Genomic DNA, 57,032 nt, shown 5'->3' on the forward strand with positions numbered 1-57,032 from the left:
GCCGGCATCGCGGCCATTTGGATGGTATCCATACTAAAGGACCTTCCGGCCGTGGATTTTAAGGACCTGACCACGTCCATTCCGCAAACATCATACATACTAGACGCCGAGGGCGGGACCATCGACGAGGTGGATCCCTCCGTCTTCAGCGAAAACATCCCCATCGATCAGGTGCCGGATCACGTGAAACAGGCCTTCCTCGCCGTGGAAGACCGCAGCTTTTACAATCACCACGGCTTGGACGCGCGGCAGCTGGCGGCGAGCATCCTCGCCAATGCAAAAAGCGGCGCCATCGAACGCGGCGCCTCCACCATTACTCAGCAATTAGTGAAGAATGTTTATTTAAGCGGCGAGCAATCCCTTGACCGAAAAATTAAAGAGGCCTACCTCACCTTGGGCATGGAAGAAAGGTTAAGCAAGGACGCTATTTTGGAAGCCTACTTAAACCGCGTGGACTTAGGTCTGGGCAGTCAGGGCATCGAGGCGGCGTCAAACGCCTACTTCTCAAAACACGCCAAGGATTTGACCATGGAGGAAGGCGCCCTCTTGGCGGGCATCGTGAAATCCCCCGCCACCTACCAGCCGGTGAAGCGAATCCCCACGGAAGAAAACGACGGCACCGGCGTCATCGCCACCCAGGTCATCGGCGATCAATCCTTTGATTTAGTGGCAAACCCCAGGGCGACGGAGCGAAAAAATATCGTCCTTCGTTCCATGGCACAGGCAGGCTATCTCTCTAAAGAGGATGCCGACACCTACAGCCGGGCCCCTATTTCCTTTACGCCGAGAGAGGCGCCCCCCGCCCCCTACTCGTCTTACGTCGCCGATGTCGTAGCCGACGAAGCCATTTCCATTATGGCGAAGATTCGACACATGGACCGCAAGGCCGCGGAGAAGCTGGTCCGCGAAGGCGGGCTCACCATTCAGTCCACTATCGTCGGAGACTTCCAAAAAAAAATGGACGCCCTTTACGATAGCTATCCCGCTCTGGTGGCACGTGGCAAAGACAGGGGCGCGAGCTTTATGGACTTTACCACCGACGATGAAAATCGCATCGTCGACGACGAAGGAAGTATTCTCTATTATCCCTACGACGAGCTTTTCGACGAAAAGGGCAATATGCACCTGCCCTCAGGCGCATTTACGAAAACCGATGACGGCTTGGAAATCGACGGCGAGTATTTTTCCGCTTCCGACGGCAATGTACTCTTAAAAAATCTTTACTACCGAGACGAAAAAAACAATCTGCGCACCATCGCCGGTGCGGGTACGGTCTTTCAGGAAGGGGATCTGAAAAGCCCCGATCGTCTTCTCATTCAGGGCGATCTTTACGACGAATACAAAGATGCCATGGAGATTACGGAAGACGAACTCGTTCTCCCCTCAGAGCTGTTTCTTCTGCCGGATAAGGGCAGTCTGCAGCCGCAATCGGCGGCAATCATCGCCGACAATGCAACCGGCGCCGTGGTGGCTCTCGCCGGCGGCAACGATCTGAAAGATCCCGCCCGCCTTCGTTACAACCACTTGAAGAGCAAGCGGCAACCGGGGACGGCCATCGTGCCCCTCACTACCTATCTCGCCGCCTTAAGTCAGGGCGATACCCTGGCCACCTCTTACGACGACACGCCCATGCGCATCGACGGGAATATTTGGCCCCTGACCGATTCCTTTTACGGCTACGACGTCCTGTCCGATGCTGCCGCCAACAGCCGCATCGCCATTAGCGGAAAAATTTTAGAGCGCTACGGCTTTGAACCTATCTTGAAAAATCTCTCGCGCCTGGGACTCTATAGCGGCAATCGCGCTGCCGATGGGGTCAAGACGCCAAAGGAAAATTCCAAGCGCCACGACCTCACCTACGACGCCATGGCGGCGGGAAATTTCGTCGACGGCGTCGATCTCATGAAACTCACCGGCGCTTACGCCCGCATCGCATCGCCTTTAAACGCGGCTAACTACACGGTGCAAAAAATCACCGATCGCAAAGGCAACGTCATTTACGAGCACGAAAAAACCGCCGCGAAGGAACAGCCCGGCGAAGATATACTCCTTCGCTACGCCCTAAGCAGGTCGCCTCTGGCGAAAAGCCTTCAGGTTGCCGGCTACGACGCCTTTGCCATCTCGGGCACGAACAAGTACAAGGCCGATTACTTCGCCTTAGGCGCCACGCCGAAATACACCTACAGCTTGTGGATGGGAAGCGAGCTTCAAAAGCTTTCTCTCGCCGGCGACAAAAGCCTGACGGAAAGCTTCTACGCCTCCCTCGTCTCCATACCCGGCGATACAAATCAGTGGGAGCTGCCGAAGGATTTCGAAATGCACGAGGTCAGCGACAAGACCGGGCTTTTGGCCACGCGCTACGCGCGCCGCGCCCGCTCCACCGTGACCTTGCCCTTCCTGCCCAAGACGGCGCCGACCGAGGAAACGGAAAATTATACGAGAAAACTCATCTGCTCCGTATCCGGCCAGTTGGCCTCCACCTACTGTCCCTACGAATCCATTACCTACGGTTATTACTTCATTCGTCCCAAGGGCTACGATCCCGAAGAGTTCGACGGCATTTACCCTAAGGACTACTACACTCTTCCCACGGGTCACTGCCAAGTTCACACCAAGGAATGGTATGACGAGCAAAACCAAGAAACCGAGGACGAAGATCAGCAAAATGACAATGGCACCCGTCAAAGCAAATCAAGCCTTCAAGGCAAAACCCAACGGCAAGGCAAAACTCAACGCCAAAGCAAAACCGGACGACGCCGTTAGCTTTCTTGTGTAAATTCAATCCGTATCGGGTATGGTCATAACATAAGGAGGCGGCAATGAAACTATATAAAATCGTAAAATGGGCGGCACTTTCCAAAGGTGCCAAAGCCATGAGAAAAAAACCCGTACGCAAAGCGGCAGCGAGCTTCGTAAAAAGCTACGCTCTTTGGAAAATTATTCGCAGAAAATAAAATCAGCCCTCGCCGGTAAAGAGCGAGGGCTTTTTCATGAAAATATTAAATCAGTCGATAAACATATTGTCCAAGAGGAGCAGGTTCGTCAGGCTGCCTACGCCGCCGGGAACGGAAGTTACATACTGCGCCTTGTCGACGACGGCGTCGAAGTCCACGTCGCCTGTCATCTTGCCCTCGTCGTCGAAGGCGATGCCGCAGTCGATGATCCACTGGTCCTCCGACACAAAATTCGCATCGACCCAACGAGATTGGCCGGTACCGTAGACGACGACGTCGTGTTCCTTTGCCAGGGCGGGAATATCTTTCGTACGGGAATGGCCGATGGTCACCGTGGCGTTTTTATCCAAGAGCATCATGGCCAGGGGCTTTCCGATGACCATGGAGCGATTAATAATGAGCACGCGCTTTCCTTCCAGCTCGCCCATGGCTTCGGCGATCGTGGCGGCGCTTTTCGCCGTAGCGGGCATCATGGTTCCCTTGCCCTTAAAGATCCGCCACTGATTGATCGGGCTTAAACAGTCGATGTCTTTTTCCGGTTGAATGGCGGCGTCGATTGCCTCAGCGTCCAAATGACCGGGCAAGGGGTGGAAGATTAAGATTCCGCCGAAGCGCTCGTCCATATTACCCCGTGTAACTTCCGACAAAATTTCGCTTTCCGTAACGAGCTCCGGAAAGGTTGATACCTCGACGGGGATTCTGACATTTTCCGCCGATTTTATAATGGCTCTTTCATAGCTTATATCCGCCGGATTGTCGCCGACGCGAAGAATTAAAAGCTTATATCCCACTTCCCGCTCTTTAGCAAAGGCGGCCTTTTTCGACAGCTCCTCGAGAAGTTTCTTCCGAATACCGGACACGTCAAATTTCATTTATTCCTCCTATAAAAAAAGAGCGGCGAACCGCTCCTTGCCTATATTTAATTATAACACACGCGTCGCATTTACAAAACGCGAGCTGTAATAATTTTCGGACAGTTTATTTTGTTTGACGCGACCGCTTCCGCTGGCTGCGTGGATGAAGGTGTCGTTGCCGATGTAGATGGCTACGTGGCTGACACCCTTGCCGGTGGTGTTGAAGAAAATCAAGTCGCCGGGTTGTAATTGAGATCTGTCAATTTGTGTACCTACTTGAGATTGAGCAGAAGAGGTTCTGGGAAGAGAAATTCCCAGTTCTCTAACATAAATGGCATATACCAGACCGGAGCAGTCGTAGCCGCCGTCGCCGGTTGCGCCCCATACGTAGGGAGTACCCATTTTGCTGAATGCGGAATTGATGACTTGTTGTGCTTTCGCTCCGTCGACTTTCGGTGCGGCAACAACAGGTTCGGCAACCTTCTTGACCGGTGCCTGTTTTTGAATGATGTCGCGTTGAACGGCCTTGACGCCGCCTTTACCGAAATCCAAATAGTTGGGGTCGATTTGGAAATCCTTGCCTTCTTCGTTAAGAATAATGAAGAGGCCGTCCTTGTAGCTGACTACATTGACCGTTTGGTTCTTTGCCAATTGGTAAACGCCGTTGGCGTTTTCAAGCTTCAAATTTTGTTTTACCTTCGCCGGCGTGGAGTAGGGACCTTGAATCGCTTCGATGTTCGCTTTTTCTACGGAACCGAAGAGGCCGTCTTCCGTATTTACCGCTACGGTGTTCGGATAATGCTTAACCGTTTGAAGGGTTTCGCCGATAAAAAGGTTACGAACGACCTTGCCGTCTTTTTTCAAAATGGCATTTTTCTTTACCGTGTAGTATTGGGGCTTGCCCTCGGTGACGAGGATCTTTTCCTTCGGAACGGTCACTTTCGCGTTGCCCTTTTGGACTATGTAACCGCGTTCGTTTGTGTCGACTATATTTGCTTGTTCTTCAACGGCAAAAGTCAATTGGCTGCCACTATACAATGTGGTGTTATGATCCTGCACAAAAATGCCGGTATCTCTCAGACCTACGATCGAAATGATTGCCAACGCAGTCGTTCCGACGGCAAGCTTGAACTTTTGTTTCATGTAAAAACAACACTCCTTATTCCTTATAAAATCCCCGGTGGAAAGCCCGGTTTTAAGGGGTTTCCCATCCGAAATTAGACTTTTCTTAATCATCTTTTGGAATTATAACACAGATGGTTACTGAATGTAACAATTTGATAGGTCAATTATGTTACTTCTCTGTTACAGTTCCATGACTTTTTATTTCTTTATTAACGACCCTATAAGCTTTAACGGGCTGACTTTCACCGGAATTGAATGGTATACTGTTTAAAGATAAGTTACGGGAGGTGAAGGTTATTGGAATATGAATCCGACTACGAATTATTAAAAGAAGAGATAGAGATGTGTATTACCGAAGGTCATGTGGAAGCGTGTAAGGAAATTTTCGACAATTATCACGCCGTGGATATCGATGAGGTGCTCGACGATTTAGACTCGACGGATCTGCAATACTTTCTTTTTATGCTGGATCCGGAAAATATTGCAGATCTCTTAGAAAATGCCGAGGACGAGCTTCAGGTTAAAATCGCCCGCTTCTATTCGACGACAGAATTAATCGATATTTTCAGTTTCATGACCAATGCCGATGTCGCTGATCTGTTGGGGCTTTTGCCTACGATCAAACGCAAGGACATTCTTAACTATATGAAGAAAAGCGAATCGAATATCCTGAATATGATTCTTTCTTACGACGACGACAGCGCCGCCAGAATCATGACCACGGAATTTTTGTCCTTGAAACAGTCCTTAACCGTGCGCGAGGCTCTCTTAAAGATTAAAGAAATCGCCCCTACAACCGAAATTATCGAATCGATTTTTATTACGGACAATTTGCACCGACTGCAGGGGATCGTGGATTTGCGGGACATTCTCGTAGCGCCGGGCTTTATGCCTTTGGCTGATCTCGTCGAGAACCATCCCTTCTTCGTCTATGCCGATCAGGATCAGGAAGAAGCCGCCAATTTAATCTACAAGTACGACCTGAAATATTTGCCCGTTGTCAATAAAAATGAAGCCATCCTCGGAGTCATTACCAGCGACGACATTATCGAGGTAATGGAAGAAGAACATAACGAAGACATTCTCGCTATGGGTGGGGTTTCGAAGGATGAAGAATACGACTCGAACTTTTTTCACTCCGTCAAAAGTCGCCTCCCTTGGCTCGTGATCAATCTCTTTACGGCCTTTATGGCCTCGGCGGTGGTGGCCATGTTTGAAGATACCATCAGTCAGGTGGTTGCCCTGGCCGCCGCCATGCCCATTGTCACAGGGATGGGAGGCAATGCCGGCAATCAGGCGCTGTCCATCGTATTAACCAGCTTGGCTCGAGACGAAATCAGCTTGGAAGAAGACCTGCCCCTGGTATTGAAGGAAATCGGCCTCGGCCTTTTCGACGGTGCGGTTATCGGCCTTTTCGCGGGCTTCGTCCTCTATTGGAAATACCACAATTTTTATTTAGGGCTGATTATCTTCGCCGCCATGATTTTAAACATGATCATCGCCGGAATCGTCGGCTTCCTGTTGCCCTTGCTTTTCGACAAGCTGAAAATCGATCCCGCCATCTCCTCTCCCATATTCCTCACGACCTTTACGGATGTCTGCGGTTTCTTTATTTTCCTCGGCCTGGCATCCACCCTGTTACCCAAATTGCTTTAGCACTTTGAAAATTTTATAAATGCAAAAACCGAAGGCATTTATTTCGCCTTCGGCTTTTTTTCGTCTTGTGAGACCTTTTTATTTTTTTATAAATTCGTAAATGCGTTGACCTAAAACTACGCCCTGTTCTCTGGATGCATTGGTCTTCGGTCTGAATTGATTGTTCTCGTAGCCCGACATCAGGCCCATGGATTGAAGCTCGTAAACCGATTCACGGGCGTACTTGCTGATCTTGTTGTGATCGGCAAATGTGTTGCTGACGGCATGGCTTCCTTCCACGTTCACACTCTTTAAAAAGCGCGCGAGAATCGTCGCCATTTCTTCCCGGGTGATCTTGGCATTAGGCGCGAATTTTCCGTTACCCACGCCGTTGACCAAGCCGAGACGCGATGCGATCACCACGGATTCGTTTTTCGTGTCCTTGAAGGGGCTCTTGCCCGCAGCCAAGTGCACTCGTTCCACTTTTTCGTAGAGGCGCACGATGACTTCCGTAAACTCTTCCCGGCTGATCTCCTTTTTCATATCGGCCTTCACCGACGGGGGAATCAATCCGTTGTTGCCCGCCGCACTTAGCTCTTCCAGGGACCAGGCGCTGGAATTATTAAAGACGGGACGATAGCCGACGGATACGGCATTGCCGAAGGCACTACTTACGCCCTCAGCTACATAGCGCACCCGGAAGCTGTATTGATTGCTCCGAATGTTTATGGTTGTCAATTGAGTAAAGTCGTTTGCCGTTAAATTTTTCATGACCCGATCTTTTTCTGCGGCGGTCAGCTCGCCCTTGTAGACGTGGCCGCTTTTGGAAGACCAAGGCTCGAGATTTACCTTGCTGTCGATTTCGTAGGCTACTTTTTTTCCTGCGGCCAGCTGTTCTTTGACCCAAGCGGGATTTTCCCAGCTAATGGTCACACCGGCTTCGTCGGGGCTCAAGGCCAAGGATAAAGCGCGGGGGCTTTCCATAGGAAGAGCGAATACTCCCCGAGCGGGAATCAATATTCCCACCAATAAAAAAAGTGCCAACATGCGTTTCAATGTGTATTTCAATAGTAACACCCTTTCTTTGCTGCTAAGACTATAGCAAAAGCCGGGTGGACCTTGAAGGGGTACGGGAGAATTGTAACGGAATTGTCACTTTTTTTATTTGATTTTTATAATTTGAAAGTTGTCGATTCTGTAATCGAAGAAATGTCTCACGTCCCCTTTCTGTGCCGCCAGCACCAATCGCATAAATCCGTCGTGGCTCACGTAAAGGGTATCCTCTTCCGCCGTCCGTAAAAACATTTCCGCCCGCTTATAAGCCTCCCTCAGGCTTTCACCCTCCGGCGGCGGAAAGGCAAAAGGATCGTCGATCCAGGGCTTCAGAGCGTCGCCGAAGGCGTCATAGGCATCGTTAAAGCTGCGTCCCTCCAAGACCCCAAGACTCACTTCACGAATCAAAGGCTCTTCGGTCACGGGCAGATCTTCGGCGACGATGGCCGCCGTCTCTTTGGCGCGAAGATAGGGACTGCAGGCGACGGCTTTGACATGAAGGGCGCGCACTTCTTCCCGGAGTTTTAAAACAATCTCCTCCTCTACGGGAAGCAGGGGCTCCGTCGGCGTAGCGTAACATTTTTTTTCGTTGGCCAATGTTTTTCCGTGGCGCATCATATAAATGCTCATGAGAAAAATACTCCGAATAAAATCAGGACCAAGAGCTCTGCCGTCTCCACGATGGCACCGTAAACGTCGCCGGTGAGGCCGCCGATTTTTTTTACGGACCATCGCCCGAAGAGGGCGCCGTAGAGGCAGGCGGCGATGGGATAGAGAAAATAGCTTGCGCCTCGCGTAAAGAAAATGATCGCCGCGAGAATCAGCCACTGCAGGTAATAGCTCTTTTTCGACGCACACTTCTTAAAGAAATTTCCCATGGAGGAGCTTTTCGCCGAGGGGAAAAAGTGGATCGCCGTCAAAAGACCCATGCGAGCCGAGGCAAACAAAATGCCCATTTCCACAGGCTGAATGGCCACCGACGCCAGGACGGCAAATTTTCCCAATAAAACCAAAACGAGAGAAAGAACGGCGAAGGTGCCGATGGTGGAATCGTGCATGATTTCCGCGATGCGATCTCTCTCGCGATTGGACAAAAAGCCGTCCGCCGTATCCATGAGCCCGTCTACGTGGATGCCCCCGTTTAACAGGTACCAGGTGAGGAGCCCCAAAAAGGCGGCAAAGAGCGGCCCTACGTCGTAGAAGTAATTATTCACCGACGCGACGACAACTCCCATAAGAAAGGCGATCCAGGGAAACCAGAAGAGGCTCTTTGCCGCTTCTTTTTCGCTGAAATCCGTTTTTATAAAGACGGGGATGCGCGTAATAAATTGAATGGCTAAAAGAAAACTATTCATTTGATCTTCACCGGAATTCCCGATATACAGGCGTAGACTTCGTCCGCCGCCTGTGCCAACCGTTGATTCACCCGCCCCTGAATGTCTCTGAAGGCGCGGGAGACGGGATGCATGGGAACGATGCCGCTGCCCACTTCGTTGGTGACGATGAATAAATCGCAGGATGCGCGCCTCGCCGCGGCGATTAAATCCCGAAGCTCGTCCATGCACAGGCCTTCGATTTTTTCCTCGTCGATGAGGTCACTGCCATCGGAATACTTCCACAGATAATTGGAAAGCATCACCGTCACGCAGTCCAAGAGGACGGCGTCCTCCCCCTCTATGGCCTCCGCCAAATCATGGTCCCGCTCCGCCGTGCGCCAGGAGGCGGGCCGCCTGCTTTTATGTGCCTCGATGCGGCGAATCATTTCTGCATCATCTGCGGCCTGTGCCGTGGCGATATAGAGGACCTTGTCGTAAGCCTTCGCCCGCGATTCGGCGTAGGCGCTTTTTCCGCTGCGGGCGCCGCCGGTTATTAATGTAATCATAGGGACTCCTTTTCGATATTGACCAACAGGCCCGGGTCGATGGCATTGTCTTCCATGGAGCCCATGTTTTTCATGGCGTAGATCGCCCCGTCCATCAGTTGAAAAAACAGAGGACAGCCGCTCCCCTCTCCGAGGCGCATGGCGAGATCCATGGGCGGTATGAGACCCAAGTGGCGATTCAATAATGCCGAGGCCCTTTCCGCGCTCTTGTGGGATAAAAAGACGTAGTCTTTTACGAAAGGTGCCAATTCAATGGCCGCAAGAGCCGCCGCACCGGTAACGAAGCCGTCCACCACCGCCGCCACCCTCGCCTCGGCACAGGCCAAGAACACGCCGACGAGACCGGCAAGATCCAAGCCGCCTACCTGAGCGATTTTGTGGATCGCATCGCCCTCGCCGCATCGACTGACGGCCCGCTTCACTACCGCCACTTTTTTCGCCAGCTGGGCCTCGGTAATGCCGGCGCCGTAGCCCACGCAAGCTTCGGCGGATTCGCCGGTTAAGGCACAGAGAAGGGCCGCCGAGGTGGTCGTGTTGCCGATACCCAGCTCGCCGGTACCCACCATACGTGCGCCTCTTGCGATCACATCTCGCGCCACATTTGCGCCCCGTTCAAAGGCGCGAAGGGCCTCGTCGCGAGTAATGGCGGGCTCCGCGGCGATGTTTCCCGTGCCGGGGCGGATGGATTTCTTTAAAATATTGGGCTCACGCTCCATCTCTTCTTTCATGCCTATGTCCACGATGACGAGCTCCGTCCCCGCCCATACGCTTAATGCGGCGACGCCGGTTTCGCCACGAGCCATGGCGTTGGCGAGCATTTGCGTAAAGACCTGAGGCGATGAGCTGACATCCTCCGACACCACGCCGTTGTCAGCGCAAAAGACGATGACTGCCTTTTTGTCTACGTCAGGGAAGGTTCTCCCCTGTATCCCCGCCAGGCGAATGGTCATGGCTTCTAAATCCCCCAAGGATCCCGTAGGGTGGGTGCGATTGTCCCAATGTGCCTTGGCCCTTTTCATGGCCTCTCGATCTGCGGGGCCGATGCCGCGAATCAGTTCATCGATCATGCTTCTGCTTCCTCTCGTTTATTTCTTGCCGCAGACGCTCGTTAATGTAGTCGTAGCCCTTGGGACGATGGGGAATCAAACAGTTGGAGCAGTCCTTTACCCCGCCTACATAGGAAAAATTTCCGCCGCAATTTTCATCAAGCAGATAAAGAGGGCAGTAACAGAACATGCAGTTGAAATCCCCTTCCATGGCGTGGCAGGGGAAGTATTTGCAATCTTTATTGGTGTAAAAGCGATAAGAGAATTCCATTTGAAATCCTTTCTACCAATGCCTTGGTCTCGGAAAAATTCAGCCCCTCTTCCGCCTCGGTGCGAATAACCAAAGAGGTCATGCCCAGTCGGGCGGCGGCTTCGATTTTTTCGTGAAAGCCGGAACCGGCGCCGCTGTTTTTCGTCACCAGGTAATCGGCTTTGGCGTGTTTAAACAGGGCCAGGTTCATCTCCAAATCGAATGGCCCCAGCATGGCCACCATGTCTTCCATGGCCACGCCGGCGGCTGTTAATATGTCCACGCTCTTTGAGGATGGAATGATTCGATAGATGTGGCGGCTCTCTCCCTTCACCGACTCGAAAAGGTCGCAATGCTTGGAGCCCGTGGTAAAGAAAAAAGTGCCCGTTTTCTCCTTGATGTATGCGGCGCAGGATTCGTAATCGTCGAAGATTACATCCCCCGCCTCGTCCTCCACGGGTCGCTTAAAGCGATAGTAATCGATGCCCTGCTCCTTTGCCGCCGCCTTCGCCTCTTTCGACACGAGCTTCGCGAAGGGATGGCTCATGTCCACGACGGCGACGATACTTTGCTCGCGAATAAAGCTCTCCATGGCGGCTCTGTCCATGGGCCCCACGTGGACGTCCACGTCCTCGGGCAGGCGGTCCCGCCCCTCTTCTCCGGCAACGCTAATTACGAGGGCGCGCCTGTCCACGCTGCCCACGAGGCGCACGGATTCCGAAGTGCCGCCGATAATCCACAGCTTCATAATAGGTAGCCCCTGGGCGTAATCATGGCGCCGTTTCTTATGTAGGTCTCTTTGTTTCCCACGATGACCATGGTATTCATATCGCAGAAGCTGTCGTCAAGATCGCCGACGGTGGTGAGGATTTTTTCTTCCCCTTCCCGCCGCGCGTGCTTCACCATGGCCACGGGCCGCGTGTCTTCGTAGCCCTCTTCTTTTAAAATCGCCATGGCTTCTTTTAAGTAATGGGGCCGCCCCTTGGATCGGGGATTGTAAAAGCAGATGACGAAATCCCCCTGTGCGGCGAGGCGAATACGCTTCTTGATCAAGTCCAGTGGCGTCATTAAATCGGAAAGGCTGATGGTCACCATGTCGTGCATAATCGGCGCACCGACACAGGAGGCGGCGGCAAAATTGGCGCTGATGCCGGGAATGATTTCGATGTCGATGTCTTTGCCTTCCGCCAGCTCCAAGACGGGGCCCGCCATGCCGTAAAGGCCGGCGTCGCCGGTGGAAACCATGGCCGTTGTCTTTCCCACCTCCGCCGAGGCCAGGGCCATTTTGCAGCGTTCGATCTCCGACTTCATACCCGTGGTGTAGAGTTCTTTTCCGGCCGTGTAATTCTTAATGTAATTTAAGTAAGGCTTGTAGCCCACGATGACCTCGCTGGCCTTCAATGCCCGAATCATGCCCAGGGTGAAATCCTCTTCACCGCCGGGGCCGATGCCGATAATATATAATTTCTTCATCTTTTTTCCTCTGTAATGGTCAGGGTAAAGCCCCCTTCGCTAATTTTTTCCGCAATCATGGTTTCGCCGCCCATATAGGCCGCCGTGCAGGAGACGCTGGATACGCCGACGGTGGCTTTGACGAAGTCGCTGCCCGAACAGCGGTATTCGTTTCTCGATAATTCCTCCGCGGTGTAAATCTTCAAAGGAACTCCGAGCTCCTTCGCCGCGTAAACGATGGCGGGCTCGTCTTTTTTTATGTCGATGGTGTGGATGGCCGCCACGGCCATGGGATGGATTCCGTAATTATTCAACGTCTTTTTTATGAAGTCCACCAAGGCTTCGGGATCCGTTCCCTTTTTCGAGCCGATACCTAAGTGGATCCGCCTCGACACCAAATGAAGGGCGCTTTTGATTTTAACGTCGGTCGCGGAAACCACCACGCCGTCTTCCACATCCGCTTCATCCATAGTCGCCACCCGCTTAATATTGGGATAGTACGGCACGGCATCTTCTTCTGAATACCAAAGAATTTCCCTTCCCGCTACCATGGCGGCGGCCACCCTCTTCATGGCCACCATATTGTCGAAGGCGTCATTTTCTTTTTGCGCAAAGACGTCGATGGCCTCAAAGCCCAAGCTGTCCGATGCCGTAGTGAGCACCGCCTCGGCGCCCATGACCTTCGCAAGCTCCAGTGCATAAGCATTGGCGCCGCCCAGGTGCCCGCTTAAAAGGGGAATAACGTAGCGGCCCACCGGATCGATAACCACCACGGCGGGATCCCACCGCTTGTCATCCACAAAGGGCGCCATATAGCGCACGGCGATGCCCGCCGCGCCGATAAAGACGATGCGATCGTAGGCGTCGAAAATGTCGCCGAAAGCCTCTTTCTTTATCGGCCGCTGAAAGTCCTTGCCGTAGAGATCCTCTTGAGAAAAATACGTCTTCGCCAGGGCCGCCGCCTGAGGTGAAAAACATAACACCGCCGTCTTCACTTCGTGCCCTTTCTGTATTCCGTGGAAAAATGTTTGTCGTAGAGCTTGCTCTTTTCGTAGTCCGTGTCGAGAAAGTCCCCGACGAGGATTTGGGCGTGCTTGTAAATATCCCGCCCTTCCATATCCTTCACGATGTCTTTTAATGTGGAGCGCACCACGATTTCGTCAGCCCAGGTGGCCTTATAGACCACGGCTATGGGCGTGTCGTCGGAATAGCCCTTTTTCAAATCCGCCACCAAGTCTTCCAACTGACCGGCGGATAAAAAGATCGCCATGGAGGCGCCATGGGCCGCCAGCTTGTCGATGGACTCGACCTCAGGCACCGGGGTGCGTCCGGCACGTCGGGTAAGGATCACCGTCTGGCTCACGCCGGGAAGGGTGAACTCCCGCTTTAAGCTGGCCGCCGCCGCGGAAAAAGAACTGACTCCGGGCACCACTTCGTAGCCGATGCCCCATTCGTCCAGAGCGTCCATTTGCTCCTGGATAGCGCCGTAAAGGGAGGGGTCCCCTGTGTGGAGGCGCACGATCTTTTTCCCTGTCTCGTGGCTTTTCTTCATCACATCGAGTACTTCTTCTAAGTGCATGGTGGCGCTGTTGTAGATCTCGGCATCCTCTTTCGCCAAGTCCATGTGCCGGGCGTCTACCAAGCTGCCGGCGTAAATAATCACGTCGGCTTCTTCCAAGAGCCGCCTGCCCTTTACCGTAATTAAATCCACGTCGCCGGGACCGGCGCCGACAAATGAAATCATCCTCTTCTCCCCTTTAAAATAAATACGCCGTTTTCGGCGCGCAGCAGTCCCAACCGATCTTCTCTGGATACGGCCACATACTTTAGGCTCCAATCGTAGCCCCGGCTCTTAAAAAAAACCTTCATGGCCTCGGCGTGGCTCATGGTAATGAAATTGCCGGCCATGATGCCCCCGGGCTTTAAATGGTCGTGGGCGTAATCCAAAATGGCCTCCAACTGCCCCCTGCTGCCGCCGATAAAAATGCGGTCGTAGCTTTCATCTTTCAGACAAGCCGGCGCCTTCCCGCGAATCACTTCCATATTTACGCCGAAGGCTTCGGCGTTTTTCCCGATTAAATCCAAGGCCTCATCCTTGACTTCCGCCGCCGTGACTTCGCATCCCAAGGACGCCGCCGCCACGGATATGGAGCCCGTGCCCGCGCCGATGTCCAGAAAGGAAAGGCTCGGTGCCAATTCCATGCCCGCCACGGTGAGTATCCGCACCTCTTCCTTGGTCATGGGCACGTCGCCGCGAATAAAGTCGGCATCATTCATCCAATTCAAGTTCAATCACCGCCAATGCTAAAGCTTCGTCTATGGAAATATCCTCGCCGATGGGCGCCGTTACCATTTTTTCCTCTTCGTAGGAAAGGTAACTCGCCCCATGGATCACGCCCTTGGCTCCTTTCGCCGCCAAGGCCTCGGACAGATCCCTCGCCGTAAAATGTTTATCCAAGAGCACGCAGCTTAGGGGCTCTTTTAAAAGCAGATCCACCTCCGGCTCCCTGCCGTGAAAGGAAAAGGCCCGCATCTTCTGCCAGGGGAGCTTCAGTGCCGCCGCCGCACATTGCATGCTGCTTAAGCCGGGAATGACCTTGTCTACAGCGATGCCCTTGGCGCGAAAAGTACCGGCGAGACCGAAAAAGAGGGGATCGCCGCTGACGACGACGGCCACATTTAAGGCGGGATCCAAATTCTCCTCTACCTCGCTCAACCTTTTTACCGCCACGATGTCCTTTCGAAGGGGCCGCAGCTTTTCCGCCAGGCGTGAGAAGGCGACGACGCGATCCGCCTCTTTTATGACCTCCACGGCTTCGTAGGTCATTTTCTTCAAATCGCCGGGGCCGGCGCCGACTATGGTAATCATCGCTCCTCCTACATGGTGTAAATAATTGCCCGAATCTTGATGTCATCGGTTTTTAAGTATAAGGGCACCCGCTTTTCGATTCCCCGCTCCATGGCAGCCATAATATTTTCGTAGCCCAGAGCCGCCGCCTTTTTTATGGCCTGATCGGCGGTCTTTTCCTTTTCAACGGCTTCCATATCCGCCACAGTCGCTCCCGCCTTGGCCATGTAATAGGCGATGGCCTCCATTCGCCCGTCGGCTACGGCGGAGTGAGTTTGGAAAATGCCGATGGCCACCTTCGCCATTTTGCCGATATGGCCCATTAAGGTGATTTCGCGAAAACCAAGATCCCTGGCGAGGCACAGGGCGTCGCCGAAGTAATTGGACACCTTCACCACGGCCCCTTCCAGACCCAGTGCCGCGGCCCGCTCCTCGCCGTAATTGCCCGGCGTTAAAATCACGGCATCGGCACCTGTTCTTCTCAGCTTTTTTAATTCCAGATCGATGGTGGCCACATAAGCGCTTTTGCTCATGGGCACGACGAGGCCCGAGGTCCCTAAGATGGACAGGCCGCCGACGATGCCCAGGCGGGGATTGAAGGTCTTTTTCGCCAGTTCCTCCCCTTCTGGGATGTCGATTCGAATGGCGATGCCCTCTCCCATATGCTCCTTCAGCAGTTTTTCGATCTCCCGCCGGGGCACGGGATTCACGGCGAGCTCTCCGGCTTTTCCCATAAGCCCGTCTTCCGTAAAGGTGCCGACGCCGATGCCCTTTTCCCAAACGACGCTACCCGTGTCGGTCTTTGTTATAGTGACGAAGATTTCCATGCCGTTTGTAATGTCGGGATCGTCACCGCTGTCCTTGATGACGCTATAGGTGGCTACACTCTCGCTCCGCATCCGCTCGCATACGTCGATGGTGAGCACATCCCCCGCCGGCACCGTCACCTGAACGGCGTGGATGGCCTCCCTCGATTCCAATGCCTCGATCGCCGCCTTCGCCGCCGCCACGACACAGGTTCCTGTGGTAAAGCCCAAACGCATATGTTTTCCGTCGACGACGGTGGTCCTCTTCATCGCCTGTAGTCCTCGTATAGAATGGCGTTAAAGACGGAGGCCGCCACATTGCTGCCGCCCTTGGTACCTATGGTGCGAATATAGGGCACGGCATATTCCGCCACCTTATCCTTCGATTCCGCTGCGCCGACGAAGCCCACGGGAACGGCGATAATAAATTTCGGATCCGCCTTCCCTTCGTCGACGAGCTCCAAGAGGCGAAATAGAGCGGTGGGGGCGTTGCCTATAATAAATCCCTCGCAGCCCATGGATACGGCTTCTTCCATGGCTACGATGGAGCGAGTGGTCTTTCGCTCGGCGGCGATCTTCGCCACCTCCTCATCGGAGATCAGGGTGATGAGCTCCACCCCAGACGCCGCCAGGGCTTTCTTATTAATGCCCGCCCGCACCATATTCGTATCCGTATATACCTTGCCGCCGCTCTTTACCACGGCACGGGCCGCCGCCATAAAATCCTCGTGGATGTCGATAATGTGGCGGTACTCCACGTCGCCGGTGGTGTGAATCATGCGGCGCACCACGGGCAGCTCGTCGGCCTTAAAGTCCACGTCGCCCAGGTATTCGTCGATGATGTCCATGGAAGTATTTTCAATGGACATGGGCTTTTTTTCATACATGGCGGTAGCTCCTTTCAAATTGAATCCACAGCTTTCGAAATTCTGCGTTAGCTTTTTCGTCGCGAACGGCCATGCGGAAGTACTCGTCCTTCAGCGGCTCCTCGGAAAAAGTCCTGAGCAATATCCCTTCCCTTAAAAAATAATCGAAACAGGCCTCGGCGCTGGCGCCCTTTAAGCGAATCAAAAGAAAGTTCGCCTCTGTCGGGAGGGCTTCGGCGATTTCCGATTCCTCGAAAAGTTTAAAAAGCTTCCTGCGCTCTTGTTCGACAAAGTCGCGGGATTTCTCCATATAATCGTCGCAATCCTTTAAATGAATGCCGCAGGCCTCGGCCACGGCGTTCACCGACCAGGGCAGCTGACGCTTTAAGAAGCGGTCCCTGAGGCCGTCGTTCATGATCGCCCAGCCCAAGCGCAGGCCCGGCAAGGCGTGGCTCTTCGTGGCTCCGCGAACGGTGATCTGCTTCGGGCGATGTAGCCCCGCCCTTTGCGCCTCTTCCCCGCCCCGTACAAATGGCAGAAAGGTTTCATCGGCGAGCAAATAGCCGCCTCGTGCGATGCAGGCTTCGTAAATTTTTTCCACCTCGCCACCGGGCAAAGAATAGCCCGTGGGATTGTGGGGATTGGTGATGATCACGAGAGCCCCCTCCGGAATGTGGGCGATAAAATCATCCACATTCAGCCGAAAGGGTCTACCCATAGGATAAGTGACGATTTCTCTTCCAAGGTCCTTTGCAATGCTTTCGTATTCGCCAAAAGCCGGCGTGGGCAAATAAATCTTCTCGAAAAGGGAAATACAGATGCCGATGATTTCCATGGCGCCGTTTCCCACGACGAGCCGATCCGAATCCACGCCGATCCAATCGCCCAGCGCCTGCCTCAGATCCCGATAAAAGCGATCCGGATAGCGATGGACGCCCTCAAGGCCTCTAGCCATGGCTTCCTTTAAATTTTCGGGCACGCCTAAAGGATTAATATTGGCGCTGAAATCCACTAGAGGATGCGCACTCTTCCCTTGGTATGTTTTTGTATCGCCGCCGTGTTCCAAGGCCGTCTCCTTCCGATGATCATGCTCATGTAATGCTTCCTGCCGGCGAAGCGATCGGCATCCCTCGACGCCGCCCACTGATCCGTCTCGATCTCTTCCAAATAGAGCAGGTGAAAGCCCGCTTCCATTAGGCGATGGGCGCTTTCCTCCGCCCGGGTGGTCTTTAAGAGAGCGATGGTATCCACCGAGGGAATCACCTCGTCTAAATGATCCGTCAAGAGAAAGGACTCGCCCTTTCGCGTCAGGCTTTCCACCACGCCGTTGATCCCCGCGAGAAAGGCGGGGATCCCGGGCACCAGCTCCGTTTCGAAATCACTCGCATCTCCCGCCGCCAGGACTTCGATCAAAGTGGCGTAGACGGTGCCGTCGCCTAAGGTCAAGAGGCAGCTCAGCTCCCCTTCCTTCGTCACCTCATCGATCTCATCAAAGGCTTTTTTGTAGCGGGCGGCCGTGACCTCGGTCATGGGAAAGTCGAGGAAGATGACCTTGTCTTTATCCACCACGTCCTTCACCGTATCGTAGGCCCGTGACTTTCCCTTGTTCAGGGGAATGAAAATGTGATCCGCTTTCCGTAAATAACGCAGAGCACGCAGGGTTAAAAGATCCTCCGCGCCGGGGCCCACGCCGATACCCACTAGCTTTCGCATGCTTCCTCCAAATGGCGGCGTAGCTTTTCCACGTACATCGGCCGCACGAAATCCCAGCTGCCCATGCCGCCGGCGACGGGGCTCACGGATAATCCAGCTGCTTCATAGCGCAGCTTCACGGAATCTTCGTCGCCGAAAATATCGTTTTTCGCGTGATCCCCGGCGAGAAGAAGGAGAGGCGCCAGTTGAATATTTTTGTAGCCTCTCTCCTTCATAAAGGCCAGGGGTTCCCCGTCGTCGACGGAGCCCTCGAGGGTACAGACGCGGTGAGGCAAATTCTTTTCTTCGAAAATGCGGTTCAGCTCGTCGTAATATCTATCCGCCGACCTGTAGCTCCCGTGGCCAACAAAAACCGTAGGCGCTTTGAAGCGGCGTTCCACCTCTTCCGCAAAGTGCAGTAAATCCTTTTCGTCGTGGAAGAGGGCTTCCCCCACCCTCACGCCCCGGCTTTTTAACTCGGCAAGCTTTTCGTATTCAAGGCCCTCGATGACGTGAAGGGGCTGAATGAAAATATCCTCCGCCTTAAAGCCCTCGTCGATAAAAGCATCCACGGCTTCCACTTCATTAAGATAGCGGGTGCCGGTCTGCTTTTCGTAGCGATTGATAACCATACGGGAAGTAAAGGCCACGCGGGTGGGAATTCCCTCGGCCAACTTTTTTAAATCCGCGACAACGGGATCCAAGTCCCGCCTCAGAGCGTCTTCGTGAGTGGAACCAAAGGTTGCGATAATCAATGCTTTCATATTCCCTCCTAAATCAAAAAATAGATAGCTGCGTAAATAAGCAGGTATAAAACCGTGCTTCGCCACATAAGCTTCGCGGCCCCGTCGATGGCACCGGGCTCCACCGGGCTTAGGGCTCGGCCGATGGTGGGCTTATAGACGTACTCGCCGAAGTAATTGTGGCCGCCGCCGAGCTCGATGCCCAAGGCCCCCGCTGCCGCCGCTTCACACCAGCCCGCATTGGGGCTCAAGTGGGCGCCGTGGAATTCCCACACCGTATGAAAGGCACGCTTCATAAGGGAAACGGAGCCCGCCGTCAAGCACATGAGCAGGGCCGTGAGACGAGCGGGAATCCAATTGGCCACATCGTCCAGCTTCGCCGCCCCGTAGCCCGCCAAGCGATAGGTATCGTTAAGGTAGCCCACCATGGAGTCCATGGTGTTGACCATCTTATAGGCCATGGCCCCGGCGGGACCGAAGAGGGCGCCGTAAAACAAGGGTGCGATAATGCCGTCGGAGGTATTTTCAGCCACGGTCTCCACCGTCGCCTTAATGATCTCCTCTTCACTTAAGGTTGCCGTGTCCCTGCCGACGATTCGCGACAGCTGCCTTCGCCCCTTCTCCAAAGAAAGGGCCAATGCTTTTTTCACGCCGTGAGCTTCCTTGTGCAGGGTCTTTGCCGCCAAGGCGGTGTAGAGAAGATAGATAGACAGGACGGTTTTCACGGGGCCGCCGAACAGGCCGAGGAGGCCGCGAATCAAAAGATAAGTCGCCGCCGTATTAAATAAAGCGCAGGCGATGCCCAGAGGCTTTTTCCACCGCTCAGGCGCATGTAAAATGCCTCGGTATTCCCCGGCGATAATCTTTCCCATGCCCACCACGGGATGGGGCAGCCACATCGGGTCTGCAAGCACTATATCTAGTGCAAATGCGATCAATAAATTCATGGCCTATCCTTTCTGTTGTCCAGTTTATCACGGCAATGAATTCGAGACAATAGAGCCCCTTTCCCTTCTGTGAAATATAGATTAAGAATTGGATATTTCCGTGGTAAAGGGATATAATGGGTCTATTAGTATTAAGGAGGTCATTATGGAGAAAAGAAAGTTTAAACGCATTCTCGTCGCCAACCGCGGCGAAATCGCCATTCGTATTTTCCGAGCCTGTCGTGAACTCGGCATTCGTTCCGTTGCTATATATTCAAAGGAAGACAGCCTCTCTCTGTTCCGCACAAAGGCCGATGAATCTTATGAAATCGGCAAGGGAAAAAATCCCGTCGACGCCTATTTGGACATCGACGAAATTATTCACCTGGCTAAGAACAAAGGGGTGGACGCCATTCACCCGGGCTACGGCTTTTTAGCAGAAAACCCCGACTTCGCTCAAAAGTGTGAAGAGGCGGGCATCGCCTTTATCGGCCCGAGACCGGAAACCATGCGCCAATTAGGCGACAAGATTTCCTCTAAAATCATCGCCAGAGAAGCCGGCGTACAAACCATTCCCGGCGTCGACGATGCCATTCACTCCGATGAGGAAGCTCTGGAATTTGCCGAAGAAGCGGGCTATCCCGTCATGATTAAGGCGGCAGCCGGCGGCGGCGGTCGCGGCATGCGCGTCGTCAACAGTAAGGAAGAGCTTCTGGATCAATTCCACTCCGCCAAAAGCGAAGCGAAGAAAGCCTTCGGCAACGACTCCATGTTTATCGAAAAATATCTGGACCGCCCGAAACACATCGAGGTCCAAGTTTTAGGCGACGTCTACGGCAATGTGGTTCACCTTTTTGAACGCGACTGCTCCATTCAACGGCGCCACCAAAAGGTCGTGGAATTTACGCCGGCTTTTTCCGTTCCCGAAGAGCTGCGTCAAGCCATTTGTAACGACGCCCTAAAGATTACGAAGAATTTGGGTTACCGTTCCGCGGGCACCGTGGAATTTCTTGTAGACAGCGCGGGCAACCACTACTTCATCGAGGTCAATCCCCGGATCCAAGTTGAACACACCGTTACCGAAATGGTCACGGGCATCGACATTATTCAGGCCCAAATCCAAATCGCCCAAGGCTACGCCCTGGCCGATGCGCCTATCGACATTCCCAATCAGGAATCTATTCAACGCCGCGGCTTCTCCATTCAATGCCGCGTCACCACCGAAGACCCCCTCAATCACTTCGCACCGGATACGGGACAGATCACCCTGTACCGCTCCTCTTCCGGTTTCGGCGTGCGCTTAGACGGCGGCAACGGCTTCCAAGGCGCCGTTATCAGTCCCTACTACGACTCCCTCTTGGTTAAGGTCATTACCCAAGGCCGCACCTGGGAAGACACGGTGAACAAATCCATCCGATCCCTTCGCGAATTAAAGGTCGGCGGTGTCAAAACCAATATTGGCTTTTTGCTCAATGTATTGAACACGAAGGAATTCAGAGAAGGCACCTGCGACACGGGCTTTATCGGCGAACACCCGGAACTCTTCGACATTAACACCTCCACGGACAAAGAGCTCCGCGTCATGGAACACATCGGAGACATCGTGGTCAACAAAAATACCGACGCGAAAAAAACCTTCGACGTCCCTGTGGTGCCGGATTACAAAGAAGAAAGCTACAAGGGCTCGAAACAAATCTTCGACGAATTAGGCGCAAAGAAACTTTCCCAATGGATTTTAGATCAAGACCGCCTGCTCTTAACGGACACCACCATGCGGGATGCCCACCAATCCCTAATGGCCACCCGTATGCGCACCGTCGACCTATTGAAGGTCGCCAAGGCCATGAACTACAACATTCGCGAAATCTTCAGTATGGAAATGTGGGGCGGCGCCACCTTCGACGTGGCCTATCGCTTCCTCCACGAGGATCCCTGGGAAAGGCTGGACCTTTTAAGAGCGGCCATGCCTAATCTCCTCACACAAATGTTGGTTCGCGGCAACAACACCGTGGGGTACAAAAACTATCCCGACAATGTCGTTAAGAAATTCATTAAAGAATCGGCGGAAGGCGGCATCGACCTGTTCCGCATCTTCGACTCCCTGAACTGGATCGAAGGCATGCGCCTCGCCATCGACGAAACCATTGCCAACGGAAAAATCGCCGAAGGGACTATGTGCTACACCGGCGACATCTTAGACGAAAAACGGGACAAGTACAGCCTCGAATACTACGTCAAACTGGCAAAACAATTGGAAGATGTGGGCTGCCACATTATCGGCATCAAGGACATGAGCGGCCTCTTGAAGCCCTACGCCGCCAACAAGCTGGTGCGCGCACTGAAAAACGAAGTCTCCGTCCCTATTCATCTTCACACCCACGACACCACGGGCAACGGCGTCGCCACCGTCTTAATGGCCGCTGAAGCCGGCGTAGACATTGCCGATACGGCCATTAACTCCATGAGCGGGCTCACCTCGCAACCGGCCTTAAACTCCGTCGTAGCGGCTCTGGAAAACACCTCCAGAAGCACGGGCATCGACTTGGATGCCATCGACCAAATCTCCGCCTACTGGGCAGCCGTTCGTCCCGTATACGAGCAATTCGAATCGGATCTGAAGAGCGGCACCACGGAAATTTACAAATACGAAATTCCCGGCGGCCAATACTCCAACTTGAAACCGCAAGTCGAAAGCTTCGGCTTGGGCCACAAGTTCAAGGAAGTTAAGGAAATGTACAAAGACGTCAACCAAATGGTCGGCGACATTATTAAAGTAACCCCTTCCTCGAAAATGGTCGGCGACATGTCCATCTTTATGGTTCAAAACGATTTGACCCCCGAAAATATTTTCGAAAAGGGCGCGAACCTGGACTACCCGGACTCCGTCGTCACCTACTTCAAGGGCATGATGGGCCAACCTTACGGCGGCTTCCCCGAAAAGCTGCAAAAAATCGTTCTGAAGGACGAAAAACCCATTACCGTTCGTCCGGGTATGCTACTGGATCCCGAAGATTACGAAGCGGACAGAGCCCACTTGAAGAAAATCATGGGCCACGAGCCCACAGAGCGCGACGTCACCAGCTACTCCCTCTACCCCAAGGTATTTGACGAGTACGCCTCGAACTTCAGCAAGTACGATCAACTGTGGCGCATGGGCTCGGATATTTTCTTCCACGGTCTGCAAGAAGGCGAAACCGCCGAAGTCGCCGTAGGTGAAGGCAAGAACATGATCGTCACCTTGGTGGAAGTGGGCAAGCTGAAAGAAGACGGCAAGCGCACCCTGACCTTCGAAATCAACGGCTCCAGACGCAGCGTCGACATTACGGACAACACCCGCCCCATGCACCATGCAACAGGCGGCAGTGCCACCATCATGGCCGACGAAAGCAATCCTTTGGAAGTCGGCGCCTCCATCCCCGGCACCGTAGCAAAGATCAACGTAGCCGTCGGCGACAAGGTCAAGGAATCGCAACCTCTTTTGGTTTTGGAAGCCATGAAAATGGAAACCAACATTATCTCCCCCATGGACGGCATTGTGGAACACATTTCCGTCAAAGAGGGCGACAGTGTGGAAAGCGGCCAATTGGTTCTCGAGTTAAAAGAAAAAGAATAATCTTTCAATTAGGCACACGCAAAAGCAGCGACACCATTCGGTATCGCTGCTTTTTTGTTGCACCTATGCTTCTTCTCCCTTGGGCCCTTTAAAATAAAAGGTGCTGCCCACGCCGAGCTTCGATTTCACCCCGTAGGCAAAGCCGTGAAGGTCAAGAATGTTTTTGCAGATAAACAGGCCCAGGCCCGTGCCCACTACTTGCCGCTCGTGATTGTCCCGGCCTCGGTAGAACCGCTCCCAAATTTTGTCCCGGTCCTCATCGGCCATGCCGCGGCCGTAGTCGCGGACGCAGTATGTGATGTGGTCTTTCTGCTCAATCATATAAATGTCGATTCGTTTTTTGTCCGTGGAGTAATTCACGGCATTGGTAATGAAATTATAAATGACCTGGCGCATTTTATTTTCGTCGCAGATGATGGTGCCCTCGCCGTGAATAGTGAATTCATAGCCCCGCCGCTCCAAATTTTTGAAGCGACAGAGGACATCCTGCGTCAATGCCTTCAGATCAACCGGCTCCGAATCCAACTGTCCCAGACCCGATTCCACGCGGGACAGGTCCAAGAGGTCGTTGACGAAGTGGGTCAGGTAGTCCGTCTCTTCCAAAATGGTTTCCACGTGTTTTTCCCGGAGGGCTTTGTTGTCTCCGGAAATGTCGCGGATCATTTCGCCGTAGGATTTAATCACCGTGAGCGGCGTCTTGAAATCGTGGCTCACATTGGCGATTAAATCCTTGCGCATTTCAAGGGCGTCGGTGAGCTCCCCGGTGGCGTAGTTCAATGTCCGCGCCAAGTCGTTTATTTCCGTGTAGTCCTGCTCCTTAAACTGCACGTCGTAATTGCCCTGACCGAGGGCCCTGGCGGTCTTTGCCATGTCGGACAGAGGGCGCGCCAAGCGGGAGCTGAGATACAGGGACAAAATAAAGGCGAGAACCAGGGAAATAATGCTCACGATGATCAGCTGATCCTTCAGTATTTCCACCGTGGAATCCACGGGATCCACATTGGTAGACACGGCGAGGAAGTATTTCTCTCCCGCCTCAACCCCTAAATAGGAGACGTACAAAATCGACGAGGACTCTTCGTTTTTATAATCATTGACGTAGGTCTTCTCGGTTTTGTCGTTTTTAAGGAGCGGCTGAAAGTAAGTAAAGAAATCTTCGCCGCTGATCATGGGCTGGTACATATAGTCCAGGGGGTTTAAGGGAAAGACCAAACCGCCCTTTTCGTTGTAAACCTGCAGGCTTAAATTTTTCTCAAAGCTGTAGCGAAGCAGGGTGTCCTCGAAATCGTCCTTGCCGAAGCGGGTCGTGACCGCGCGGCCGACTTTTTCCGTGTCGCGAATCTTCATGGATTCGTAAAAGGAATTGATAAAGACGATTTGCAACAGCCACAATAGGATCAAGATAAACAATGCCATACCGGAGAAGTACAGCCAAAACTTGACGCGGATACTTTTTTGATCCACGATGGCGTCGCGGGTCACGATTCAGAGCCCTCGCCGACGAATTTATAGCCCACGCCCCGCACGGTGACGATGTAGCTTCGATAGGGCTCGATGCTGTTTCTGAGCATTTTAATATGGGTGTCCACGGTGCGGTCGTCGCCGTAAAAATCGTAGCCCCACACTTTGTTTAAAAGCTTCTCGCGGCTCAGGGCGATGTTTTCGTTCTCTGCGATAAAGACCAAGAGGTCGAATTCCTTCGGCGTCATTTCCACCGGAGACCCGTCCACATAAACTTCCCTGCCGTCCAGATCGATGGAAAGTCCCTTAAAGTTAAGTGCGTGGTTTTCCTTGACACTGCTGTTGCGCTTGGCGATCACCGACAAGCGCGCCATGAGCTCCTTCGGCGAAAAGGGCTTTACCACGTAATCGTCGATGCCGATTTCAAAGCCGTAAAGCTTGTCGTACTCTTCCCCTCGCGCGCTGAGCATGAGCACCGGAATGTCTTTAATCTTTTTTATCTCTTTATAGGCGCTGAAGCCGTCGAGGCGTGGCATCATCACGTCCATGACGATGACGTCGAAATCCTCGCCCTTGCAAAGGTCCACGGCTTCCATGCCGTCCACCGCTTCCACCACCTCATAGCCTTCAAATTCCGCATAGGTCCGTATGACCTCTCGAATCTTCGCTTCGTCGTCTACGACTAGTAATTTGTACATAGGCACCCCTTTCCGATACCTATTATACTATAGTTTCCCCGGAAATTACTTCGCCACGTAGATTCCCTTTTTCGGGAAGACCAGGCGGAAGGTGCTGCCGTGGTGGAGCTGGGATTTCACGTCAAGGGTGCCCTTTAAGCTGTCCACATTGTGCTTGACGATGGCGAGACCCAGTCCCGTGGATTTTTCATTGTAGCTGCGGGATTTGTCCACCATGTAGAAGCGCTCGAAAATGCGGCGCTGATCGTCGTAGGAAATGCCGATCCCCGTATCCTGTATGGTGACGATGAATTTATCGTCGGCCTTTCCGTCCAAGACGATGCGCACATTGCCGCCTTCCACATTATAGACGATGGCATTGTCCACCAAATTGGAAATCAGCTCCCGCATCAGGTCGGGATGGGTGTAGAGACGATTGTCCCGATCCGGTTGAAAGCCAAGGTAAATCCCTCTCGCCGCCGCGTCGGGCTCGTAGGTCTTGATGACGTCTTTGACCAGAGCTTCCATATCCACGACCCGGTACTCTTCCGGCCGATTTTTTTCTTCCAAGCGGCTCATGGCGATGACGGCATTAATCAGCTCAAAGAGCTTTTGCGATTCGCCGATAATAATGTCCAAAAACTTGTCCCGATCCTCCTCCGCCACCATGCCGGAGCGCAGGAGCTCGGCGTATCCGGAAATGGAGGTCAGTGGCGTCTTTAATTCGTGGGTCACATTGGACGTAAATTCCCGGCGGCTTCTCTCGGCCAGGCTTTGCTGAGTTTCGTCGATCATCAGAATCAGCATGCCGTAAAATTCGCCGGCGTCGTTAAATATAGGATCGAAGAAAAATTTGATCACCACGCCCTCCATGGCGATCTTTTGAACGTCGTCCTTTCGATTATCAAAGGCTCGGGAGAAGGCCTCGTAAAAATTTCGCTCGCGGCAGAGATACAAGAGATCCTTTCCCTGAAAATTAATGTAGAGAGAAGCGTTTAACAGCTTCACCGCAGCTTCGTTAATGGAGAGAATTTTTCTGTTCTTACCCAGAAGGATCACGCCCTCCGTCATATTATCCACCATGTCGATAAGCCCCGTAAGGCGGGAGGACAAGCTGTCCAGCCGGTATTTTTCCCGCAAAGCTTCTTTTTTCAGGGCATCTTCGTAGGACTTGTGGATGGGGCTTACTTCCAATTTAAACTCGGGATCCTGCAGATAGCGACGATAATTTTGTATGAGGAAAATTCCCTCCTCTTCCTCTTTTTCCCTGCGATAGAGGATCAGTAAGTAAAGAGCCGTGCCGCCGCACGCAGTGGCGATCACCGTATAGGGCAGGTAGTGGAAGGTTGCTCCCATCATACTTTCGTGACTCATCATGGTCACGAGCACGCTCTTGTCCTCAAAAACCGTAGTTTGAATGTAGCTGGTTGCGAGAAAGCCCTTATCGAAAATATGCCAGCCGGTGCTTTCCGTCATTCGCCGCGAGATCTTGCGGGCGTAGCTTACCATGGCGTCGGTTTCCTTAGACAGGCTATTGGAATAAAGCACCTTCCCCCCACCGTTTAAAAAGACAATGCCGTCGTCATTGTCCGAATCCCAATGGTCCAAACGACGAAGGCGATCGACTTCGTCGCCGTCTTTTTTTAGATCCGTCGTCAATGCCTCCAGCTTTTTTTCATTAAAACGAATCCCTCGATTATGGTAGTCGAGGGATACGGCTATTTGAAATATAAAGGCGATGACAAAGGCCATTAAAAAACTGAATCGTCGTATCTGTTTATTCATTCCTTATATCCTACTTTGTAGCCGATATTTCGAACGGTCTCAATCAGCGAGGCCTTGCCCTTCAGCTTGTGACGCAACGATGCGATGTGCACGTCCACGGTGCGGGACTCGCCTTCGAAGTCGTAGCCCCAAACCTGAGCCATAATCATCTCCCGGTTCAAGACGATGTTTTTGTTCCGGAAAAGATAATACAAAAGCTCAAATTCTTTATAGGTTAAGCTAATGGGCTCGCCGTCCACCAGCACGGTGCGCTTCTTTTTGTCGATGACGACGCCGTCGATGGCGATGAGCTGATCATCCTCCTTGGGACGGGCGCGGCGCAGAACGGCCTTTACCCGAGCCACCAGCTCCAACACGCTAAAGGGCTTGACGATATAATCGTCGGCGCCGATGTCCAGCCCCACGATTTTATCCAACTCGGAGGATTTCGCCGTAAGCATAATGACGGGAATGTCTTCCGTCGACGGGTTGTCCCGTATCCGCTTTAAAATTGTCAAACCGTCTTCTCCGGGGAGCATAATATCGAGAAGAACGAGGGAGGGAAGCTTTTCATCTATGGCGCGGAAAAGCTCCTCGCCGGAGGAGAAGCCCTCTACGTCGAAATCGCTGTTCTTAAGAGCATAGACGATTAAATCGCGAATGTTACCTTCGTCTTCTACACAATAAATCATTTTACACCCCGAATGTTTCTACGCCTAAGTAATCCTTGTGATGACCGGTAAGGGAGAAAATAACCCACTCGCCGATATTTTGTGCGTGATCGCCGACCCGTTCCAGATACTTGCCGATTTGCAACAGATCCACCAATTCCTGAGGATCCTCTTTTTCTTCACGGAATTTGCCGATGATCTTTTCGCGAAGCTCCACAAACAATTCGTCCACCACGTCGTCGTGATTAATGCATTGGGTAGCCAGGTCTTCGTCTTTGGTGATGAAGGCGTCAATGGCCATTTTGATCATGGAGGTGGATTCGATAAACATACGGGTAATCAAATCCGTGGTCACAGACAGGGGCTTGTCGTCCATGGTCAGGGAAATTTCGCAAATGTCTTGGGCTTGATCGCCGATCCGTTCCAAGTCCGTAATGATTTTTAAGGCGGCGGAAATAAAGCGCAAGTCCCCTGCCACCGGCTGTTGCTTTAAGAGAAGCATAAGGCACATGTCTTCGATGCGGCGCTCCATGCGGTCCACATCACGATCGTTTTGTGAAACGGTCGTGGCAAGCTCGCTATCCCGATCCTCTAATGCCTTCATGGCATCGGCCACGGCCTGTTCCACCATGGCAGCCATTTTTATCAGCAAGGTATTTAATTCATCCAGTTCTAAATCGTATTGTTTTCTCATGCCATCCCCCTATTATCCGAAACGACCGGTGATGTAATCCTCTGTCCGCGAATCCCGCGGATTCGAAAACATCTTTTCCGTCTTATCCATTTCAACCACTTCACCTGTAAGGAAAAACGCCGTCTTGTCCGACACCCGCGCCGCTTGTTGCATATTGTGGGTGACCATGACGATGGTGTAGTCCTTCTTTAAATCCTGTACCAATTCCTCGATCTTTAGCGTGGAGATAGGGTCCAGTGCCGAGGTGGGTTCATCCATTAAGAGCACCTCCGGCTCCACAGCCAACGCCCGAGCGATACAAATACGCTGTTGCTGGCCGCCGGAGACTTCCGTCGCCCGTTGTTGCAGCTTGTCTTTTACCTCTTCCCAAATGGCGGCACCCTTTAACGAGCGTTCCACGATTTCATTGAGCTCGTTCTTATTTTTAATGCCGTGGGTTCTGGGACCGTAGGCAATGTTGTCGAAAATGCTCATGGGAAAGGGGTTCGGGTTTTGAAAGACCATGCCCACCCGTTTTCTCAGCAGGTTGACATCATAGCCGGAATCGTAAATGTCGTTTCCGTCCAAGAGCATTTTTCCTTCGATACGACAATCCTCCACCAAATCGTTCATGCGGTTTAAGCATTTTAACATGGTGGACTTCCCGCAACCCGAGGGCCCGATAAATGCCGTGATCTCATTTTCCTTTATATCCAAATTGATCTTCTTTAACGCTTGAAAATCGCCATACCATAAATCCACATCGCTCACTAATAATTTCGTCTCACTCATTTAATTGCCTCCTGCTAGTTTCGAACCGATAAACGAACTGAGTGCGTTGATTAAAAGGGTTAACACAATCAGGATAAAGCCCGTAGCAAAGGCCTGATCCACAAACAGCCCTTCCGTCGACAGCACATACATGTGAAGGGACAGGGTACGTCCCGAGGATAACAGACTCGTCGGCATATCCGTCGTCGTCCCTAAGGTAAACATTAATGCCGCCGTCTCGCCGACGCATCGACCGATGGCCAGAATGACGCCGGATAAAATCCCCGGCACCGCCACGGGCAAGACGACGCGAATGATGGTGCGAAGCTTCCCCGCACCCAGTGCAAAGGAGCCGCTTCGCAGGCTGTCGTTCACGGCGATCAAGGCTTCTTCCGTGGAGCGAATAATCAGGGGCAAAATCATAATGGACAGGGTGAATACCCCGGAGAGAATGGAGTAGCCCAGCTTCAGCGCTATGGAGAAGAACAACATACCGAAGAGGCCGTAGAGAATGGACGGAATCCCCGATAAGGTTTCCGTCGTGAGACGAATCACTTCAACAATGCGGCTGCCCTTTTTTGCATATTCCACCAGATAAAACCCGGTGAAGACGCCCAAGGGCGTAGCGATAATCAGAGAGAGCGCCACCACGATCAAGGTGGTGATAATGGCAGGAAACATGGACACATTCTCCGTGGTGTAGGTTTTTTCAAACATGGCTCCGTTTAAATGAGGCGCCCCTTTTATGACAATGTAGCCCACGAGAATAATTAAAACAGCGAAGGTAATAAAAGCCGCCGCGAGGATGAGGCCGCGAACCATGGCCGAGCGTGTCTTCATTATTTCATCCTCCTTTTGACGACGTTAAACAACAAATTGATAAGCAGAATAAAGATAAAGAGAACGACTCCGGTGGCGATCAGGGCCTCCCGATGGTCTCCTGTGGCGTAGGCCATTTCCAAAACGATATTCGCCGTCATGGTACGGGTGCCCATCTTGATGCTCTCGGGCACAATGGGTTGGTTCCCGGCGATCATAATCACCGCCATGGTCTCGCCGATGGAGCGGCCGATGCCTAAAATAATCGCGGCCAGGATCCCCGATTTTGCCGCCGGCAGCACGACGCGCATCAAGCTGCGCTCGTTGGTGGCACCCAAAGCAATGGAGCCCTGGTAGTAAGATTTGGGCACGGATCGCAGAGAGGATTCCGACAGGCCGATAATCGTGGGCAAAATCATAATCCCCAAAAGCACCGACGCGGTAAAGACCGTCATCCCCGTGCCGCCCCACCATCCGCGGACGATGGGCACAAAAACCATGAGGCCGAAGAAGCCGTAAATAATCGACGGGATCCCAGCCATTAAATTGACGGCGGGCTTAAGAAATTTATACAGCCGGTCAGGACAATAAAAAGCCATAAACACGGCGGTTAATACCCCGATGGGCACCCCGACGAGAATGGATCCGATGGTGACGTAGACGGAACCCACGATCATGGGCAAAATTCCGAAGGACGGCGGCGAGGCCGTGGGCTTCCAATCCGTTCCCAATAAAAACTTCGCGATCCCCGTTTGTAAAATAAAGGGCACGCCGTTTTTAAAAATGAAATAACAAATAACAATAATCGAAAATACCGATAAGAGCGAGCAAAGTAAAAAAATCAACTCCCACGTTTTTTCAAAACCTTTTGAGTGCATGGTCCTCCTCCTTTTCGCCCCCACTTTATCAAGGCATTCTTAGGAATAGATATGGGCTTTGTAAAATCTATGTAAACAAAAAAACAGGTGTCCGTAGACACCTGCTGTGATTCTGTTTTATTTGGCCAGGTCGCCCCAAGCGGCCATGCTGCCATTGAAGATGTTTTTGATTTGTTCCATGGTAATGTCTTTGGCCGGATTTTCCTTGTTGACGATGACGGCGATACCGTCTTGTGCCAGGACGATGCCTTGGACGTTGGTCTTTTCTTCATCCTTTAGTTCACGAGAGCTCATGCCGATTTGTGCCGTACCTTCGGCGGCTGCGGTAATCCCTGCGGAAGAGCCGTTGGATTGAATTTGAATGTTGGCGCCGCTGTTGACCTTCTTGTAAGCTTCAACTAATTTTTCCATTAAAGGCGTGACGGATGTGGAGCCGGCCACGGTGATTTCGCCACTGACATTGCCGGGCTTGTAATCTTCGGCCTTCTCATTCTTGACGTAGCCTTCTTGTTCAGCGATGGCTTGACCGTCTTTCGAAAGAGCAAATTTGATAAAGTCGGCTTCCAGGGAGCCTTCCTTCGGTTCGCCCTTCGTGACTAAAAGGAAGGGACGAGCCAGCTTGTATTCGCCACTTAAAATATTTTCCGGCGTCGCTTCAACACCTTCCAAGGTCAGCGCTTTTACCGTGTCGTTTAAAGAACCCAGGGAAATATAGCCGATAGCCGAGGGGTTTCCCGCAACGGTTGTCATGACACCGTTAGTGGAGTTTTGTACCGTGGCCGATGCCGTGGTGTTGTCCACCTCTTGGTCCCCGTTCTTTTCAACGAGGCCGGTGATTTCGGTAAAGGCACCGCGGGTACCGGAGCCGTCTTCACGAGAGATGACGGCGATTTGACCCAGCTTTGCTAAGTCGCCGCTTTCGCCCTCTTTCGAAGCATTGGCGGTGTTCTCGGTCTTCGCCTTATTGTTCTTCGCTTGATCATTTCCACCGTTGGCTTTATCGCCGCCGGAGCAAGCAACAAGAGTTAATGCCAAAAGGGATGCGCCAATGGCTAATTTTACATTCTTCATTTTCATCGTTTGATTCCTCCTATAAAAAAATCTTCATCAACTAACGGCATTGTATCGGCCGACCATTAAGTCGGAATCATTTCAATGTAAAGACGATGTAAATCTTTTCGGAGAATCAATTATAATAACTCGTCGATGTCGCAAACAAATTCCCGCGGTTCCAGATCCGAGGGGAAGCGGCTGCGCAAATTGCCATCCCTGTCGATGAGGAATTTTTCGAAATTCCAGTGGATGGGATCGTCTCCTTCGGTTAAGGCGCGAAACAGCGGATGGGCATCGTCGCCAATGACGTCGACTTTTGAAAACATAGGAAAGGTAATGCCGTAGCGGGACGTAACGAATTCCTCAATGGCCGCCTCATCTTCCGGCTCCTGAGCCCCGAATTGATTACAGGGAAAACCCAAGACGACGAAGCCGTCGTCCTTGTAGCGCTCGTAAATGCGCTGAAGCCCTTCGTATTGATGGGTACACCCACAGAGACTGGCCGTATTTACCACTAAGACCACCTGGCCATCGTAGCGATTCAAATCGACCACATCACCGTGAATATCCTTCGCGGAAATCGAATAAAAATTCATACTATCCCTCCTTCCCAATAGTATACGCTAAAATGATTGCTTTATCAATTTAAAACAAAAGCATTATTGCACGTTAATTACCGTCTGCTTTCGGAAGAGCTCATTCAAAAGAAAAATCAACCTTTTGACCGATAGCTGCGCGTTCGTTGTAATTAAAATAAGGACATTGCAATTTAAGAATGTCCGAAATCGATGTAAAAGATGAAAAAAAAGTTGAGTAAACTCAACTGCCGATTTTTTTATTATCGTAATAAATTCTTACGCGCGACGACGGTGCGCGTTTATCCATAAGCCTTCGTATACGTTTAAGACAGCCCTCGCAAAATCGTTGTCGGTATAGATCTTTGACGCTCCTTTTATCGATCGGGTGCGCATGTATCTGAAGCTGTCTAAAAATTCCTTTTCATTTGTAAAAGACATTCCGTTTATTCCTTCTTGAAGTACGCCATTCAAGCAATCGTCTCGCTGCACCAAGAGAGGCAGTCCCGCCGCCAAAGCTTCCATATAGGTCAGGCCCTGGGTTTCTGCCTTGGACGCAGATACGAAGAGATCGCCCAGGGCGTAGTAGTTTTGTATCTCATCCCAAGGGACGCCACCGGTAAAGCATAAATTTCGAATAGCCATGTCTTTCGCTTGCATCTGCAGTCTTTCTTTTTCAGGGCCATCCCCTACGATCAACAGCTGCACGTCTTCCTCTTCCGTCTCCAGCCGTTTATAGCACTCCAGCAGCTTATCCGTCCTCTTCTCTTCCGCCAGCCTCCCGACGGATAACAACGTGTAGCCTGAGGATAAATTGAAGCGTTGCCTTAACCGTTCCACCTCCTTTGTGTTGTAGGATCTGAATTTATCGAGATTCAATCCCGTGGGCACCACGTGAACATCGCGTATTACCCGGTAGCCGAACAGTTTTTTTCTCACCTTCTCCGTCGGAACGATGACGGCGTCGGAATAGTTGCAAAACCTCGCACTTAAAGCGCACACCATTCGCTTTAGGCCCTCTGTTTTCGGCAAGGGCAGATAATGAATGCAATCTTCATACATCGTATGGTAGCTATGGACGTGAGGAATGCCAAATTTTTGCGCTACCTGCAAGCCCAATATGCCGACGGTAAATTCCGTTTGCGTGTGGATGACGTCAAGATGCATTTGCTTGCACTTATGGATCCAATAGGGCGCGACGACTAGGGCCAAATGTCTGTCTTTAACCATCATCGGGCTGACACTGGGCAGTCGAAAGATGCGTTCTTTAGGTGCGCTCTGTGCATTTTTTGTTCGAGACGTAATCACATAGACGGTGTGACCCATCCTTTCCAAGGCGCGTTTAAGCAAATAGGTAGAGTGAGCGACTCCGTTGATTTCGGGATAGTAGGTGTCTGTAAAGAGTCCGATTCGCATAATGCCTCCTTTTATTTGATTTTATCGGGGACCTATGGGATCGGTATGATTTTCTTGTAAAATGAATATAATTTTTTCGCACATCCGGCTCTTTATTTTATGTCTTCTTTTTTGATTTCTGCGTATGTAAAAAGGACCAAGCCGATGGCCTGGTCCTTTGTTTTATTTTAAGAAATTAGCCGTTTAAACGTTCGTAGTTTTCTAAGCGTTCTTTGGCGTTTCTTTCAGCTGCTTCGTAAAGTGCTTCTGCACGTTCGGGGAACAGCTTCTTCAAGGACGTGTAACGAACTTCGCCTTCGAGGAATTCTCTGTAGGGCTTCGTCGGTGCCTTGGAGTCTAAGCTGAAGGGGTTCTTGCCTTCATCTTTGAGGGTCGGGTTGTATCTGTACAGGTGCCAGTAACCGGTTTCAACTGCTTTCTTTTCTTCAGCAATGGAAACGCCCATACCTTGGCGAATACCGTGGTTGATACAGGGTGCGTAAGCAATGACTAAGGACGGTCCGTCGTAAGCTTCGGCTTCCTTAATGGCCTTGAGGGCTTGGTTCTTGTCGGCGCCGATGGCGATTTGTGCGACGTAAACGTAGCCGTAGCTGGTCATCATGAGACCTAAGTCTTTCTTACGAACTTCCTTACCGTTGGATGCGAATTTTGCAACTGCAGCCGTCGGGGTTGCTTTCGAGGATTGACCACCGGTGTTGGAGTAAACTTCCGTATCGACAACCATGACGTTGATGTTTTCGCCGCTGGCCAATACGTGGTCTAATCCGCCGTAACCGATGTCGTATGCCCAACCGTCACCGCCGAAGATCCATTGCGACGGTTTGATTAAGAGACGTTTCATGCTGCCGATGGAAGCCAAGAGCTTGTCTGCTTCAGCATTGCCGGTCTTCTTGTCGAGCAAGGGAAGAATCTTAGCTGCAGCAGCCTTGGTTACCTCGTAGCTGTTGAAGTCTTCTAACCAAGCGTCAAATGCTTTGGCGATTTCTTCGTCTGCGCCTAATTCCTTGAATTCTTCCATGTGTTTCTTAATGGTTGCTCTTTGTTGGTCAACTGCAACCTTCATGCCGTAGCCGTATTCTGCGTTGTCTTCGAACAAGGAGTTAGCCCAAGAGGGACCTTGACCCTTGTCGTTGGTGCAGTAAGGCATACTCGGTGCGGAACCGCCCCAAATCGAGCTACATCCCGTTGCGTTTGCAATCATCATGTGATCGCCGAACAGTTGAGTAACTAATTTGATATAGGGAGTTTCACCGCAGCCTGCGCAAGCGCCGGAGAATTCCAAGTGCGGCATGTGGAATTGAGAGTTTTTAACGTTGTTTGCAGGAATCTTATCTTGCTTGGAGGATACGGTTTCTGCGAATTTCCAGTTGTCAACTTGTTTATCGAATTCATCTTCGAACGGAACCATGACAAGTGCTTTTTCCTTAGCGGGGCAAACTTGTGCACAGTTGCCGCAACCGGTACAGTCGAGAGGAGAAACTTGAATGCGATATTCGTAGCCTTCCAGCTCTTTACCGTTGGGTTTTTTGGTTTCGAAGGTTGCCGGCTTCTTAGCTGCTTCTTCTTCGTCTAACAGGAAGGGACGAATAACAGCGTGGGGGCAAACGAAGGAGCATTGGTTACATTGGATACAGTTTTCGATTTGCCATTGGGGTACGTTAACGGCAATACCGCGTTTTTCGTATCTGGACGTACCTGCCATGAAGGTACCGTCTTCCATGCCGACGAATGCGCTGACGGGAAGGTCGACGCCTTCTTGACGGGTCATGGGAACGAGGATGTTGTTGATGAATGCCGGTGCGCCTTCGATTTCGTGGGATTCGGTTTCGGTTAAGTTAGCCCATTCCTTCGGATAATCGACTTTGTGTGCGGCGGTCATACCTGCATCGACAGCGGCATAGTTCATATTGACGATTTCTTCGCCCTTGTGGCCGTAGTCTTTAACGATGGCTTCTTTTAATTTTTCAACAGCGACATCTTCGGGGAGTACGCCGGAAAGCTTAAAGAATGCAGCTTGCATAACCATGTTGGTACGGTTACCCAAACCGACTTCGCCTGCGATCTTCGTTGCGTTAAGGATGTAGAATTTAACATCGTTAGCAGCGATGGAGCGTTTCAGGCTTGCGGGAAGATTTTCTTCCAGGTCTTCAACATCCCAGGTGGTGTTCATTAAGAAGGTACCGCCTTTTTTGATGCCGCGGAGCAAGTCGTATTGGTGTACGTAGGATTGCTTCGAGCAGGAAATGAAGTCAGCGGATGTTAACAAGTAGGTGGAAGTAATCTTGTTGGGACCGAAGCGTAAGTGAGACATGGTAACACCGCCGGATTTCTTCGAGTCATAGTCGAAGTAACCTTGTGCATACATGTCGGTGCCGTCGCCGATGATCTTGATGGCGCTCTTGTTTGCACCAACGGTACCGTCGGAACCGAAGCCCCAGAACTTGCAACCGATGGTTCCTTCCGGTTCGGTGTGGATTTCTTCATCGATATCCAGGGAAAGATGAGTAACGTCGTCTACGATACCGACGGTGAAGCCGTCTTTCGGTTGTGCTGCGCGCAGGTTTTTGTAAACTGCCAGCATTTGAGAAGGTGTGGTATCCTTACTGCCTAAGCCGTAGCGGCCGCCGACGATCAAGGGAGCATTGTCGCTGCCGTAGTACATGTCCTTAACGTCAAGCATTAAGGGTTCAGCTGCGGAGCCTTTTTCCTTGGTGCGGTCTAAAACGGCGATTCTCTTGACACTCTTCGGCATAGCGTCGAGGAAGTGTTTTCTGGAGAAGGGACGATAGAGGTGAACCTTCAGTAAACCGACTTTGTCGCCCTTTGCGTTTAAGTAGTCGACAACTTCTTCAATGGTTTCGGTAACGGAACCCATAGCTACGATAACGTCTTCTGCGTTTTCGTCGCCGTAGTAGTTGAAAAGACCGTACTTTCTGCCGGTTAATTCGGAGATTTGTTTCATGTAATCTTCCGTAATACCGATGATGTCTGTGTAGAAGTGGTTAGCAGCTTCTACTTCTTGGAAATAGATATCCGGGTTTTGTGCAGTACCGCGTACTTCGGGATCTTGGGGAGCCAAAGCACGTGCTCTGAATTCGTTGACTGCGTCCATGTCGACGAGTTTTGCTAAATCGTCGTAGTCGAGAACTTCAATCTTTTGAATTTCGTGAGACGTACGGAAGCCGTCGAAGAAGTGTACGAAGGGTACGCGACCTTTTATTGCGGATAAGTGAGCGACACCTGCCAGGTCCATAGCTTCTTGTACGGAGCCGGATGCGAGTAATGCGAAGCCGGATGCACGAGCAGCCATAACGTCTTGGTGGTCACCGAAAATGCTCAGCGCATGGCTGGCTAATGCACGAGCTGCAACGTGGAATACGCCGGGAAGCAATTCCCCTGCAATCTTGTACATGTTCGGGAGCATCAAGAGAAGACCTTGGGATGCAGTGTAGGTGGTGGTTAAAGCACCTGCTTGAAGTGCACCGTGTACGGCACCTGCAGCGCCGGCTTCGGATTGCATTTCTTTTACAGATACTTCGTTGCCGAAAATATTCTTTCTGTGATTGCTGGCCCAGGCATCAATATGTTCTGCCATTGGGGATGAGGGCGTGATCGGATAGATACACGCTAAGTCAGAGAACGCATATGCCACGTGTGCGGCAGCTGTGTTCCCATCCATCGTTTTCATCGTCTTTGCCATTTAAACCTCCTAATTTAACAACATTTTCCTATACCTTAATTATATCAGTCATCTTCTCAAATTCAAGTCATTGACACATGTATTCAATATTTAGATATGTTAAAAAGAAAACAGTCCGATTGCTTCGCATAAATTTTCGCTCTCGCGAAAAAAAATCTATCGCCCGACTTTATTTTTTTCGATGGATTCCATGACCCGTTGATTCAACGCCAGAGCCGCATTGTATCCCATTTCCTTCTGCTTAAAGTTCCGCGTGGCAATTTCGATGATCATGGACATGTTGCGACCGGTACGCATGGGGATTTCCATAATAGGCACGGACTTGTCAAGAATTTCGGTCTTTTCGTCCTCGATGCCCAGGCGATTGTAATCGGCAAAATCGTCCCATGGGGTCAACTCGATGACCAGCTCCACTTCTTTTTCCTCCATTATGCAACCGATCCCGAAAAGGCGTTCCACATCGATTATGCCGATGCCGCGAATTTCCATAAAGTGGCGGGTGATCTTAGGGGACGTGCCGATGAGGCGATTGTCAAGCATCCGGATGAGGACAGAATCGTCGGCAATAAGCTTGTGTCCGTTTGCAATAAGGTCCAGAGCCGTTTCCGATTTGCCGATGCCGCTTTCCCCAGTAATCAGGACGCCGACGCCGTAAATATCCAAAAGAATGCCGTGGCGACGAATGGAGGGCGCCAGGGCACGTTCCAAATAAGTTATCAATTTGTTTACCGCTCGGGAGGTGGAAACGGCGGTCCTCAAAATGGTGCAGTTGTTTTCTTTGGCGTAAGTCAACATTTCCGGAAAAATTCGTTGGTTTCTGGTGACGATCATCACCGTGATCTTGTGCGCAAACAAGGCCTTTAAGCGCATGCCGCGAACCTTGGGATCCAGTCCATCCAGATAACTCCACTCCGCACCGCCGATGATTTGGATGCGGTCGGGAACGAATTTCGTATAGAAGCCGCAAAGCTGTAAGCCCGGCCGATTAAATTCCGAGGAGTAGAGGCGGACGGTGCGGGTGCCCTCCGCCTGATGAATCACTTCGAAATCATTCTCTTTAATCAGCTCTTCTACGCTGATGCTCATTTTTTTATTGCTCATCCTTGCCTCCTTGAAAGTGATCCACCAACGACTGTGCCGCCGCCCTTGTCATGCCGTCCACCTCCGACAATGTCTCCACATCGGCGGCTTTGATTTTCGACAGAGATTTAAAAGCCGTCATCAGCGCTTGCTTTCGCTTCGGGCCGATGCCCGGGATATTGTCCAGCTCCGATCGAAAGCTCGCCTTCGCCCGCAGGCTTCGGTGGTAGGTAATGGCGAAGCGGTGGGCTTCTTCCTGCATTTGATAGGTGAGGCGATAAATGGGGGAATTTTTCGCCACGCGAATTTCCTCTTTGTTAAAGTAAATACCCCGGGTCTTGTGAAAGTCGTCTTTAACCAAGCCCGCCACGGGAATGTCCAGATTCAATTCCTTTAAGACGGTGAGAGCCTGGGTCACCTGACCCTTGCCCCCGTCCATAAAAATCAGATCGGGGAATTTGCCGAAGCCTTTGCTCTCGCCTACCCCCGCCTGTTCCTTCAGCCCCCGCTTAAAGCGGCGACTCAGCACCTCTCTCAGCGAAGCGTAATCGTCGGGCCCCTCCACATCCTTGATGCGGAAGCGGCGGTAGTCCGTCTTCTTCGGCAGACCCTCTTCAAAGACCACCATGGATCCCACGGATTCTACACCGGAAATATTGGAGATGTCGTAGGTTTCGATGCGATCCGGCGCCCGCTCCAGGCCCAATTTTTCCCTCAAGGCGTTCAAGGTCGTCTCCACGCTTTTTTGTTTGCTGCGCATTTGATCGGAATGCTTATCCAGCATATCGATGGCATTCTTCCTGACCATGGACATGATCTGCTTCTTCTCTCCGATCTTCGGCACGATAATGTGAACGTTGGCGCCTTTTTTCTCCCCGAGCATGGCTTCGATGAGCTCTCGCTCGTCGAAGTATTCGTGGACGTAGAGCTTCCCCGGAATATAGGCGGTGCCGTGGTAAAACTGGGAGATAAACGCCTTTAAGAGCTCGGCCGGGCTGTCCTCGTAGGGATTTTCCATAAAGAAATGCTCTCTGCCCATATTTTTTCCTCGGCGGAAAAAGAAAATCTGGATGCACACGTCCCGGCCTTGAGCGGCGAGGCCGATGACGTCGAATTCGTCGTCCTTGCCCGCCGCCGTGATGCGCTGCTTTTCCGTCAGGGTATAAAGGGCCTGCAGTTTGTCGCGGATCTGTGCCGCCCTCTCGAAATCCAACGACCTGCTCGCCTCTTTCATCTCCGCCTCCAGCTCGTCGAGAAAGACGACTTTTTTTCCGTCGAGGAAGTCCTCGATGCCCGAGATGTATGTCCGGTATTCCTCCTCGGTGACGGCGCCGATACAGGGCCCGGCGCAGCGATGAATGTGGTAGTTTAAGCAGGGGCGCACCACGGGATGAGGCTTGGAAAGATCCAGCTTGCAATTTCTCAGGGGGAAGCGCTCGTGCAGAATGTCGATGGCGGAGTTCACCGCCAAGACGTCGGGGAAGGGGCCGTAATAGCGGGCACCGTCTTTAATGACCCGTCGGGTCTTCATGAGGCGGGGAAAGGGCTCGTCGGTGATTTTAATATAGGGGTACTGCTTATCGTCCCTGAGCAAAATATTGTACTTGGGCAGATACTCCTTGATTAAATTGGATTCCAGAATTAAAGATTCCAGCTCGCTTGAGACGATAATGTATTCGAAATCGTCGATGTGGGAGACCATGCTCCATACCTTTTTATCCTTCTTGCCATAGGAACCGAAGTATTGACGCACCCGCTTTTTTAAATTTTTCGCCTTGCCCACGTAAATAATTTGATCCAGCTTGTTCTTCATTAAGTAAACGCCGGGATCGTCGGGCAAAGTTTTTAATTTGTCGCTTATGGCCGCTTGACTCATGACACGCTCCTCATCGCTAGTAAAAAACTGACCGTGCGGTCAGTTTTATAATTGAATATTATTTTTTAGACTGTCGAAGCTCTTCTCCCCGATGCCGGGCACTTCCTTTAAGTCTTCCACCGCCGTAAAGGGATGGGCCGTGCGGTATTCGATGATTTTATCGGCGGTTTTTTCTCCCACGCCGGGCAAGGTCATGAGATCCTCTTTCGAACCGTTTTGGATGCTCACCGGCCCCTTGGCCGCCGACGAATCGCCGGTTGCGGGTGCAGCAGGCGCATTCTCCCCGACCTTGGGAATGTAGAGTTTTTCCTCGTCGTTTAATTTTTTCGCCAAATTAATTTGCGAGGTATCGGCATTGCCCACGAGGCCGCCGGCGGCGGTGATGCCGTCTTTGACCCGCGCGCCTCTTTCCAATTGGTATAGCCCCGGATTTTGAACACAGCCGCCGATGTCCACGTAAATGGTGCCGCCGACGGCATCGTCGTCTGAAACCGTCTCCTTCCGACCTTCGGTTTGATCCTTCTCTTCACTTTCGATGACGAAGGAATCATCCTTCGGCCTGTCCGCCTTCAGTCGATAATTATAGTAAGACACCGTGAGAACCAGCACACAGGCGAACACAAAGGCCAGCTTCTTTTCACGATCGGTGAGCATCATGAGACCACCGAAGCTATACTATTTCACGCGAGCGATGGCTTCGACTTCCAAGACGACGTTTTTCGGCAAAGCAGACACAGCGACACAGCTCCTCGCGGGCTTGTGATCGGTAAAAAATTCCGCATAAACTTCGTTAATGTCGGCAAATTGGCCCATATCTAAAATAAAAAGGTTGACCTTCATGACGTGATTTAAGTCGGAACCCGAGGCTTCCAAAAGATTTTTCAGATTCGTCAGACTTTGGCGGGTCGCCTCTTTGATATCGGTCTTGACTTCCCCGGTTTTCGGGTCCACGGGAATTTGTCCCGATAAGTACACGACGCCGCCGTCTTCTACGGCTTGGGAATAGGGACCGATGGCTGCCACTGTTTTGTCTGTTTGAATAATTCTCATTCTTCTTCCTCGCTTTCTCGCTCGTCTTTGCTCCAAAGACGTTCCAAATTATAAAACTTTCGCATGTCGCGGTGGAAAATATGGACGATGACGTCGCCGTAATCCAAAATAATCCAACGGGATTGTCCGTTGCCCTCGTGGTGAGACGTATTGAAGCCCGCCTCGGCCATCTTGTCTTCCACTTCTTCGGCAATGGCGTTTAATTGAGGTGTGGAGCTGCCGCTGATAATGACAAAGTAATCGGCGATGGATGTCATCTCCCGGATATCCAACACCTGAATATCGGCGCCGCCTCTGGCGTCGGCACTTTTCTCGATAATATCCAGCATGGCTTGAATGTTTTCTTTCGTCATAATACCTCCTCCTGTTTATTTGTACCCTGTTTTTACGGCTTTACATTCATCTTGCGAAATAATTGATCCGTTCCGTCGAAGTCCACAATGTAATAGCTTAAGCCGCCGATCATATCCGCCGTTCCGGGAATCGTCGCCGTCTCGAGATTTTCCTGTCCCACAGAAAGCATGGTGAGACCCATGCGGGACACCTTGGACAGGGGCATGTTGCTCGTCGTGTTGTCCATGTAGCTGACCAATAGGGACGGCGCGTGCAGGATGCCCTTGGAGCTCTTCACCTTGTCTACAAAAGCCGCCATAAACGCTTGTTGGGCCTTGACGCGGTCCAGGTCGGCATTTTTATAGCCCTTTCTGAAGCGCAAGAACTGCATGGCCTGATCCCCGTTTAGATGTTGGTGGCCTTTTTTCAGGTGAATGGAAAGAGGCGGATCCGCCGAGGGATCCTCGTAGTCCATGTCCATGGGCACGTCGACGTCGATGCCGTCCACAATGTTGACGACGTCCTTTACGAAGGCATAGTCCACCACGATGTAGTAGGGAATGTCCAGATCAAAGTTTTCGTTCACGGTCTTAAGGGCCAAATTCGCCTTGCCGTAAGCGTAGGCGTGATTTAATTTCGTCTTGCCGTGGTCTTTAATTTTTACACGGGAATCCCGAGGAAGAGAAATTAAAGAGGCGGTCTTTTTTTCGCCGTCGATGTCCAAGACCATCATGACGTCGCTTCTGGTGTTTTTCGCTTTCTTCGAGTCTAAGCTGTCCACGCCGATTAACAGTACTTGAAATTTTTCATTGCTGTTTTGCAAATCGCTGATCCAGTTTTTCGCCTCGGAATCGTCGCCCATGGTGGTATAAAAATGCAAGGCGACCCCGCCGATGAATACGATCAATAAAGTGAGGAAGAATCCTCGAAAGAAACTTTTCATCTCATTCTCTCCATGTAATCATTGTAACAGCGAACGGTGTCCAAGCAAACGGGGCCGCCCCGTTGGATGAGGAACAGTAAATTTCCCTGCACCGATGCGGCCATGGCATCGGCGAGATCCGTCTCGGCTTTTTTCCGCAAGTCGTCGACGCCGTCGAAATTGCGCATGGGCTCTAAGTAATCGGCCAGAAATACCACTTCTTCCACCGGCGACATGTGACAGGTGCCCGTGGTGTGGTAGCGAATGGCCCGGAGAATTTCCTCGTCTTCGATGCCGTAATCTATTTTTGCTGCCTGCGCCGCCACGTAAGCATGAAGGACTTGGGGAAAGGCCTTGAAGCTTTCCAAGTCCTCAACTTTCAGGCGACGGGCTTCTTCCCACAAGCGGTCCATGTCCTTATATTTACAGATATCGTGAAATAAAGCTGCCGTCCTCACCTTTTCCACGTTCACGCCGTGGATCTTCGCGAGTTTTTCCGCCGTCTCCGCAACGCGCAAAATATGTTTGTAACGCTTTTCGCCGATGGCATCGACGATTTCTTCAAATGCAGGCTCTTTCAATAGATGTAAAACCTCTTCTTCCTAATGTAGGCCATGACCGGATCGGGAATAAAATATTTCACCGACTTCCCCTGACGAATTCGGTTTCTGAGCGTCGTCGAAGAAATTTCCAATAAAGGCGTGTCGATGAGCACGATGTCCGCATCGTAGGTCGTCTTTAAGTAGCGAATCTCTTCCCGAATGGCTTCTTTTGTAATGGCGCCGTCTCCGGGCCGTGTGGCGACGGCAAATCGCGTCAGCTTCGCCAAGGCGTCAAAGCGCTTCCAGGTTTTTAAATCCTGTAAAATATCGGAACCGAGAAAAAAATAAAACTCGGCGTCCGTATAAACTTTTTTCAAGGCGCTGATGGTATCCACGGAATAGGTGGTCTTGGTCTGCAAAACCTCCAGATCCGACGTGTCGAAATAGTAATTGTCCGCCACGGCCAGCTCCACCATTTTCAGGCGCTCCTCGCCGGTGACGGCGTAGTTATGTTTGTGAGGCGCATTTCCCGTAGGGATAAACAGCACCTTGTTCAGGCCCAAAGAGGCGCGCATATACTCGCTCATCATTAAGTGACCCATGTGGATGGGATTAAAGGAGCCGCCCATGATCCCGATTTTCATAACTACTCCAGAACGATAACCGGGTCTTCTTTGGCGGGCCGGTAAAGGGTCAGCTTGCTTCCGATTCCCTGAACGAATTCCGCATCCAGGGCCTCGGTTAAAATCTGTGCCGCCTCATTTAATTCCACCGCCGTGTTTTGCAAAAGAGCGATCTTCACCAGCTCGTGATCCTCCAATAATTTGTCGATCTGCTCGATGACCCCCGGCGTTATGCCGTTTTTACCGATTTGCATCAAAGGCTTCATGCCGTGTGAAAGGCGCTTGAGCTGCGCCCGTTGTTTTCCTGTAATCATAAGCTCCCTACTCGAAAAATTCAAATTCATAATCCGCGATAAAGACGGATTCGCCTTCTTCTATGCCCAGCTCCCACAGCTTGTCGATGACGCCGTTCTTTCTGAGATTTTCTTGGAAGTAGCGCAATGAATCCCGGTCGTCGAAGAAGGTGGAGCCCAAGAGGCGCTCGATATAAGGCCCGTCCACGATGTAGCGGCCCTCTTCTTTTCTCACCGAAATGCCCGGTTCTCTTTCTTCCTCTTCCACATAGTATTCCTCGTCCAAGCTGTCGTATTCGATGTCCGTGTTTTGAAGCACGTCGTAAACCTTGTATAGCAAGGGCTTAAGGTCTTTGGTCGTGGCGGCGGAGCCTGAAAATACGGTGTAGCCGCGGCCTTCCAATTCCTTCCTGAGCTCCGGTTCCCGTTCCTGGGCTTCGGGCAAGTCCATCTTGTTGATGAACACGATTTGTGCCTTGTCCTTTAAGGCGATGTTGTAGCCTTCCAGCTCCCGATTAATGGCTTCGAAATCCTCTAAGGGATCGCGGTAATAGGCGCCGCTTCCGTCCAGGACGTGAATCAGCACGCCGCTTCGCTCCACGTGGCGCAAGAAGTCGTGGCCGAGGCCGACGCCCTCCGACGCTCCTTCGATAAGGCCGGGAATATCGGCGCAGACGAAGCTCTTTCCGGGTCCTAAATAGACCACGCCCAGATTCGGGGAGAGGGTGGTAAATTCGTAATTGGCGATCTTCGGCTTTGCGCTGGAGATCACGGAGAGGAGCGTGGATTTCCCCACATTGGGAAAGCCCACGAGGCCCACGTCAGCGAGGAGCTTCAATTCCAAAATTATGTTTCGCTCCTGCCCCTTAAAGCCCATTTGGGCAAAGGTCGGGGCCTGGCGCGTGCTGGTCGTATAACGGGCGTTGCCCTTGCCCCCGCCGCCGCCTTGGGCGATGACGAAGCGTTGACCCGCTTCCTTCATATCGACGATGATTTTTTTCGTCTTTTCGTCCCGCACCAAGGTGCCCACGGGAATTTTTAAAATAATATCCTCGGCATCGGCGCCGAATTGTTTTTTGTTGCGGCCGTTTTGTCCGTTCTCCGCCTTGTACATGCGTTTGTAGCGAAAATCCATAAGCGTCCGCATATTTTCGTCGGCGACGAGAACCACGCTTCCGCCTCGTCCGCCGTCGCCCCCGGCCGGTCCTCCGGCGGGAACGTACTTCTCTCTGCGCCATGCGACGGCACCGTCGCCACCATTGCCGGCCTTTACCGTAATGGAACAAATATCGACAAACATCTCACACCCCCAGTATGATTGGTATTATATCACAGTCCGATTTATCAAAAGATCTCCCTTGTCTAAGCTATGTATAAGAAAAAATAAACCGCAGATTTCTCTGCGGTTTTTCTTATGCTAATTCTTCTGCGGGAAGAACGTTAACTACTTTTTTCTTTTTACCACGACTTTCAAAGGAAACGCGTCCGTCGGCGGTGGCAAACAATGTGTCGTCGCTGCCGATTCCTACGTTTAACCCGGGATGAATCTTCGTGCCTCTTTGACGTACGAGAATGTTGCCGGCTAATACGTGTTGACCGTCGCCTTTCTTCACGCCGAGACGTTTCGATTCGGAGTCGCGACCGTTTTTAGAACTACCCATTCCCTTCTTCGAAGAGAAGAGTTCAAGTGTAAACAGAATCATCTAAACCTCCTGAGTCTCTATTTTAATGTAATTTTCGTAAGCACCTTCGATGGCTTTTAAACCGACCTTCATGGAACGAAACAAGAGCTCCGTTTCATCGGACACGACATCCTCCGGCAGGCGAATGCTTACATAAGCCTCCGACTGTTCGAAAGACATGGTGTCTTCGTCGATTGAAAGCAAGGCTTCCATGGATAACGCACAGGTCAAGGCCAGGGCACTGACGCCGTGACAGACGATTTCGCCTGTCTCGTCACCTTCCCCTGCGTGATTGTTCGCCGAAAATCCTAAAATTTTTCCGCGACGAACAAAGAATGTGACCTCTGTCATTATGCCAAGGATCCGATTTCTACCAGTGTATACGGTTGACGATGGCCACGCTTAATGCGTTCGTTTTTCTTTGCTTTGAATTTATAAACGATGACTTTCTTGTCCTTCGCTTGTTTCAAAACTTTCGCTTCGACTTTAGCGTCGGCGATATAGGGCTTGCCTACATTCACATTGCCATCTTTAGCGACGAGAAGAACCTTGTCAAAGGTTACGGCATCTCCTTCGTTGGCATCGAGCTTTTCAACCTTCACCAAGTCACCTTCGTGAACGGTGTATTGCTTTCCGCCGGTTTCAATCACTGCGTACATTGTAGCACCTCCTCTTTACAAGACTCGCCCCGATAGGTGCTATGCTTATTACCTATAAGGTGCGGTTACATCACAGTATAATACCACATCCGGCCGCCGATTACAATTCTTTCTCCCGTTTTATTTTGTTTTTTATGGCTTCCCGGTACCTTTCCTCCGCTTCCCTGTACTGGGCCTCGAAGGGCAGCTCCTTTCGCTCGCGGGCGATTTCGAAAAGGCCCATGGCGCTGAAGCCGTAGACTGTCGTAATCATGGGGCCTTCCGCCAGTTGCTTTTCCATATGCTCTGTTAAAGACGCCATTTGCTCTTTATCCATGCCGTGAACGAAGTCCACGACGATCATGCCGCTTAAATTTCTGAGCTTGATCTGCTTGGTGATCTCCTCAGCGGCTTCCATATTCACCTTCATCCGCGTGGCGTCAAAGAAACCGCTCTTTTTTACCGCCGCCATGTTCACGTCCATGACGTAGGCGGCTTCCGTGGAATCGACGACCACATTGCCGCCGGACGGGAGAGGCAGGGTCTTTTGGAAAATGGAATTCCACTGGCTGCGCCACTTAGCCGTGGAGCGAATGCTGAACGAGGGATCCACCACGCAGTTTAAGTACTTCGGCAGACGAGCGATGAGCTTTTTATCGTTCACCACCATGGGAAGCTCCCGATGGCGATTGAGAAAGTCCATGGCCCGGTCCTGACTTAATAGTAGCTGGGTCTTGGGAAGGAAGTTCACCGATGCCTCGATTCTTTCCATTAGCTCCCACAGATGCTCGTACTCGACGGCCATGTGCTCCAGTTGACAGGAGACGGCCTCGGTGCGAATAATCATGCCCGCGGACTCGCCCAGGGATGCGGCCCAATGTTTCAGCCGCTTTCTAATGTCCTCGTCGTCGATGCGCTTGGAGATGCGAACGCCGGAGGACTTGGGCAGAAGGACCAGATCTTCTCCCCGCAAGCTGTAGTCCATGGAAAGCACCGCCCGCTTTTGATCCAAGGGCGTCTTCTTTACTTCCACGATAATGGCGTCGCCGCCTTTAATGGTGTCGCGGTAGGCCTTGGGATAGACATTTTTCATGGGGAGATAGCCCGTGTCCTCTTCACCGAAGTCCACGAAGGCGCAGTCCATGGCGGGCAGCACGTTTTTTACATAGCCACGGTAAATATTTCCCACGGCGGATGAATTGGAGAGCAGGTGAATCTCCCGAATTACCTCGTGCTCCATAAGACCCATGATTTTCGGATCTTCTCCGTCGGCAAATAAATAGGCATTAGAGCCGTACTTCATGATCCTCACCGTCCCAACTTTTGATCCGTCGAATTTGAATGTAGTCGATGTCCACGCCCTCGGCTTCGAATAGGCCCGTTAAAAAGCGATCGGGCCGCAAATTTCCGTTGCCCCCGGCGCGCAGAACGGCATAAAGGGATGTGCCTTTCTCCTCTTCTTTCCAGTCCAAAGAAAAGATGCCGTCTTTAATATCTTCTTCCACGACGATGCGCTTCTTGCCTTTTTTCTTGCGCCGGCGCACGAGTATTTCCTCCTTGGCCATGGCCTTTTCCGCCAATGCTTTAAGCTCGTCCACGCCGTCGTAATAGGTCGATGGGAAAAAGAAGCGGTACCGGGTCTTGGCGATGCGCTCAAAAACCGATGTGGGATCGAAGTCCGCTGTGGCCTCAATGATTTCTATGCCCTTGGGCAGGGCTTCGTTTAATGTATTTTTTATGGCTTCGGGATCGGAGCCGTCTTCCACTTCCAGATCCATGACCTCGAACTCGCTTTCCATGCCCACGCTTAAGGGCTGGGCGATGGAAAGCTTCTGATGGGGATTGAAGCCCTCGGACCAAAGGACGGGCACGCCCGTTCGTTGAATGGCCCGATTAAAGACGCGGATCGTGTCTAAGTGGGAGATAAATTTAATCATGCCCGTCTTTTTAAATGCCATGCGCAGCTGCATGAAACTCACCCCACATTTCGCAATCTTCGATGCCGCAGCCGTTGCATTTTTTGCGGCAGTCCGGCGTCGTCAGCGCCTTCATGGATTTTTCGTACTCTCTTTTCAAATAGGCCTTCTTCACGCCGATGTCGATAAAGTCCCAGGGCAGCACCTCGTCGAAGTCCCGCTCCCGATTCGCGTAAAAGTCGCCGTCGATACCCACATCGATCATGGACTTCACCCACACGTCGTAGCGGAAAAATTCGCTCCAGCCGTCGAAGATCTGTCCGTTTTCATAGGCACGCAAAAGGAGCTTGCCGATGCGCCGGTCGCCCCGGGCCAGAACGGCTTCCATGCGGGAGACATAGGGCTCGTGGTATTGGAATTTAACCTTCGGATCCCTCACCGCCCCTTTGACGGCGTGGATCTTTTCGAAAAAATCGTCGATGCTGTCCTGCCCCACCCACTGAAAGGGCGTAAAGCCCTTGGGCACGAAGCAGGAGGCGGAGGCGGTGACGCGGAAATTGCCCTGAATCTCTTCCTTGGGCCGATTGAAGAAGGCGTCCTTCACCTTATAGGCCAAGTGGGCGATGCCCAGAACGTCCTCCATGGTCTCCCCGGGCAGGCCGATCATGAAATAGAGCTTGATCCGGCTCCAGCCTTCCTTAAAGACGGAGTTCACCACCCGCATCAGGTCTTCTTCCGTGACATTTTTGTTGATCACGTCCCGCATGCGCTGGCTCCCCGCCTCCGGCGCAAAGGTGAGCCCGCTCTTGCGCACCTTCTCGATTTCTTTCAGCACGTCTACGATAAAGCTGTCCAGGCGCAGAGATGGCAGGCTGATGCCCACGTTCTTTTCTTCGTAGGTGCGGCTCAGCTCCTTTACCAAGGGCATAAGCTGCGTGTAGTCGCAGGAGGAAAGGGATGTGAGGGAAATTTCGTCGTAGCCCGTGTTCTTTAAAATAGACTCCGCCATCTCCGTCAGCGTGTCCACCCTTCGCTCCCGAATGGGGCGATACATCATGCCCGCCTGACAGAAGCGACAGCCCTGGGTGCAGCCGCGGAACAGCTCGATGACCGCCCGGTCGTGGACGGTTTCCAAAAAGGGCACGATCTGCCGGTCCAGTTGGAAGGTGGCGTTCATATCGTGAAGGCGCACCCGCTTAATCACGGGCTTCGCTTCGGGGACCAGGGACCTGTGGCTTAAAATAGTGCCGTCGTCTTTGTAGGTCACTTCGTAAAGGGAGGGCACGTAGACGCCTTCCATGGTAGCCAAGGAACGCAGGATTTCTTTTCGATTCAGCCCCGCTGCCCTGCCCTCTTTGATTTTATCCATGACCTGAATATTTAAATGCTCCCCTTCGCCGATTAAAAAGCAGTCCATAAAATCCGCCAAGGGCTCCGGCGTCGTGGCGCAAGGCCCGCCGGCCATGACGAAGGGCTCCTCTTCTCCCCTTTCCTCGGAAAGGAGGGTGATATTTGACAGATCCAACATATAGAGGATGTTGGTGTAGCTCATTTCGTATTGCAGGGTAAAGCCCACCACGTCGAATTCCGACAGGGGCGTCTTCGTCTCCAAGCTATAGAGGGGAATGGATTCGTTGTTCATGGCCTCGGCCATGTCCGGCCAGGGCGCAAAGGCGCGCTCGCAGGCGTAGTCTGTCTCGTTCATGGCAAAATACAAAATCTGCATGCCTAAATGGCTCATGCCCACTTCGTAAACGTCGGGAAAGCAAAAGCAAAAACGAAGGGCCGCCTCTTCTTTGACGATGCTGTTTAATTCGCCGCCGATGTAGCGGGCGGGCTTCTCCACTTTTTTCAAACATTTTTCCAGTCGTTCAGCTTCTATCATGGAAACCTCTTTCTAATGGTCATGGGCCACGGGTCTAGCGTCCTTTGAATATGGACCAGAAGGATTTTTTCTCGCCCTTATCCCCTGTTTCTCCCTTCAGGGAAAAAGCCGGCTTCTCCATTTCGTTAAAGAAGCGGGCATCTTCCAAGGGCAGGCTCTCGATCTTTTCCAGGGCCTCTCTGTCCCCGGGCTTCAGTCGATTGGCGATGATCGCCACGGGGATAGGGCATTTGTTTTTTCTTAAGATAAATTGAATGCGGTCGAAGGCGCGCACAGAGCCCGGTTGATTGGTGATGACGCAGTAAAAGACATCCGCCACCTCGGCCCAGGCAGCGATGTCCCTCTCTCTGTAGCGGGACAGGTCCACAAAGACGTCGTCGTCTCCTAAGCTCTTCACCGCCTCGATGAAATCTTCCTCTTCGATTTCTTCAAGGTCGTGAAAAATATTGCCTTGGATTAAATCGTAGCCGTCGCCTTCAATCGCCACTTCGGACACGGGCTTTCCCTGAAGAAAGTCCATATAGTCCTCGATTGTCTCCGGCTGTTCCGACAAAAACAAATCCTGCACCCGGGTGCGATTCGACGCCTCGATTAAAAGGCCCTTCGCTTCTTTGGCGAAGTCGCGGGCCATGGTGCTGGTGCCGCAACCGCCTACCGTCGATAAAATGACTGCTATCATACTTACTCCGTTTCCAAACGCGTCTCCGTCGGGAGGGTTTCGTCTTTAATTTCCTTGTAGAAGCCGAAATACTGTGCCAGTACCTGCTGCATGACCGGTCCGCAGTTGGCGCCGTTGCCCCCTTGGATAATGACCACGGTGACGGCGACCTCCGGATTGTCCGCCGGCGCATAGCCCACCTGCCATGCAAAGGAGTCGTAGGTTTCCTTTGTGTAGGGATTGACCCCGGCCCGTTCGGCACTGCCGGTCTTCATAGCCACTTCCACGGGAAAATCCTCGAACAGACTGGCGTTGAGGCCCGCCGTAGAGACGAGCTTCATGCCCTTTCTCAAGTCCTTGTAGTACTTGGGCTTCAGACCCACCTGCTTTACCGGCTCCTTGTCGTGCTTTTTGCCGCCTAACAGGGTCAGGGGATAGAGCTCGCCGCCGTTGGCAAGGGCCATGGCGTAGCGATTCATTTCCACCGGCGTGTAGGCATTGGAGCCTTGGCCGATGACCACATTCATGGTGTCCGCCGTGTTCCAATTGGCCTGATCGATATAGGTGTATTTCAAAAGATCCGCCAAGGGTACCCGTTGGTCCTTGCCCACCTTATCCGAATCCACCTTTAAGTCCTTTAAGAAATTATAAACCTCGTCTCGGGTCATGGGCTTTTTGTCGTCCAAGGTCTTGACGATGGCATCCACCACCTTGTCCTTTTCCTTGTCCGAAGAAAGGCCGGACATATAGACGGAGCGGTTTTCGTTTAAGTGGCGACGCAAGAGGGCCTTTAAGGTCTTCTTCTTAGACTCGGGATCGGGAATAATGCCCTTGCTTTCCCGGGGGATGTTGATCTCAAGTCCCGTGCGCTCGCCGAGGCCGTAGCGTTTCGCCATGGCGGCAATTTCCGACGGCTTCACGTGAAGACCCAGGTCCTTTCCGCCCCGTTGATCCACGCCGAGACCCAGTGAGTAAAAGTAATAGTTGCAGGAATCCCGAAGGGCGTAGGCCAGAGTTTCCTGACCGTGAACTTGCCGGTTCTGATTCCAGAGCCAGCAGCCGAAGATTTGGCGGCCGACTTCCACATAGCCGCCGTCTTGAATGGCCATGTCGGGATTCAGGCCCTTTTCTAAAGCCGCCGATGCGGTAACCATTTTAAAGATACTGCCCGGCTGAATCGCCGATTGCATGGCGATGTTATAGAGGGGACGCGGTGCCAATTGATTCTTTTCTTCCTTGGGCTTTAAGCTTTCCCAAGCCGAGGGATTGATGCCCTTGGCAAAGAGATTGGGATCGTAGGAAGGATAGTTGGCCATGGCCAACACTTCCCCGGTGTGCACATCGGTGACGATGACGGCACCGGAGGCGGCGTTTTTAAAGGTGCCGCCCTTTTCCCTGCTGGTCAGATAATTAAACGTCCCCCAAGGCGATACATAGGGCGTGGCCGTGCGAATTTGTTGAAGGGTCGTCGCGAGGCTTTCCTCCGCCTTTTTTTGCAGCTCGATATCGATGCTCAGGCGCACGTCCTTTCCGGGCTTCGGCGCCACTTCGCGAATAACGCCGGTGGTGTTACCCGAGGAGTCTACGGACACGGTCTTTCTACCGTCGGTGCCCTTGAGCCTGTCCTCAAAAACCTGCTCCATGCCCGTCTTTCCGATGAGGTCGTTGCGATTGTAGCCCTTCTTCTTGACGTACTTGTCGATTTCCTTGTCTTGGGCGATGTTTCCGATATATCCCAACACGTGGGCCGCCAAATTTCCTTCGGGATAATAACGAATGGGCTCGACGGAAACGTGAATACCCGAGCGGTTGGACAGCTTCTCTTCGATTTTCGCCACGGTTTCGTCTTGAATCTCGTAGGCGTAGTTAATGGGCATGTAGGCGTAGCTTCCCTGGCTGCCGATGGAGTCGTAAATATTTAAAATGCCGAAGACCTCGTAGGGGCTCAGCTTCTTGTCGATCTCAAAGCGATCTCTCTGTGCCTCGAAGATTTTTTTCGACGAGGCGGCGCCCTTCAGCCCGGCCCCCTTGGCGAAATCGATTGCGTTATTTAGCTCGGTGTAATTGGGCTTTTCACCGCTGACGGAAATCCCCGTCACCGTGCCTTCGTCGATTAAATAGGCCTGCACCTTTTCGGGCATGCCCTCCAAGGCGGCGAAGTCTTTTCTGTTTTTCTTCTTCGTCACCACGTGGACCAAGGTGTCGTAGGCGAGATTGCCTTTTTTGTCCACGACGACGGTTTTGTTATTCTGTTCCTTTAAGGACAGCTCCGCGCCCTTTGACGAGGCGAAATCCACGCTGTCCTTTAAAACCTCCTCGTCGGAGAGCAGGAATTTTTCCGGATCCCGCTTCGCCAGCACGGCGATTAAATCCTCCGCCGCGGAGGATGACCAGGTGACGTCCTTTGACACGTCCATCAGGCGCACCTTGGCCTGAATGTAGCCGTCGTAATATTCGTTTCCGTAGGTTCTCAAGCCGATGTTCGGCACATCTCTTTTAACCGTTTCATAGGCGAGCTTCCGCCCGATGGGATGGGATAGGATTTCCTCCACATACATGGGGTGATCCGTCAAAAAGGCGACTAAATCCTCCATGGCATCGGCCTTTTGACTAAGGCCGTAACGCTCCTTAAAGCGCGCCGCCTTTTCAGGGTCCCCATAGAACACCCTGCCCGCCGACACCTCCATGCCGCCGTCTTGAAAGACCCTTTGACGAAGCAACTGCTTCATCACGGAGTAATTGTAGTGGCCGCGGTAGGGCTTTTTCCAGCGAGCGTGAAGAAATTCCACCAGCTTGCCCTTATCCATTAAGGCATCCAAGACCTCGGCCTTGGGCTCGTCGGCGTACTTGTAATCGCTCAGATCCCGATAGACGAAGGCATTTAACACGATGGGATTGGCCTTCATGTACCCCGCGCCGTCCTCTTCCAGGTAGCGACTGAGGAGCAGATAGGCGTCGTTTTTCTCTTTGCGGGTGAAGCGGTCCAGCTCGTCCTTGCGAATTTGAACGGCAAAGACGGGGCGGTTTCCCGCAAGGACCACGCCGTTTCGATCGCGGATCTTGCCCCGCTGAGCCGTGATGGCGATGTCTTTGACCCGCCGCTCGTCGGCAAGCTTTCGAAACCTATGGCCCTGAAAAATCGTAATATTAAACAGTTGCAAAAAAAGGGCGACAAAAAGAACGGCCATAACCGATGTGAAAATCCTATGGCGATTCCACTCCTTTGCTTTTTCCCAAAAATTATGCATCGCTATCCCTTTCAAGGACTCGGTAGTCTGTCGTATCTCTTAAAAACCAATGGCTCATCAAGCCGGCGTAAATCCCCGTGGACAGGGGCACGGTAAAAAATTCGTAGGAGTCCACCATGCTGACGTGCCAGCCTAAAATCATCATCAGAATGAAAAACATCAGCTCACACACGGCGGAGGTTAGTCCCACGGCCACACCCGTCGCCATGGAGGACGGATGAGGAATGAGCCGCCGCCACAAAAAAGCCGCAGCGATAAAAAGCCCGTGCAAAAGCACATAGGGCCCGATGGCCGCCGCCACCGCCGCATCCATCACCAAAGCGGAGGCAAAGGCGAAGGCCACGCCCCACTTCATGCGTAGGCGGAAGAAGATAAAGATTGCCGCCACCGGCAAATAGCCCCGTAATATCGAGGGCAAGCTTTGAAAGACCGGGGAGGTGTAGATAAAGGGCGTGAGAAGTAAGAGCGCATAACTTAATCGTTTCATCTGCCACCTGCCAACACAAAGACGCGATAGATATTATGGAAATTGATTCCGCTGTCCACCTTAATGTTCTTCACCATTTTGTCCTCGTCGGTGCTCACTTCGCTGACGGTACCGATGTACATGTCCGGCTCGTAGCCGTCGCCGATTCCCGTAGTAAACAGGGTGTCTCCCACCACGATATCCGCATAGAGATCGAAGGCATAGCCTTCCAACCGGCGGTTCACGCCGCGAAGAACGCCGCCGTCGGAGGTGCGAATACTGCGGAAGCTAATGGCATTTTCCTCGTCGATAATGCTGCGCACCTGAGCGGAATAAGGCGTGACCTTGGTAATGTAGCCTATGACTCCCTCCGCCGAGGCGTCGTCGCCCTTGTTCATGGCGGCGATCACCGTGTCGCCGACGTGAATGCCAGCCTTGGATCCCTTGTTAATGGTAAAGCGATGAAAATACATTCCCGACGACTTGGCCGTCACCCGCGCATCCACGGCGCCCAGCTTCTTGTTGTTGCGAATGGAGTAAGCGTTGGAGAGGTAGGTGGAGCGGTTGACGATGTCCTCCAGATTCTTATTTTCCTTCTTTAGCTTCTTAAGCTCTTTTTTCATGCGCTTGTTTTCGGCGCTTAAAGAGGTGACGTGGAGGAGGCTGTTGGCCCCTTCACCGACGTAGTTCAAGCCCGTGCCCAAGGTGTCGGCGACGGGACTGATGGCGGTGCCCACGGCAAATTCCACGGCGCGCAAGGCTCCCGCTCCCAACGAGGTGAAGCCGAAAAATAAAAACAAGACCACGAGGGCGGCTCGCACTATCCAATTTTTCTTGAATTCTTTTAAGGGCTTCATGAACTATAACGCTCCATCTTCTAAAAAACTATAAAAACTGTGATCACCGACAATAATATGATCCACCACGGGAATGCCCAGCAGCTCGCCCGCACGCTTGAGGCGTTCGGTGAGGCTTCGGTCTTCGGAAGAGGGTCTGGGATTGCCCGCCGGGTGATTATGTACCAATGCGATGGAATGACACTTCTTGCCGATGGCCCCTTGAAAGACGTCCCGAGGATGAACCACGGTGCAGTCCAAGGTGCCTCTGGAAATGCACTCCACAAATTGTAGCTGCTTCTTCACATTCAGGCCAATGACGCGAAACTCCTCGTGCTGCAGGCCCATGAGATCGTCCATAACGAAATCCGCAATGGCCTTCGGCGTATTTAAGGGCACGGCTTGTCCCATGGGGCGGCGCATGCGGCGGGCCATTTCCACCATGCCCACCAGGCGGGCGGCCTTGCTCTTGCCGATGCCCTTGACGGAAAGAAAATCGTCGTAGGTTCCTGTAAAGAGGCAGGTCAATCCTTGCCTCGAAGGAGATTTTCTCTCCAGGCTGTCGATAATGTCCTGCGCTACTTCGATGGCGGTTCTCCCCTCCGTGCCCGTTCGCAAAAACAGAGCCAAGAGCTCGCTGTCCGACAGGGCCTCTGCGCCGTAGGTCAGAAGCTTTTCTTCCGGCAAAGTGGCGAGGTCGTAGTCTAAAAGTTTTTTCTTTTCCCTTTTATCTTCCATCTCTCCCTCCTTTCAGCCGCTTGACAATGGAGTCCACGTGCAT

General features: G+C 52.1%; 58 protein-coding genes (2 of these 58 cut by a window edge). 4 read left to right on the forward strand and 54 right to left on the reverse strand.

The features are described 5' to 3' along the window. Both BQ7397_RS06585 and BQ7397_RS09455 read left to right on the forward strand, forming a co-directional pair. Positions 1–2,763 carry the 3' portion of a transglycosylase domain-containing protein gene (locus tag BQ7397_RS06585; RefSeq protein ID WP_077075320.1) on the forward strand. 81 nt of this gene lie to the left of the window's left edge, so only the last 2,763 of its 2,844 coding nucleotides appear in the window; its start codon lies beyond the left edge, outside the window; it ends in the stop codon at positions 2,761–2,763. Between the two features lie 56 nt (positions 2,764–2,819). Beyond that, the gene (locus BQ7397_RS09455; protein ID WP_268801913.1) at positions 2,820–2,954 is read left to right on the forward strand and encodes a hypothetical protein; all 135 of its coding nucleotides are present in this window, start codon (positions 2,820–2,822) and stop codon (positions 2,952–2,954) included. A 50-nt stretch (positions 2,955–3,004) separates the two neighbouring features. Here BQ7397_RS09455 and BQ7397_RS06590 read toward each other — a convergent pair whose 3' ends face one another. Together BQ7397_RS06590 and BQ7397_RS06595 are read right to left on the reverse strand one after the other, a co-directional pair. Then, positions 3,005–3,826 carry a bifunctional 5,10-methylenetetrahydrofolate dehydrogenase/5,10-methenyltetrahydrofolate cyclohydrolase gene (locus tag BQ7397_RS06590; protein WP_077075321.1) on the reverse strand — a complete coding sequence of 274 codons (822 nt, stop codon included), beginning with the start codon at positions 3,824–3,826 and terminating at the stop codon, positions 3,005–3,007. Between the two features lie 51 nt (positions 3,827–3,877). Continuing rightward, the gene (locus BQ7397_RS06595; protein ID WP_077075322.1) at positions 3,878–4,951 is read right to left on the reverse strand and encodes a C40 family peptidase; all 1,074 of its coding nucleotides are present in this window, start codon (positions 4,949–4,951) and stop codon (positions 3,878–3,880) included. A 279-nt stretch (positions 4,952–5,230) separates the two neighbouring features. On the opposite strand from BQ7397_RS06595, the gene mgtE reads away from it, so the two are divergent. Then, entirely contained in the window at positions 5,231–6,589 is a 1,359-nt protein-coding gene (gene mgtE / locus BQ7397_RS06600; RefSeq protein WP_077075323.1) for a magnesium transporter, read from the forward strand. A gap of 78 nt (positions 6,590–6,667) precedes the next feature. On the opposite strand, the gene BQ7397_RS06605 is transcribed toward mgtE, so the two are convergent. From BQ7397_RS06605 to cbiB, 18 genes are all read right to left on the reverse strand, one after another. Continuing rightward, positions 6,668–7,552 (reverse strand): S-layer homology domain-containing protein, encoded by an 885-nt coding sequence (locus tag BQ7397_RS06605; protein ID WP_077075324.1) that lies wholly within the window; start codon positions 7,550–7,552, stop codon positions 6,668–6,670. 177 nt (positions 7,553–7,729) lie between these two features. Continuing rightward, positions 7,730–8,251 carry a histidine phosphatase family protein gene (locus BQ7397_RS06610; protein WP_077075325.1) on the reverse strand — a complete coding sequence of 174 codons (522 nt, stop codon included), beginning with the start codon at positions 8,249–8,251 and terminating at the stop codon, positions 7,730–7,732. Continuing rightward, positions 8,248–8,976 carry an adenosylcobinamide-GDP ribazoletransferase gene (cobS, locus tag BQ7397_RS06615; RefSeq protein ID WP_077075326.1) on the reverse strand — a complete coding sequence of 243 codons (729 nt, stop codon included), beginning with the start codon at positions 8,974–8,976 and terminating at the stop codon, positions 8,248–8,250. Before cobS ends, BQ7397_RS06610 begins: the two co-directional genes overlap by 4 nt. Further along, positions 8,973–9,503 carry a bifunctional adenosylcobinamide kinase/adenosylcobinamide-phosphate guanylyltransferase gene (gene cobU / locus BQ7397_RS06620; protein ID WP_077075327.1) on the reverse strand — a complete coding sequence of 177 codons (531 nt, stop codon included), beginning with the start codon at positions 9,501–9,503 and terminating at the stop codon, positions 8,973–8,975. Before cobU ends, cobS begins: the two co-directional genes overlap by 4 nt. After that, a complete protein-coding gene (cobT, locus tag BQ7397_RS06625) occupies positions 9,500–10,570 on the reverse strand; it encodes a nicotinate-nucleotide--dimethylbenzimidazole phosphoribosyltransferase (RefSeq protein ID WP_077075328.1) in 1,071 nt (356 codons plus the stop codon). The genes cobU and cobT overlap by 4 nt, the downstream gene beginning before the upstream one ends. Continuing rightward, positions 10,560–10,820 carry a cysteine-rich small domain-containing protein gene (locus BQ7397_RS06630; protein ID WP_077075329.1) on the reverse strand — a complete coding sequence of 87 codons (261 nt, stop codon included), beginning with the start codon at positions 10,818–10,820 and terminating at the stop codon, positions 10,560–10,562. The genes cobT and BQ7397_RS06630 overlap by 11 nt, the downstream gene beginning before the upstream one ends. Then, the gene (gene cobK, locus BQ7397_RS06635; RefSeq protein WP_077075330.1) at positions 10,789–11,547 is read right to left on the reverse strand and encodes a precorrin-6A reductase; all 759 of its coding nucleotides are present in this window, start codon (positions 11,545–11,547) and stop codon (positions 10,789–10,791) included. Before cobK ends, BQ7397_RS06630 begins: the two co-directional genes overlap by 32 nt. Next, the gene (gene cobJ / locus BQ7397_RS06640; protein ID WP_077075331.1) at positions 11,544–12,272 is read right to left on the reverse strand and encodes a precorrin-3B C(17)-methyltransferase; all 729 of its coding nucleotides are present in this window, start codon (positions 12,270–12,272) and stop codon (positions 11,544–11,546) included. Before cobJ ends, cobK begins: the two co-directional genes overlap by 4 nt. Beyond that, complete coding sequence (locus BQ7397_RS06645) at positions 12,269–13,234, reverse strand: cobalt-precorrin 5A hydrolase (RefSeq protein ID WP_144019985.1); 966 nt, start codon at positions 13,232–13,234, stop codon at positions 12,269–12,271. The genes cobJ and BQ7397_RS06645 overlap by 4 nt, the downstream gene beginning before the upstream one ends. Before the next feature lie 8 nt (positions 13,235–13,242). Then, a complete protein-coding gene (gene cobM / locus BQ7397_RS06650) occupies positions 13,243–13,995 on the reverse strand; it encodes a precorrin-4 C(11)-methyltransferase (protein WP_077075333.1) in 753 nt (250 codons plus the stop codon). Further along, complete coding sequence (cbiT, locus tag BQ7397_RS06655; RefSeq protein WP_077075334.1) at positions 13,992–14,528, reverse strand: precorrin-6Y C5,15-methyltransferase (decarboxylating) subunit CbiT; 537 nt, start codon at positions 14,526–14,528, stop codon at positions 13,992–13,994. Before cbiT ends, cobM begins: the two co-directional genes overlap by 4 nt. Further along, entirely contained in the window at positions 14,521–15,120 is a 600-nt protein-coding gene (gene cbiE, locus BQ7397_RS06660) for a precorrin-6y C5,15-methyltransferase (decarboxylating) subunit CbiE (protein WP_077075335.1), read from the reverse strand. The genes cbiT and cbiE overlap by 8 nt, the downstream gene beginning before the upstream one ends. Before the next feature lie 8 nt (positions 15,121–15,128). Beyond that, positions 15,129–16,175, reverse strand: coding sequence for a cobalt-precorrin-5B (C(1))-methyltransferase CbiD (cbiD, locus tag BQ7397_RS06665; RefSeq protein WP_077075336.1), 1,047 nt, complete (start codon positions 16,173–16,175; stop codon positions 15,129–15,131). Then, on the reverse strand, positions 16,172–16,792 hold the full coding sequence (locus tag BQ7397_RS06670) for a precorrin-8X methylmutase (RefSeq protein WP_077075337.1): 621 nt from the start codon (positions 16,790–16,792) through the stop codon (positions 16,172–16,174). Before BQ7397_RS06670 ends, cbiD begins: the two co-directional genes overlap by 4 nt. Then, positions 16,785–17,837 (reverse strand): pyridoxal phosphate-dependent aminotransferase, encoded by a 1,053-nt coding sequence (locus BQ7397_RS06675; protein ID WP_159435166.1) that lies wholly within the window; start codon positions 17,835–17,837, stop codon positions 16,785–16,787. The genes BQ7397_RS06670 and BQ7397_RS06675 overlap by 8 nt, the downstream gene beginning before the upstream one ends. Beyond that, positions 17,783–18,484: a precorrin-2 C(20)-methyltransferase gene (locus BQ7397_RS06680; protein ID WP_077075339.1), complete on the reverse strand. Its 702-nt coding sequence runs from the start codon at positions 18,482–18,484 to the stop codon at positions 17,783–17,785. Before BQ7397_RS06680 ends, BQ7397_RS06675 begins: the two co-directional genes overlap by 55 nt. Further along, the gene (locus BQ7397_RS06685) at positions 18,472–19,227 is read right to left on the reverse strand and encodes a sirohydrochlorin cobaltochelatase (RefSeq protein ID WP_077075340.1); all 756 of its coding nucleotides are present in this window, start codon (positions 19,225–19,227) and stop codon (positions 18,472–18,474) included. The genes BQ7397_RS06680 and BQ7397_RS06685 overlap by 13 nt, the downstream gene beginning before the upstream one ends. 8 nt (positions 19,228–19,235) lie before the next feature. Then, positions 19,236–20,153, reverse strand: coding sequence for an adenosylcobinamide-phosphate synthase CbiB (gene cbiB / locus BQ7397_RS06690; RefSeq protein ID WP_077075341.1), 918 nt, complete (start codon positions 20,151–20,153; stop codon positions 19,236–19,238). Positions 20,154–20,298: 145 nt separating this feature from the next. Between cbiB and BQ7397_RS06695 the strand changes: the two genes are divergently transcribed. Next, a complete protein-coding gene (locus BQ7397_RS06695; RefSeq protein ID WP_077075342.1) occupies positions 20,299–23,745 on the forward strand; it encodes a pyruvate carboxylase in 3,447 nt (1,148 codons plus the stop codon). Positions 23,746–23,808: 63 nt separating this feature from the next. Here BQ7397_RS06695 and BQ7397_RS06700 read toward each other — a convergent pair whose 3' ends face one another. The 34 genes from BQ7397_RS06700 to BQ7397_RS06865 form a co-directional block, all read right to left on the reverse strand. Beyond that, positions 23,809–25,209, reverse strand: coding sequence for a sensor histidine kinase (locus BQ7397_RS06700; protein WP_234970590.1), 1,401 nt, complete (start codon positions 25,207–25,209; stop codon positions 23,809–23,811). Positions 25,210–25,223: 14 nt separating this feature from the next. Further along, the gene (locus tag BQ7397_RS06705) at positions 25,224–25,904 is read right to left on the reverse strand and encodes a response regulator transcription factor (protein ID WP_077075344.1); all 681 of its coding nucleotides are present in this window, start codon (positions 25,902–25,904) and stop codon (positions 25,224–25,226) included. 45 nt (positions 25,905–25,949) lie between these two features. Next, positions 25,950–27,668: a sensor histidine kinase gene (locus BQ7397_RS06710; protein WP_083703452.1), complete on the reverse strand. Its 1,719-nt coding sequence runs from the start codon at positions 27,666–27,668 to the stop codon at positions 25,950–25,952. After that, positions 27,665–28,339, reverse strand: coding sequence for a response regulator (locus BQ7397_RS06715; RefSeq protein ID WP_077075346.1), 675 nt, complete (start codon positions 28,337–28,339; stop codon positions 27,665–27,667). Before BQ7397_RS06715 ends, BQ7397_RS06710 begins: the two co-directional genes overlap by 4 nt. Before the next feature lies 1 nt (position 28,340). Beyond that, positions 28,341–29,012, reverse strand: coding sequence for a phosphate signaling complex protein PhoU (gene phoU / locus BQ7397_RS06720; protein ID WP_077075347.1), 672 nt, complete (start codon positions 29,010–29,012; stop codon positions 28,341–28,343). A gap of 12 nt (positions 29,013–29,024) precedes the next feature. Next, complete coding sequence (gene pstB, locus BQ7397_RS06725; RefSeq protein ID WP_077075348.1) at positions 29,025–29,783, reverse strand: phosphate ABC transporter ATP-binding protein PstB; 759 nt, start codon at positions 29,781–29,783, stop codon at positions 29,025–29,027. Further along, positions 29,784–30,602, reverse strand: a complete 819-nt coding sequence (pstA, locus tag BQ7397_RS06730; RefSeq protein ID WP_077075349.1) for a phosphate ABC transporter permease PstA — start codon at positions 30,600–30,602, stop codon at positions 29,784–29,786. It lies immediately after the preceding gene. Beyond that, positions 30,602–31,459, reverse strand: coding sequence for a phosphate ABC transporter permease subunit PstC (gene pstC, locus BQ7397_RS06735; RefSeq protein WP_077075350.1), 858 nt, complete (start codon positions 31,457–31,459; stop codon positions 30,602–30,604). Before pstC ends, pstA begins: the two co-directional genes overlap by 1 nt. A gap of 117 nt (positions 31,460–31,576) precedes the next feature. Then, entirely contained in the window at positions 31,577–32,536 is a 960-nt protein-coding gene (locus BQ7397_RS06740; RefSeq protein WP_077075351.1) for a substrate-binding domain-containing protein, read from the reverse strand. Between the two features lie 113 nt (positions 32,537–32,649). Continuing rightward, positions 32,650–33,108, reverse strand: a complete 459-nt coding sequence (locus BQ7397_RS06745) for a glutathione peroxidase (protein WP_077075352.1) — start codon at positions 33,106–33,108, stop codon at positions 32,650–32,652. Between the two features lie 258 nt (positions 33,109–33,366). Next, positions 33,367–34,503, reverse strand: a complete 1,137-nt coding sequence (locus tag BQ7397_RS06750; RefSeq protein WP_077075353.1) for a glycosyltransferase family 4 protein — start codon at positions 34,501–34,503, stop codon at positions 33,367–33,369. A 175-nt stretch (positions 34,504–34,678) separates the two neighbouring features. Continuing rightward, positions 34,679–38,203 carry a pyruvate:ferredoxin (flavodoxin) oxidoreductase gene (gene nifJ, locus BQ7397_RS06755; protein ID WP_077075354.1) on the reverse strand — a complete coding sequence of 1,175 codons (3,525 nt, stop codon included), beginning with the start codon at positions 38,201–38,203 and terminating at the stop codon, positions 34,679–34,681. Between the two features lie 156 nt (positions 38,204–38,359). Beyond that, entirely contained in the window at positions 38,360–39,304 is a 945-nt protein-coding gene (gene hprK, locus BQ7397_RS06760; RefSeq protein WP_234970591.1) for an HPr(Ser) kinase/phosphatase, read from the reverse strand. Further along, on the reverse strand, positions 39,294–41,159 hold the full coding sequence (uvrC, locus tag BQ7397_RS06765; RefSeq protein WP_077075355.1) for an excinuclease ABC subunit UvrC: 1,866 nt from the start codon (positions 41,157–41,159) through the stop codon (positions 39,294–39,296). The genes hprK and uvrC overlap by 11 nt, the downstream gene beginning before the upstream one ends. A gap of 45 nt (positions 41,160–41,204) precedes the next feature. Further along, the gene (locus tag BQ7397_RS06770; protein ID WP_077075356.1) at positions 41,205–41,816 is read right to left on the reverse strand and encodes a ComEA family DNA-binding protein; all 612 of its coding nucleotides are present in this window, start codon (positions 41,814–41,816) and stop codon (positions 41,205–41,207) included. Positions 41,817–41,834: 18 nt separating this feature from the next. Continuing rightward, complete coding sequence (locus BQ7397_RS06775) at positions 41,835–42,209, reverse strand: RidA family protein (RefSeq protein WP_077075357.1); 375 nt, start codon at positions 42,207–42,209, stop codon at positions 41,835–41,837. After that, positions 42,206–42,562 (reverse strand): ribosome silencing factor, encoded by a 357-nt coding sequence (gene rsfS / locus BQ7397_RS06780; RefSeq protein WP_077075358.1) that lies wholly within the window; start codon positions 42,560–42,562, stop codon positions 42,206–42,208. Before rsfS ends, BQ7397_RS06775 begins: the two co-directional genes overlap by 4 nt. A gap of 32 nt (positions 42,563–42,594) precedes the next feature. Beyond that, the gene (locus tag BQ7397_RS06785) at positions 42,595–43,485 is read right to left on the reverse strand and encodes an LCP family protein (RefSeq protein WP_077075359.1); all 891 of its coding nucleotides are present in this window, start codon (positions 43,483–43,485) and stop codon (positions 42,595–42,597) included. After that, complete coding sequence (gene yqeK, locus BQ7397_RS06790) at positions 43,482–44,045, reverse strand: bis(5'-nucleosyl)-tetraphosphatase (symmetrical) YqeK (protein ID WP_083703453.1); 564 nt, start codon at positions 44,043–44,045, stop codon at positions 43,482–43,484. The genes BQ7397_RS06785 and yqeK overlap by 4 nt, the downstream gene beginning before the upstream one ends. Beyond that, positions 44,042–44,650, reverse strand: a complete 609-nt coding sequence (gene nadD, locus BQ7397_RS06795; protein WP_077075360.1) for a nicotinate-nucleotide adenylyltransferase — start codon at positions 44,648–44,650, stop codon at positions 44,042–44,044. The genes yqeK and nadD overlap by 4 nt, the downstream gene beginning before the upstream one ends. Positions 44,651–44,652: 2 nt before the next feature. After that, the gene (gene yhbY / locus BQ7397_RS06800) at positions 44,653–44,943 is read right to left on the reverse strand and encodes a ribosome assembly RNA-binding protein YhbY (RefSeq protein WP_077075361.1); all 291 of its coding nucleotides are present in this window, start codon (positions 44,941–44,943) and stop codon (positions 44,653–44,655) included. A gap of 7 nt (positions 44,944–44,950) precedes the next feature. Further along, the gene (obgE, locus tag BQ7397_RS06805) at positions 44,951–46,222 is read right to left on the reverse strand and encodes a GTPase ObgE (protein WP_077075362.1); all 1,272 of its coding nucleotides are present in this window, start codon (positions 46,220–46,222) and stop codon (positions 44,951–44,953) included. A 112-nt stretch (positions 46,223–46,334) separates the two neighbouring features. Beyond that, positions 46,335–46,625 carry a 50S ribosomal protein L27 gene (gene rpmA, locus BQ7397_RS06810; protein WP_068457642.1) on the reverse strand — a complete coding sequence of 97 codons (291 nt, stop codon included), beginning with the start codon at positions 46,623–46,625 and terminating at the stop codon, positions 46,335–46,337. After that, positions 46,626–46,955 carry a ribosomal-processing cysteine protease Prp gene (locus BQ7397_RS06815; RefSeq protein WP_077075363.1) on the reverse strand — a complete coding sequence of 110 codons (330 nt, stop codon included), beginning with the start codon at positions 46,953–46,955 and terminating at the stop codon, positions 46,626–46,628. Further along, positions 46,955–47,263, reverse strand: coding sequence for a 50S ribosomal protein L21 (rplU, locus tag BQ7397_RS06820; RefSeq protein WP_077075364.1), 309 nt, complete (start codon positions 47,261–47,263; stop codon positions 46,955–46,957). The genes BQ7397_RS06815 and rplU overlap by 1 nt, the downstream gene beginning before the upstream one ends. 100 nt (positions 47,264–47,363) lie before the next feature. After that, on the reverse strand, positions 47,364–48,545 hold the full coding sequence (locus tag BQ7397_RS06825) for a ribonuclease E/G (RefSeq protein ID WP_077075365.1): 1,182 nt from the start codon (positions 48,543–48,545) through the stop codon (positions 47,364–47,366). Continuing rightward, positions 48,529–49,212: a TIGR03936 family radical SAM-associated protein gene (locus BQ7397_RS06830; protein WP_077075366.1), complete on the reverse strand. Its 684-nt coding sequence runs from the start codon at positions 49,210–49,212 to the stop codon at positions 48,529–48,531. Before BQ7397_RS06830 ends, BQ7397_RS06825 begins: the two co-directional genes overlap by 17 nt. After that, positions 49,190–51,043 (reverse strand): TIGR03960 family B12-binding radical SAM protein, encoded by a 1,854-nt coding sequence (locus BQ7397_RS06835; protein ID WP_077075367.1) that lies wholly within the window; start codon positions 51,041–51,043, stop codon positions 49,190–49,192. The genes BQ7397_RS06830 and BQ7397_RS06835 overlap by 23 nt, the downstream gene beginning before the upstream one ends. A 34-nt stretch (positions 51,044–51,077) precedes the next feature. Further along, positions 51,078–51,722, reverse strand: coding sequence for a hypothetical protein (locus BQ7397_RS06840; RefSeq protein WP_077075368.1), 645 nt, complete (start codon positions 51,720–51,722; stop codon positions 51,078–51,080). Between the two features lie 2 nt (positions 51,723–51,724). Next, a complete protein-coding gene (locus tag BQ7397_RS06845; RefSeq protein ID WP_083703454.1) occupies positions 51,725–54,949 on the reverse strand; it encodes a penicillin-binding transpeptidase domain-containing protein in 3,225 nt (1,074 codons plus the stop codon). Beyond that, entirely contained in the window at positions 54,942–55,436 is a 495-nt protein-coding gene (locus BQ7397_RS06850) for a hypothetical protein (RefSeq protein ID WP_077075370.1), read from the reverse strand. The genes BQ7397_RS06845 and BQ7397_RS06850 overlap by 8 nt, the downstream gene beginning before the upstream one ends. Further along, entirely contained in the window at positions 55,433–56,272 is an 840-nt protein-coding gene (gene mreC / locus BQ7397_RS06855) for a rod shape-determining protein MreC (protein ID WP_077075371.1), read from the reverse strand. Before mreC ends, BQ7397_RS06850 begins: the two co-directional genes overlap by 4 nt. A 3-nt stretch (positions 56,273–56,275) precedes the next feature. Beyond that, positions 56,276–56,989, reverse strand: a complete 714-nt coding sequence (gene radC / locus BQ7397_RS06860; RefSeq protein WP_077075372.1) for a RadC family protein — start codon at positions 56,987–56,989, stop codon at positions 56,276–56,278. Beyond that, positions 56,979–57,032, reverse strand: partial view of a Maf family protein gene (locus tag BQ7397_RS06865; protein WP_077075373.1) — the 3' portion only. The gene runs 504 nt beyond the window's last position; the window shows 54 of its 558 coding nt (coding positions 505–558); its start codon lies off the right edge, out of view — the gene reads right to left on this strand; the stop codon is at positions 56,979–56,981. The genes radC and BQ7397_RS06865 overlap by 11 nt, the downstream gene beginning before the upstream one ends.

This window comes from Aedoeadaptatus urinae (assembly GCF_900155585.1).
In the GTDB taxonomy this organism is placed as follows: Bacteria; Bacillota; Clostridia; order Tissierellales; family Peptoniphilaceae; genus Aedoeadaptatus; species Aedoeadaptatus urinae.

Coding starts and splice junctions, on each gene's coding strand:
- BQ7397_RS09455 (WP_268801913.1), top strand. CDS start 2,820: ATGAAACTATATAAAATCGTAAAATGGGCGGCACTTTCCAAAGGTGCC.
- BQ7397_RS06590 (WP_077075321.1), bottom strand. CDS start 3,826: ATGAAATTTGACGTGTCCGGTATTCGGAAGAAACTTCTCGAGGAGCTG.
- BQ7397_RS06595 (WP_077075322.1), bottom strand. CDS start 4,951: ATGAAACAAAAGTTCAAGCTTGCCGTCGGAACGACTGCGTTGGCAATC.
- BQ7397_RS06605 (WP_077075324.1), bottom strand. CDS start 7,552: ATGGAAAGCCCCCGCGCTTTATCCTTGGCCTTGAGCCCCGACGAAGCC.
- BQ7397_RS06610 (WP_077075325.1), bottom strand. CDS start 8,251: ATGAGCATTTATATGATGCGCCACGGAAAAACATTGGCCAACGAAAAA.
- cobS (WP_077075326.1), bottom strand. CDS start 8,976: ATGAATAGTTTTCTTTTAGCCATTCAATTTATTACGCGCATCCCCGTC.
- cobU (WP_077075327.1), bottom strand. CDS start 9,503: ATGATTACATTAATAACCGGCGGCGCCCGCAGCGGAAAAAGCGCCTAC.
- cobT (WP_077075328.1), bottom strand. CDS start 10,570: ATGATCGATGAACTGATTCGCGGCATCGGCCCCGCAGATCGAGAGGCC.
- BQ7397_RS06630 (WP_077075329.1), bottom strand. CDS start 10,820: ATGGAATTCTCTTATCGCTTTTACACCAATAAAGATTGCAAATACTTC.
- cobK (WP_077075330.1), bottom strand. CDS start 11,547: ATGAAGCTGTGGATTATCGGCGGCACTTCGGAATCCGTGCGCCTCGTG.
- cobJ (WP_077075331.1), bottom strand. CDS start 12,272: ATGAAGAAATTATATATTATCGGCATCGGCCCCGGCGGTGAAGAGGAT.
- cobM (WP_077075333.1), bottom strand. CDS start 13,995: ATGATTTCATTTGTCGGCGCCGGTCCCGGCGACGTGGATTTAATTACG.
- cbiT (WP_077075334.1), bottom strand. CDS start 14,528: ATGAATGATGCCGACTTTATTCGCGGCGACGTGCCCATGACCAAGGAA.
- cbiE (WP_077075335.1), bottom strand. CDS start 15,120: ATGATTACCATAGTCGGCGCCGGCCCCGGCGATTTGAAGAAAATGACC.
- cbiD (WP_077075336.1), bottom strand. CDS start 16,175: ATGAAGAGGACCACCGTCGTCGACGGAAAACATATGCGTTTGGGCTTT.
- BQ7397_RS06670 (WP_077075337.1), bottom strand. CDS start 16,792: ATGTATGAAAAAAAGCCCATGTCCATTGAAAATACTTCCATGGACATC.
- BQ7397_RS06680 (WP_077075339.1), bottom strand. CDS start 18,484: ATGCGAAAGCTAGTGGGTATCGGCGTGGGCCCCGGCGCGGAGGATCTT.
- BQ7397_RS06685 (WP_077075340.1), bottom strand. CDS start 19,227: ATGAAAGCATTGATTATCGCAACCTTTGGTTCCACTCACGAAGACGCT.
- cbiB (WP_077075341.1), bottom strand. CDS start 20,153: ATGAATTTATTGATCGCATTTGCACTAGATATAGTGCTTGCAGACCCG.
- BQ7397_RS06695 (WP_077075342.1), top strand. CDS start 20,299: ATGGAGAAAAGAAAGTTTAAACGCATTCTCGTCGCCAACCGCGGCGAA.
- BQ7397_RS06705 (WP_077075344.1), bottom strand. CDS start 25,904: ATGTACAAATTACTAGTCGTAGACGACGAAGCGAAGATTCGAGAGGTC.
- BQ7397_RS06710 (WP_083703452.1), bottom strand. CDS start 27,668: ATGAATAAACAGATACGACGATTCAGTTTTTTAATGGCCTTTGTCATC.
- BQ7397_RS06715 (WP_077075346.1), bottom strand. CDS start 28,339: ATGATTTATTGTGTAGAAGACGAAGGTAACATTCGCGATTTAATCGTC.
- phoU (WP_077075347.1), bottom strand. CDS start 29,012: ATGAGAAAACAATACGATTTAGAACTGGATGAATTAAATACCTTGCTG.
- pstB (WP_077075348.1), bottom strand. CDS start 29,783: ATGAGTGAGACGAAATTATTAGTGAGCGATGTGGATTTATGGTATGGC.
- pstA (WP_077075349.1), bottom strand. CDS start 30,602: ATGAAGACACGCTCGGCCATGGTTCGCGGCCTCATCCTCGCGGCGGCT.
- pstC (WP_077075350.1), bottom strand. CDS start 31,459: ATGCACTCAAAAGGTTTTGAAAAAACGTGGGAGTTGATTTTTTTACTT.
- BQ7397_RS06740 (WP_077075351.1), bottom strand. CDS start 32,536: ATGAAAATGAAGAATGTAAAATTAGCCATTGGCGCATCCCTTTTGGCA.
- BQ7397_RS06745 (WP_077075352.1), bottom strand. CDS start 33,108: ATGAATTTTTATTCGATTTCCGCGAAGGATATTCACGGTGATGTGGTC.
- BQ7397_RS06750 (WP_077075353.1), bottom strand. CDS start 34,503: ATGCGAATCGGACTCTTTACAGACACCTACTATCCCGAAATCAACGGA.
- nifJ (WP_077075354.1), bottom strand. CDS start 38,203: ATGGCAAAGACGATGAAAACGATGGATGGGAACACAGCTGCCGCACAC.
- hprK (WP_234970591.1), bottom strand. CDS start 39,304: ATGAGCAATAAAAAAATGAGCATCAGCGTAGAAGAGCTGATTAAAGAG.
- uvrC (WP_077075355.1), bottom strand. CDS start 41,159: ATGAGTCAAGCGGCCATAAGCGACAAATTAAAAACTTTGCCCGACGAT.
- BQ7397_RS06770 (WP_077075356.1), bottom strand. CDS start 41,816: ATGATGCTCACCGATCGTGAAAAGAAGCTGGCCTTTGTGTTCGCCTGT.
- BQ7397_RS06775 (WP_077075357.1), bottom strand. CDS start 42,209: ATGAGAATTATTCAAACAGACAAAACAGTGGCAGCCATCGGTCCCTAT.
- rsfS (WP_077075358.1), bottom strand. CDS start 42,562: ATGACGAAAGAAAACATTCAAGCCATGCTGGATATTATCGAGAAAAGT.
- BQ7397_RS06785 (WP_077075359.1), bottom strand. CDS start 43,485: ATGAAAAGTTTCTTTCGAGGATTCTTCCTCACTTTATTGATCGTATTC.
- nadD (WP_077075360.1), bottom strand. CDS start 44,650: ATGAAAATCGGGATCATGGGCGGCTCCTTTAATCCCATCCACATGGGT.
- yhbY (WP_077075361.1), bottom strand. CDS start 44,943: ATGATTACAGGAAAACAACGGGCGCAGCTCAAGCGCCTTTCACACGGC.
- obgE (WP_077075362.1), bottom strand. CDS start 46,222: ATGTTTGTCGATATTTGTTCCATTACGGTAAAGGCCGGCAATGGTGGC.
- rpmA (WP_068457642.1), bottom strand. CDS start 46,625: ATGATTCTGTTTACACTTGAACTCTTCTCTTCGAAGAAGGGAATGGGT.
- BQ7397_RS06815 (WP_077075363.1), bottom strand. CDS start 46,955: ATGACAGAGGTCACATTCTTTGTTCGTCGCGGAAAAATTTTAGGATTT.
- rplU (WP_077075364.1), bottom strand. CDS start 47,263: ATGTACGCAGTGATTGAAACCGGCGGAAAGCAATACACCGTTCACGAA.
- BQ7397_RS06825 (WP_077075365.1), bottom strand. CDS start 48,545: ATGAAGTACGGCTCTAATGCCTATTTATTTGCCGACGGAGAAGATCCG.
- BQ7397_RS06830 (WP_077075366.1), bottom strand. CDS start 49,212: ATGCAGCTGCGCATGGCATTTAAAAAGACGGGCATGATTAAATTTATC.
- BQ7397_RS06835 (WP_077075367.1), bottom strand. CDS start 51,043: ATGATAGAAGCTGAACGACTGGAAAAATGTTTGAAAAAAGTGGAGAAG.
- BQ7397_RS06840 (WP_077075368.1), bottom strand. CDS start 51,722: ATGATAGCAGTCATTTTATCGACGGTAGGCGGTTGCGGCACCAGCACC.
- BQ7397_RS06845 (WP_083703454.1), bottom strand. CDS start 54,949: ATGCATAATTTTTGGGAAAAAGCAAAGGAGTGGAATCGCCATAGGATT.
- BQ7397_RS06850 (WP_077075370.1), bottom strand. CDS start 55,436: ATGAAACGATTAAGTTATGCGCTCTTACTTCTCACGCCCTTTATCTAC.
- mreC (WP_077075371.1), bottom strand. CDS start 56,272: ATGAAGCCCTTAAAAGAATTCAAGAAAAATTGGATAGTGCGAGCCGCC.
- radC (WP_077075372.1), bottom strand. CDS start 56,989: ATGGAAGATAAAAGGGAAAAGAAAAAACTTTTAGACTACGACCTCGCC.